Below are 56,259 nucleotides of genomic sequence, written 5' to 3'. Positions count from 1 at the left end.
CGAAGGATGTCGAGACAACAATCTCGTCATCCTGCGCATGGTTGATGATTGCCCATATCCGCAGAGTTCTGCGAAAAATCAATCAAACCGCTTTCTGATTCAGGCTCTCAGTGAAGGTGTAAATTTTGATGAATTCGATATCTATATTCGTGGAAAAAATGGAAATGATGTAGAGATTTTTGATAATTCCAGCTCATGCATGCAATTCATAGGCGATATTGGCCTTAATATGCCTTATTTTCAGGCATATGATTATTATGCAAAACGATGCAATGATTTTAAGGATGATATATTACTAAAATGCGATGATGATATCGTTTATCTGGATACCAATGGTTTTGAGGGGTTTGTCGATGCAATAAGAAACAACCCACAATACTTTCTTCTTTCCGCTAACGTCATCAATAATGGTATCTGTGCTTATCTGCAGCAAAAAAATGGCGGAATTCCAGAAACAATTGGCACGTTCGAATCTCCATCCGGAGGCCTTTGTGGCAGCCTGTGGGAGAGTGGCGAAAAAGCTTTTGCTCTTCACCAGTATTTTGTCAAAAGCGGTGCTAAAGCTATTCCTCTTGAGGCCCCGGTAGTGGAATGGTCAGAGCGAAACTCGATCAATTTTATTGGCTGGCGAGGTGAAAATCTGAAACACATGAATTTCCCCCAGGGAGATGACGAGCGTTTCATGACAGTCACGGTTCCGCGTTATCTGAAGAGAAAGACAGCCGTTTATTCTGATTTTATGGTGGCGCATCTGAGTTTTTACGCTCAGGAAATGACCGTGAAGCCTGATGATGTCATTAGCCTCTATCGAACGTTAACGCGAGATTAGCAGGTTTGTCAGGAATTTCGTGCGCGCGGCGTTGTTCATTGAATTGATCAGACGGTGGCGCGCGCGAAGCGCTTCACCGAAGAGAATGGAGAACTGTGCCTTTGCCATGGACCACTTCTCTGGCAGCATGATCCGCTCTTTCTCGGTCCGGTTTAAGGTTAGGAAGAGGAGCCTGAGAGTCGCCTTACACCAGCGGCTGTGAAGATTGACCTTTGTCCGGGAGCATCCGGGCCCAGGCAGGGACCACGGGTCCTTGCACCCGGCCTGCTGATCATAAACGGTTTGCAAAGGTCTGCGACCTTGGTGGGTTTCGGAGCAAAGCCCTGCCAGTCCTGCACCAGCCAGTGGCGCACAGGTCAAAGGCAAGATCCTCTGGTATAAGTCCGTAGAAATCGGCATGAGCATTTCGAGGTCGGACGAGCTCCGGGGAATATGAAGAACCATAACTTTTGTGGCGTCGACAATGTGCCCGGCAATATCGTGAAAGATGGCACTGAAGGGTCACTCGTTACCGGGCTCTGCCCGTTCTTCCGACCCACTTCAGTCCGGAATTATGCGACGACAGAAAGATCAGGCTGACGTTATGAGGTGGTTTTATTCTGTGTGATCAGCTGGACGACGGCATGTACGACTGGCGTAAAGGGGCGAGAGTTCGTAAAGGCTGCGGGCCATGGATGATCGTACTGTAGATTTTGACTTTGACCTGCCTCAGGAGCGGATTGCGCAGCACCCGGTAAAGCCCCGGGACAGTGCGCGGTTGCTGGATGTGCCGTGTGATCCCGGGGCGCCAGTGACGGACCGGCATGTGCGGGATCTGCCGGGGCTGTTGCGGGCCGGGGATTTGCTGGTGGCCAACGATACGGCGGTGATTCCGGCGCAGCTCCATGCGCGGCGGGGCGAGGCGAAGATCGGGGTGACGCTGGATCAGCATCAGGCGGACGGGGCGTGGAGCGCGCTGATCAGGAACTCGAAGCGGCTTCGGGTTGGGGATGTGCTGACGTTTCCGGGGGCGGCTGACAGGGATGTGGCGACGGTTGTAAGCCTGGATGGTGAGGGCGGGGCGACGTTGCGATTTTCGTGCGAAGGGGAGGCTTTTGACGGCTTTCTCCGGACGGCGGGCGCTCTGGCGTTGCCACCTTATATTGCGCGGCCTTCGGGGCCGACGGCTGAGGATGAGGTGGATTACCGGACGATTTTTGCTGAGCATAAGGGGGCGGTTGCGGCGCCTACCGCGGGACTGCATTTCACGCCGGAGCTACTCGCACGGCTGGATGAGGCAGGCGTTGCACGTGAAACACTGACTTTGCATGTAGGTGCCGGGACGTTTCTGCCAGTGCGGACGGAAACGCTATCTTCTCATAAGATGCATTCTGAGCGGGGGATTATCACGCGGCGCGCGGCGGATCGGATCAACGAGACGCGGGCTCGGGGCGGACGGATTGTTGCCGTGGGGACGACGTCGCTGCGGTTGCTGGAGAGTGCGGCGGCGGAAGATGGCACGGTGAGACCGTTTGACGGGGAAACGTCGATTTTCATTCATCCGGGGTATCGGTTCCGGACAGTGGATCTGCTGATGACGAATTTCCATTTGCCGCGTTCGACGTTGTTTATGCTGGTTTGCGCGTTTGCCGGGACGGATCGGATGCGGGCGGCTTATGCTCATGCTGTTGAGGATGGTTACCGGTTTTATTCTTATGGGGACGCTTGTTTGCTGCGGCGGGGCGCCTGAGTTTAAAACCGTCTGAACGGCAGCGCTCAGATGTCGCTTTACCTTCAGTTTAGTTGATGATGGTGCTCCGTTCCTGTCGATCGTCGCATCTGTCTGTTTTTCGAAATAACGAAAACCAGACATTGCAGACCGTCCGAATGTGAAGACCTGCAAATCAGAGTGTTCCGGTTGATCGACAGAACCTCTCGCGAAGGCATGTGACGCTTGCGAATATGCCTGTAAGAGGCTGACAGCTTATACCAGAGGGTCTGGCCTATGACCTGTGTCAGGTTGATGGATGTGGGGCTTGCAGGACTCTGCCCTGGAACCTGGCAAAGGCTCGCCCTTGCAAACCGTTTTATGATCAGCAAACCGGGGTGCAGGGGGCTGCGGTCCCTGCCGGGTCCGGGCAGAGCCCGGATATTCTTATCGACAGGTCAGTCTTCACAACCTCTGGTATAAATCTGGCTCCGCGCCGCCACTGGCTCGTTTCCCGAAATAGTCGAAACCGGACATTACAAAACGTCAGAACACACTGGCCGGGAAGCAATCCTGCCTCACTGACGACCTCATTCTGGTGAAAACGTATGATTAAAGGCGACGTTTCCGGGAAAGACGTTTGATGATTGGAGCTAAAGCCCTGGACATTCACAGTTCGGAAGACATCGCCGTGCCGCCTTCCTGATTTGTCGTTATACAGTCGCCCGGACAGGCAGCGCCTCCTTTGGCCGAACTTGAGATACGGGACGACTATGAAGAGTGACACATTCCGCTGGATCTGCGAGTCCACTGACGGCGCGGCGCGGGCCGGACGGCTACAGACAGCCCACGGACCCGTTGAAACGCCGACATTTATGCCGGTTGGGACGGTTGGCACGGTCAAGGCGATGACGATGGACGCGGTGCGGTCCACGGGTGCGGGAATTGTGCTGGGGAACACGTATCACCTGATGCTGCGTCCGGGCGCTGAGCGGGTGCAGGCGCTGGGCGGGCTGCATCGGTTCATGGACTGGCATGGTCCGATCCTGACTGATTCCGGTGGATTTCAGGTGATGTCGCTGGGCGCGTTGCGGAAGCTGGATCAGGACGGAGTGACGTTTCAGTCGCATATTGACGGGTCGAAGCACCGGCTGGACCCGGAGCGGTCGACGGCGATTCAGCATGCGCTGGATGCGACGATTACGATGTGTCTGGATGAGTGCCCTGCCCTGCCGGCTGAGGCGGAGGCGATTGCGGCGTCGATGCAGATGTCGATGCGCTGGGCGGCACGGTCACGCGAGGCGTTTGTGGCCCGGCCGGGTTACGGACAGTTCGGGATTGTGCAGGGCGGGACGGAGCCGGAACTGCGGGCGGAGAGCGTGAAGGCGCTGACGGAGATCGGATTCGAGGGCTATGCGGTTGGTGGTCTGGCGGTTGGCGAGGGTCAGGCGCTGATGTTCTCGACGCTGGATGTGACGACGCCGCTGATGCCGGCCGATGCGCCGCGTTATCTGATGGGCGTGGGAACACCGGACGATCTTCTTGGAGCGGTTGAGCGCGGGATCGACATGTTCGACTGCGTGATGCCGACGCGGGCGGGGCGTACGGCGCGGGCGTACACTGAACGCGGGACGATGAATCTGCGGAATGCGCGGTTTGCTGAGGATGCGCGGCCAGTTTCGCCGCATTGCGATTGTCTGGCGTGTTCGCGACATTCGCGGGCATATCTGCATCATCTGTTCCGGACGAACGAGATTCTGGGGCCGATGCTGCTGACCTGGCACAATCTGGCGTATTATCAGCGGCTGATGCGGGGCATTCGGGCGGCGATCGTGGATGGTACGCTGGGGGCGCATGCGGTGCATCTGCGGGCGGAGTGGGCAGCGGAGGACTGGTCTGAGGACGAGATGCCGCAGCCGATCATTCCGCCTGTGGCCTGATGATGCGGGTCGCTCCGGCTCTGCCCGAATCCGGCAGGAGGCCTGGCTCCCATCAAAGGTCACGGACCTTTGGAAACCATTTTATTGTAAATCAATCGGGGTGCGGGGGCCTGCGGTCCCTGCCGGGTTCGGGCAGAGCCCGGTCTTTCACCAGCCCTTTGAAAAATCACAGATTAACACGCAACGATAACAGAGCCATTCCAAAGGCCAGTGATTTTTGGCGGAGCCCTGAGAACTCTCCCCGGAGCCAGCTCCGGTGATGTCTTTCACTCTGTCTGAACGCATCCGGGAACGCGCATTTGCGCTGGGGTTTGACGCCTTCGGAGTTTGCGATGCGGAGATCGGGCCGGAGACGGGTGCCCGGCTAAGGGCGTTTCTGGCAGACGGGCAGCACGGCACGATGGGGTGGCTGGCGGAGCGTGCGGAAGCGCGGGCGCATCCGCAGGGACTATGGCCGGACGTTCGGAGCGTGATCTCGGTCGGGATGTCTTACGCGCCTGAGGGAGATCCACTGGCGACACAGGGTGTGCCTGAGGCGGGGAATATCTCGGTCTATGCGCGGAACCGTGACTATCATGATGTGATCAAGGGGCTGCTGAAGCATCTGGCGCAGTTTGTGGTGGTCGAATCGCGGCGCTGTGGCGTGGATGCCGGAGTTAAGGTGTTTGTGGATACCGCACCGGTGCCGGAGAAGCCGCTGGCGGAGCGGGCCGGGCTGGGCTGGCAGGGTAAGCATACGAATGTTGTCTCACGGGACCATGGAAGCTGGCTGCTGCTGGGGGAGATTTACACCACGATTGACCTGTCGCCGACGGTGCATCGGGCGGGGCAGTGCGGAAGTTGCACGCGGTGTCTGGTGGCGTGTCCGACAGATGCATTTCCTGCTCCGTATGAGATGGATGCGCGACGGTGCATTTCCTATCTGACAATTGAGCATGCAGGGCCGATTCCTGAAGAATTCCGGGTGGCGATGGGTAACCGGATTTACGGGTGTGATGATTGTCTGGCGGTGTGTCCCTGGAACCGGTTTGCGGTGGAGTCCCGACAGATAAAGCTGCGGGCGCGGGAGGATCTGATGGCGCCAAAGCTGGCGGCACTGGCTGTGCTGGATGATGCGGCGTTTCGGTATTTATTTTCCGGGTCACCGGTCAAACGGATCGGGCGGGGGCGATTCGTGCGCAATGTTCTGATTGCTGCAGGCAATTCCGGCGATGCGGGATTGCTTGGGGTGGCGCAGGGTTTGTGTGAGGATTCTGATCCTGTTGTTGCGGATGCGGCGCGATGGGCCTGCGGGCGACTCGGGGAGAGAGTGTGATGCGTCATCTTGCCAAACGCAGTCTGGTGCTGTCGGGGCATGGGACGAGTGTGGCTCTGGAGCCGGAGTTCTGGGACGTTCTGGACGGAATGGCGGCTGCGCGGCGGGAGCCGGTCGCGCGGCTGGTGGAGAGCATTGACGTGACGCGCGATCCGGGGCGGCCGCTGGCTTCCGCGCTGCGGGTTGCAGTTCTTAACTTTGCTTTATCAAATATCATATCCCGGGCATCTGCGCGTTGAGACAGGATAGAGTGTCCGGGTCGCCCGCTATTTCTGGCTGACAGCCAGATCACGAGATGTGCGATAGGCCGGCCGCATGCCCGCGAGGACGACAGAACCGGCCCCTTTTGCGTTTAGCTAACGAGATGAAAACTTTATTTTCCGCCCCCGAGGTTGTTAACCATTCAGAAAGGCACCCTGATTTAGCGTCCTCTCAACGGCGGGATATCGCCTCCAACAGACCGGACCAGGGCGAGGATTCCATGCCAGCCAATGTCGTGCGTATGCCTCATTGTCCGCAGACGAGCCCTCTGCTGATCTCGCATTCTCTTCTGCAGATGGCTGACATTGTCTGGAAAGCCGGACTGCCGGGGCTGGCGACTGAACTCGTGGGGCTCGCTCATTCTGCTTTCGATCGCGGCGCGGATAAAACGTCTCTCTGAGCGGGAATGGCATCGGTTGTCCTGTGGAAGGGATTACTCCGGGCGCCCCGATTCCTGCCGTGGGCGGGGAGAGAGCCATAGTTTTTTCCGCTCTTCCCGTATCATGAGCACCATTCAGGCAGTCGGGCTTGGGTGGCTCTGCTGGCGGTGCTAGAGTCAGTCTTATGGGTATATGGGGCAAAGTATTCGGGACCGTGGCCGGGTTTGCGGTTGGCGGGCGGATGGGAGCGGTGCTGGGTGCCGCGCTGGGTCATGCCGCCGATCGCGGCTCATTGCTTGAACCGCCGACAGGAGGCTGGAGTGATCGCTGGGCGGCACGCGCCGCGCCGGACCCGAACGGGGCAGCAGCGTTTGTCGCGGCGAAATTTGCCGCCGTCACGGGCCGCAAGGACCAGCTTTACGCGCTCTGCACGATCATCCTGACTGCCAAGCTTGCCAAATGTGATGCGCCCGTAAACCGGCGTGAAATCGACGCTTTTAAATCCCGTCTGCGTGTTCCGCCGGAAAATGTTGCGGAGGTCGGGCGTCTGTTCGACTTCGCCCGCCAGCGCACCGATGACTATGAGCACTTTGCACGTGAACTGGGCCACAGCTTTCGTGATCAGAAGCTCATGCTTGAGGATCTGCTGTCGACACTGTTCTTCATCGCCCGGGCAGACTGTCCGAAGGGGCAGTCGCTGCATCCTGACGAGATCCGTTTTCTCTCCCGTGTTCACAAAGCGTTCGGCCTGGGGCAGGGCGCATGGGATCGGGCGGAAACTGGCCGTTCCCGGCCGGCGATGGCCGAAGACGATGCCTATACTGTTCTCGGGGTCTCCGTAACCGCGACCGATGACGAGATCCGCGCCACGTGGCGGACCCTGGTTCGTACCCATCACCCGGATACCCTGACCGCCCGCAATGCCAGCCCTGCTGAAATTGACGTGGCTGTGACAAAAATCTCACGAATCAATGCCGCCTGGGACGTTATCAAGCGCGAGCGGCGCCTGTAAGGCCGGCTGGTAAACTGCCGTCTCCCCTCAACCTTTCGTTATGGTGCACGTTAGAAAAAGGGACGTCATGCGGAGCCCCTGAATTGTGCGACACATCGGTCACAGAGTCCGGCAACACATCCTGTGACCGGAAGGCTCGTGGCTTCGGCTGATTGCATCCGGAACGCGACGTGTTAGAGAGGGCGGGGATCGGACGATCTTTGCCGGTTAAAACAGCCTGCCCCGCCGCTGGCCTGAAGCGCCGTGGGAAGATCGATGTTGCTACGGAGACACTGACGGGTATGGGTTCAGTCACGGACGATCAGCAGATTGCTTTCCTCCCGGGCAGTTCGGCATGCCAGTCTGCACCCCGCCGCAACAGACGCTATGGAGCTGCACGGTTTAGCACGCTGGTTCTCAGCGCGCTGACTCTGGCAGGCTGTGCGTCGATGGTTTCTCCAAAACCGAAAGACCCCGATGCGCTGGCGGAATACGAAGAGGCCAACGATAAATATGAGCCTCTGAACCGGAAAATGTATAATCTTTCGGTATGGGTCGATAAATACTCAATGCGTCCTGTGGCGAAGGCTTATGTCTGGGCTGTTCCGCGTCCGGTTCGCAGTTCGCTGGGCAACATGGTCCGGACGATGAACGAGCCTGTCGTGTTCTTTAATGATGTTGGCGCAGGCAAACCGCGCCGCGCCGGTGATTCGTTTGCGCGATGGTGTATTAATATGACCGTCGGGATCGGCGGTTTCATTGATGTCGCGAAATATGCCGGATATCCGCATCATGATAATGACGGCGGTTTGACGCTGGCGACGTGGGGCATTCCTTCCGGCCCTTATCTGTTCCTGCCGATGATGGGACCGTCTTCGATCCGCGACGGGATCGGATACGGGATCGATCAGGGTCTCTCGCCATGGAACTACGTTCCGCGTGGTTATGGACTGATCACCTTCAACTGGGCCTATAACATTATGGGCACGATCAACACGCGTGCTGATCATCTTGATGATCTCGATCAGGTTCAGCGTGACGCGCTTGATCCGTATGCTACGATCCGCAGTGCCTACCAGCAGCAGCGCAAGGCGGTTGCCGACTCCATCAGGAATGACCACCGGGCTACCGTGCCTGACTGGTACAACTGACCCGATGCAGGAAGACCAGGGACACATCACTATGAAGACCAGCGTAAGTCGCCGCCTCGTGCTCGGAACTGTCACTGCTCTGGCTCTGACATTCGGTCTGAACCAGTCAGCGTCTGCTGCGGAAACTGCCAGCGATTTCGTGAGGCGCCTCGGAGGGCAGCTTGTTACAATCGTGAACAGCGATGCCTCTGCTGACCAGAAGAGGGAAAAGCTTTTCCCTGTTCTGGAGGAAGGCGTCGATATCGACAGTATCGGGCAATACTGCCTGGGCCGGTACTGGCGTACCGCCACACCGGAGCAGAAGGCGCAGTATCTCAAGCTTTTTCATCAGATCATCGTGAACGCGGTTTCTGAAAAGCTGGGAGATTATCGTGGCGTCAGCTTTACGATTGGCGGGACCACACAGGATGGTCCGGATCAGGTTGTTGATGCTGTCCTGCATCGTCCGCAGCAGCCGGATGCCAACACGCAGTGGCTTATCAGCACGGCGAGCGGATCACCCAAGGTGGTCGATCTGAAGGGCGAGGGCGCAAGCCTGCGCCTGACGCAGCGCGGGGATTATTCGTCTTATATCCAGCGCAATGGCGGCAAGGTCGATGCTTTGATCACGGCGTTGCAGCATCAGATTGACAGGCATGGTGCTCCGAAGAGCGAGTAATATACCTCACGGTGTTCTGAACAGAGAGAACGGTCCCGCGCCAGAGCCTGCGCGGGACCGTTTTTTTGTGGTCTGACGGCTCGGTATCTCATCCTGCTCGGCGGAACGTGACCAGGCTGCGGGTGGCCGACCGGGTTGCGGGCGGTTAAGGTCGATCCAGTTTCGTACCGGACCTGTGAGTACGCCGTGCATCCGATCCTTTTGTCGCTCGTCACTTATCTTCCTCTGGCTGGAGGCCTGGCTATCATGCTCGGCCGCGGTTCGGCGGAGACCGCCGACCGGACGGCCCGCTGGATTGCCCTGTGGACGAGTCTGATCGTTCTGGGGCTCACGGCCGTGATGTGGTCGGAGTTCGATCCCCGTCTGGCAGGTGCCCAGTTCGAACAGCAGCTTTCCTGGATGCCTGCTTTCGGGATTTCGTATCATACCGGTCTTGACGGAATCAGCCTTGTCTTCGTGTTGCTGACGGCGTTTCTGACACCACTGTCGATCGGGGCGGGCTGGCGCAGTATCCGGGGTCGGGCGGCGGACTTCATGGCGGCTGTTCTGTTCCTGGAAACGGCTCTGATGGGTCTGTTTTCCTCGCTCGACCTTGTTCTGTTCTATGTTTTCTACGAGGCGACCCTCATTCCGGGCAGTCTGATGATTGGCGTCTGGGGCGGACCGAAACGTGTCTGGGCATCACTCCAGTTCTTTCTGTTCACTTTTGGTGGCTCGCTTTTCATGCTTGTCGCGCTTGTTGCCCTGTGGACAATGGCGGGCACAACGGACATTCCGGTTCTGACTCAGTCGCATTTCTCAACGGCTGTGCAGTGCTGGCTGCTGGCGGCTTTTGTGATTGCTTTTGGCGTCAAGTTACCGCTGTTTCCGCTGCATGCGTGGCTGCCGGATGCCTACACTGAAGCGCCAACGCCGGCTTCCGCGATGCTGTCAGGTGTTCTGTCCAAGACCGGCGCTTACGGGTTGCTGCGCTTCGGGGTGCTGATGTTCCCTGATGCGGTTCACCGTTTCGCGCCCTTTATCCTGCCGCTCGGTGTCATCGCCATCATTTACGCCGCCTTCATTGCTTTTGCGCAAACGGATATGAAGCGGCTGATTGCCTACTCGTCTTTCTCCCATATGGGCATGATTGCGGTCGGTCTTTTCACGCTGGATGCCGAGGGCGTGGATGGTGCGATTTATCAGATGCTGTCTCATGGTGTGGTGATCGCAGCTCTTTTCTTCAGTGTCGCTGCGATCGCATGGCGGGCTGAGACACGGGATATTTCGGCGCTGAGTGGCGTGGCGTTCCGGATGCCGGCGCTGGCGACGCTGGCTATGCTGTTCACCATGGCAAATGTCGGCCTGCCGGGCACTGGTTCCTTCGTCGGTGAGTTGCTGATTCTGATGGGTGCCGTGCATGTCTCGTTCTGGCTGGCACTGATGGCGGGAACGACAATGATCATGGGCGCGGTGTACATGCTGGCGCTTTATCGCGACGTGATCTTCGGCACAGTGAAAGGCACCGTCGGGTTGCTGCGTGATCTGACCGCCGCCGAGATTGCCGTGCTGGCTCCGCTCGCCTTTGTCATTCTGTGGATGGGTGTTCACCCGGCTTCGTTCACGAGTCTGTTTGACCCGGCAATCTCACACGCTCTGGGCAGCAACGAGGCAACGGCGTTCCACACTGTAGCAGCGCATGTGCAGCTTGCTGTCAGTCGGTAACGGCGGTTTAAGCAGAAGACCGGGCTCTGCCCGGACCCGGCAGGGACCGCAGGTCCCTGCACCCTGATTGGTTAATAATAAAATGGTTTCCAAAGGTCTGTGATCTTTGGTGGGTTTCAGGGCAAAGTCCTGATAAGATGCCAGCACTTAACGGCAACAGAGCCTTTTCAAAGGTGCAGGGGACTGCGTATCGTGCCGGGGTCTGGCTCGGCCCGAAAATCACGCAGTCGGGCTGGTCCTGAATACGGTTGCATAAATATCCGGCTTAAATCCAACCGTAATTGCGCCGGTATCGAGCACAGGACGCTTTATCATTGATGGATTCGCCAGCATGAGGGTGATCGCCTTTTGCTCCGTCACATCCGCTTTGTCCGCATCAGGCAGTTTACGAAATGTGGTTCCGGCCCGGTTGAGCAGTTTTTCCCAGCCGACCTGACGGACCCAGCTTTTCAGGCAATCCGGGTCGATACCTGTCTTTTTGTAATCGTGAAAAACATAGGCGATTCCGTTCTGATCGAGCCAGGAAAACGCCTTTTTCATCGTGTCGCAGGATTTGATCCCGTAGATCGCAACCGTCACTGACTACGTGCTCCTTATGTTCTTCACAGACCAGAACCATAGTCTTTGTCTGTGCCGAGGGAAGAGTCGGATGCTGCCCGAGCCTGCCAGGCACAGCAGACCTCTATGTCCTGGTTTTGTTTAAACATAGTGGGCAGCCTGCTGCTTTTATACCGCCCCCGTGCGTTGGCAGAAGCGGCAGAACTGTGCTCTGCCAGAAGAACGGCAACGACACCCCGAAACCGGACGGGGTAACAGACCCTTCATCCCAACCCGTTGATAAACAAGCCGATTTCCAAAGGCCCTGTTGTCGTTAAGTGCTGGCTCCTTCCCAGGGCTTTGCTTTGGAACCCACCAAAGATCACAGACCTTTGGAAACCATTTTATTATTAATCAATCGGGGTGCAGGGGCCGTCGTGCGCAGCACGCCTTCGCGTGACGGTCCCTGCCGGGTTCGGGCAGATCCCGGATCTGCTAACTCTTTGCAAAACCACAGATCAACACGTAACACCAACAGAGCCATTCCCAAAGATCTGCGACCTCTGGCGGGGTGAAGAGCGAAGCCCCCGGGCTCTCTTTCAATGCTGGTTTGATATGAAGAAGCGAAACCGTCTGCTTCAGTTGTTTACCGACCGAAACCGCGCACCATTGATCGCCGCCATCCGGTTCGGGAAGAAAACCTCATTGCGGACTGATGAGGATGGTGTGCTGCATCGGCGAGAGAAACCATCACCCTCAGCGCGTCCGCTGCGGCCACAAACGGCAATATGAAGATTTCCGCGCAATGACTTTAAAAAGCGTTTTTTCGCATCTGTCTTCGTCGGAAAGGCCCATTCCTGTCAGATATTCACATCTTATACGTCAATCGCGTATCCGACATTATGGTTTTCAAGCCAGCGAAGTGTGAAAAGACAGCCAGATTCTGATCCGGGTTTTTCACTCATCCGTGGAGAAATGACCGTATTTCCATGAAATGGAAATCGTATGGGGCGGTCGAACTCGGGGACAGAATCTGCCGGAATACGTCACGCAGGCGTATTCCGGCAGAAAAGCCTTACAGGCTGGCAGGAACCTTGCCGCCGTTCTCCGCCAGTTTCTGGCGAACCTCTTTAATCAGCCAGACATTCATCGTGGCCGTATCGTTCTGGTCACCTGAATAATGCAACTCGGTGGCAAGCTGCTTGCGTGCGGTGAGCGAGCTGTCGAGGTTCAGCAGCTTGAGGAGATCAACGATGGACTCCTGCCAGTTGAGCTGCTGACCGGATTTAGCGGCAAGAGCGGACAGAACCGCATCCACATCGACCGGAGCCACCGCTGCCGCTGCCGGAGCGGCGGTAGCAGCGGCTGGCGTGCCCGCGGCGGGGGCTGCTGATGTGGCATCGGCAGCCGGGGTTGCCGCTTTGGCGTGACCGAAGATCGCGGAAACGATTGAACCGAAAATACTCATAAGACGTCTTTCCTTTTCTGATACCAGCACCGGACCGGCACCGCCGCCCTCCTTGGCAACAGCGCCGGCAGCGATCAGTAGCGGTATTCTTCGTGCTTGAACGGACCGCTCACCGGCACACCAATATAATCGGCCTGCTTCTTGCTAAGTTGCGTCAGCTGAGCGCCGACCTTCGCGAGATGCAGGGCAGCCACCTTCTCATCCAGCTTTTTCGGCAGGGTGTAGACCTTCGCTTCGTACTGGCCCGGTTTTGCCGTCCAGAGCTCGATCTGCGCGAGAGTCTGGTTGGTGAAGGACGCGGACATGACGAAGGACGGGTGGCCCGTGGCGTTGCCGAGGTTCACCAGACGACCTTCGGAGAGGAGGATCAGGCGTTTGCCATCGGGGAATTCGACCTCGTCGACCTGCGGCTTGACGTTATCCCATTTGAAATTGCGCAGCGCGCCAATCTGAATTTCGGAATCAAAGTGACCGATATTGCAGACGATGGCGCGGTGCTTCATCTCACGCATGTGGTCAACTGTGATGACGTCCACATTGCCCGTGCACGTGACGAAGATATCGCCACGCGGGGCGCCCTCTTCCATCGTGACGACCTCGTAGCCTTCCATCGCGGCCTGAAGGGCGCAGATCGGATCGGCTTCTGTGACGAGGACGCGGCAGCCGGCGTTACGCAGCGAGGCGGCGGAGCCTTTGCCGACATCACCGTAGCCCGCGACCACGGCGACCTTGCCGGCCATCATCACGTCGGTGCCACGGCGGATGGCGTCCACGAGGCTTTCACGGCAGCCGTAAAGGTTGTCGAATTTCGACTTCGTGACGCTGTCATTGACGTTGATGGCGGGAACTTTCAGTTCACCTTTCTTCTGCATCTCCCAGAGGCGATGCACGCCTGTCGTCGTCTCTTCAGACAAGCCTTTCACGTCATTGAGCATCTCGGGATATTTGTCGTGCATCAGCACGGTCAGATCGCCGCCGTCGTCGAGGATCATGTTCGGAGTCCAGCCGTCCGGCCCTTTGACCGTCTGCTCGATGCACCACCAGAACTCGTCCTCGCTCAGGCCTTTCCAGGCGAAGACAGGGATGCCGGCGGCGGCAATGGCAGCGGCGGCCTGATCCTGGGTCGAGAAGATGTTGCAGGACGACCAGCGGACGGTGGCGCCAAGCGCGATCAGGGTTTCGATGAGCACTGCGGTCTGAATGGTCATGTGCAGGCAGCCGGCGATACGAGCGCCTTTCAGCGGCTGACTGGCTCCGTATTCCTCGCGCAGCGCCATCAGGCCAGGCATCTCGCCCTCGGCAATCGAGATCTCCTTGCGACCCCAGTCGGCGAGGGAGATGTCTTTAACCTTGTAGTCGTTGCTCGTGCTCATCGTGACCCCGTATTCAGAGAGAAGGTCGCTTCCTATACAAGCTGCGGCGCTTCCAGGCCACCTAATGTGCAGGCCTGTAATTTTTTTACCCGGATGAACCCGGGTTTTCGGGTCAGGATGCTGACTGTTCTCAGATCACCTGACAGGAGGAGTTGCGTGACACCGCAGGATTACCGACATTTCCCCCATGTGGAATGAACCCTATCTTGAAAGCTGCTGTCGCTCCGCGCTGCATCGGCTCTGCCTCGCAGGCACGAACGGACGGCCCCGGATGCTCCGCGACGAGCCCTGCCTGGACAGACTGCGCCGGAAAGGATTTGCGTGTCTTTCCACCGATGATCGCTATCAGGTCACGCTGTCGGGCGAAGATCGCCATCGCACCGAAATTCTGGTCAGAAAAGCATGACGGGCGTCACTTCTCCTGACAGCGCCGTATCGCGTCACGAGAGGCAGGCTGCGGCCTTATGGCGGACCATTGATCTGATCGCAGCCGAGCGCGGCCTCTCGCCATCCGGGCTCGCCCGGGCCTCGGGTCTGGACGCAACCGCCTTCAATCCCTCAAAGCGAAGGACGCCGGACGGACGCAGCCGCCTTCCGAGGATGGAGACGATTCTGCATCTTCTTGATGCGGCCGGTCTGTCTTTCAGCACCTTCGTCGATCTGTTTGATGGTGACAGAACGACGGCGGTGCCGTTCCCTCCGTCACCGGCGCAGACGTCCGCGTCTGCGGTGACCGTCATCCGGATGATCCGTTTTTCGCGTCTGAGACTCCCCGATCTGTTTGACCGGGCTTTTCTGCCAACCGGGCGGATCGCCGAAGGACGGTGGACCGAAATCGCGTCTCCTGCGACCCGGAGCGGCCCGCATGATTATGCCATTCGTCTCGACAGCGAGGCCTGCGAACCGGTCTTTCGCCAGGGCAGTCTGTTGCTGATTGCGCCTGCCTCCTCTGTCAGAAACGGCGATAGGGTTCTCATCCACGCTCCGGAACGATCGGATGCGCCACATCGCGAGCGTGCAGTATTTCCGCCACCGATGCTGGCAATCGTGGTGCACTGGACGCAGGAGCAACGGATGGTTACGCCGCTGACGACAATGAACGAAACCATTGCCCTGTCACCGGATGATGACCGCATTATTGTGCAGAGAATCATGGTTGCGACGTTGTGATTTCAGGATTCGTAAAGACTGCCTGACTGCCTGACTGCCGGACGCTCCCCGGACCCGTCAGAGGCCGGTGATCTGTGGATTCCGTAGGGTTCTGGTGAAGCCCGGGCGGTCATCATTCCTTTGAGAAGGCTCTGTTGTCATTAAGTGCGGGCTCCTTCCCAGAGGGCTTTGCCCTGGAACCCACCAAAGGTCACAGACCTCTGGAAACCATTTTATTAAACAGATCGGGGTGCAGGGGCCGTCGTGCGCAGCACGCCTTCGCGTGACGGTCCCTGCCGGGTTCGGGCAGAGCCCGGATTCTGCTAACCCTTTGAAAAATCAGAGATCAACACGTAACGACAACAGAGCCTTTGAGAACCCTGATTATTCACAATTTTTAAGGTTACGATGCTGCATCGCTGATCGAAACACCCAGGCTTCTGAGTGCATCCCAGTAGCCTGGATATGTCTTTCCGACACAGGCCGGGTCAAGAATTGTAATGCCATTGATCCGCAGGCCCGCCAGAGCAAAGGACATGGCGATACGATGATCGGCATAGGTCTCGATCCGGGTCGGCAGCGTCTGACCGGCAAGAGCGGGGTCGCTGTTCACGATCAGATCGTCGCCTTCCTCCCGGGCGAGGCCGGAGCGGATGCGGTTGAGTTCAGTGCAGACGGCTGAGATGCGGTCGCATTCCTTGACGCGCAGATTGTGGATTCCGTTGAATCGGACCGGCGTGGCATTGAACGCTGCCAGCACGGCAAGGGTCGGGACGGCATCCTGCATCTGCGATCCGTTGATCTCCGGCGACATGTGCGGAAACCGGGAAATTTCCTCGAATGCTTTTGCATCCGGTTGCGAGAATGCCTCTGGCGCCAGGCCGATATCGATGTCGCCGTCAGTCAGCACGGCCGCTGCCCAGAGATAGGTTGCGGCGGAGGCATCAGGTTCGATCCGAAGGTCGGTTGCCGTGTAGCGGGTGGGCTGGACGCGCCAGCTCATCGCACCCTCCTGCTGCACAGAAGCGCCGAAAGCGCGCATGGCCGACACGGTCAGGTCCACATAGCCACGAGCATCCAGGCCGGTGCCCTGTAATGTCACTTCGACGGGTGCATCGGCCCGGCCGGCCGCCATAAGCATTGCGGACACATACTGACTGGACAACCCGGCATCGATTGTCACCTGCCCGCCGGCGAGATGGCCGGTGCCCTGCACTGTGACAGGTGGACAGCCGGTCGGGGCCGCGACGTCCACACCCAGTTCTCCAAGTGCGGCAAGAAGGGGTGCGACAGGACGTTTTTGCATATGCGCGTTGCCGTCGAGCACGACCGGGCCGGGCACATATGTTGCGACAGCTGTCAGAAACCGCACCGCTGTTCCGGCATTTCCGAGAAACAGGGGGGCGTCCGGCACGGTGAGCGCGCCGCTTCCGGTCACGACGAAGCTGGTCGCGGTCGGTTCTTCGATCCCGACTCCCATCTGTCGCAGAGCGGTTGCCATGTAGCGCGTGTCGTCGCTTTTCAGCGCGCCGGTCAGATGGCTCGTACCCTGTGACAGGGCTGCCAGCAGGAGAGCCCGGTTCGTGATCGATTTCGAACCCGGCAGTTCGACAGAGCCTCTCAGAGGCTGCGTCGGGGGGGTAATGCTCAGTGCGGGAACGGCGACCATCGGGATCCTCTGCCCTGTTTCGTGAACAGAAACACTCTGCGAAACTGTTTCAGAAATTTCTCTGCCGGATGAGAGCGTCCTGTGAGCATCGGAGCGCAGAAAACGTAAGGCAGAAGGACTTCTTCAGGGGGTTTCTAAGCAGACTGGCACCGGAAGGAAACACCCCGGCGTGCCTGGTTGGGGGATAGCCCCCGCGCTGCCTGGACCCCGACGGGAACCACAAGTCCCCCCGCACCCCGGTTTGTTTAATCCGGCGTTACGGAGGGCTGCGATTTTTTTGGCGGGGTCCGGGGCAAAGCCCGGGGGCGACCCGTGCGCGATCTCAGTCCTCGTCGCTTTCGCTGTCCGGTCCGGTCATCATGGCTTCGGCGACAATGCCGGCCTGCGCACGCACTTTCCGCTCGATTTCCTGAGCCATTTCCGGATGCTCGCGCAGGAAGTTTTTCGCGTTTTCGCGGCCCTGACCGATCCGCTGGCTGTCGCAGGAGAACCAGGCGCCGGACTTTTCGACGACACCGGCTTTCACGCCGAGATCGACCAGTTCGCCCATCTTGCTGATCCCCTCGCCATACATGATGTCGAACTCGACCTGCCGGAATGGCGGAGCCATCTTGTTCTTCACCACTTTAACGCGGGTCTGGTTGCCCGTGACCTCGTCCTTGTCCTTGATCGCGCCGATCCGGCGGATGTCCAGGCGGACCGAGGCGTAGAATTTCAGCGCGTTGCCACCCGTCGTGGTCTCCGGGTTGCCGAACATCACGCCGATTTTCAGACGGATCTGGTTGAGGAAGATCAGCAGCGTGTTCGAGCGCGAGACCGTACCGGTCAGCTTGCGAAGCGCCTGGCTCATCAGACGGGCATGGAGACCGACATGAGTGTCGCCCATATCGCCTTCAAGTTCGGCGCGGGGCACGAGGGCCGCGACACTGTCCACCACCAGCACATCAATCGCGCCGGAACGGACCAGTGTATCAGCGATTTCAAGCGCCTGTTCACCGGCGTCAGGCTGGCTGATCAGCAGATCATCGATATTCACGCCCAGTTTGCGGGCATAGCCAGGATCAAGCGCGTGCTCGGCATCGATGAAGGCGCAGGTGCCGCCTTTCTTCTGGGCCTCGGCGATCGCGTGCAGGGCGAGTGTCGTTTTGCCCGAGCTTTCAGGGCCGTAGATCTCAACGATGCGGCCTCGCGGCAGGCCGCCGATTCCGAGCGCGATATCGAGCCCGAGCGATCCGGTGGAGATACAGTCCGCCTCTTCCTTCGGCCGCTGGCCGAGGCGCATGACCGATCCTTTGCCGAATGAACGCTCAATCTGGCTGAGCGCTCCTTCGAGAGCCTTCGTCTTATCCATTTCCATTCCCCGAATCCCGATTTCCACAGCTGGTTCTCCTCTGGAGGGCGAACAGCGACGGTGCCTCGGGCGTGTTAGCCACACTGGTCACCGAGTCTGTCACAGGCTGAGCCTCTCCGGCAATGAGGCGGAACCGGAATTCCCTCCGGGCCGCTCTGTTTCTTGTGTAAAACACCACAGATGACCGGGCTTTCGTCCCGCTGTGGCATGAGACGTAAACGACTCGTTAATAATTCGTTCGCTTTTGTTCTTATAGGAACAAATTAGGAACATTAGCAAGGGAAATCCGGGGAGCACCGCAGTTTTGCAGAGATTCCTTTCGTTCTCGGGGCTGACACCTTGCTCAGGGCTTTGCCCTGAAACCCACCAAAGGTCGCAGACCTTTGGAAACCGGTTTATAATAAATAAATTGGGGTGCAGGGGCCTGCGGTCCCTGCCGGGTTCGGGCAGAGCCCGGATTCCGCCAGCCCTCAGAGCCGTTGCAAAGGAGCGCTTTGCCAGGTTCCAGGGCCAGATCCGGCGAGTATTTAAGTCGTCAACAGCATCACAAATGCGCAGAGTCCGGTCAGCCCCAGCACGCAGACGAGAAAAATTCCGAGCGGATTCGTGCCCACCGCGCACTCATCGGGTGCCAGGATCGCTTTCCGGACGGCCTGATAATGCCATAACGACGCTGGCAACAGGCCTGTTCCGGCTGCCACCAGCACCACGCCCAGTATGGAAGCGGGGCCATGCGCGCTTACACCTGCCAGATGCGGAGACGGGATATGCGCCACGAGACGGAGAAACAGGTCGAATTTTGCCAGGAAACAGCCGAAGACGATGATGGCGAGCGCCGTCCTGACCCAGGCGAGAAATGTCCGTTCGTTCGCGGCATGATCGCTGTAGCGCGGGATCATGTCATGCATCCTTTGTCGCGAAATCGTCAGGCCTGTGCCAGCGATGGCGGACAGCAGACAGCGGTCCCCGCCTGGGCCAGACTGAGTCCGGCGCGCAACAGGCAGTAGTCTCTGTCACCGTCCGGACCTCAGGCCGGCACCTGAGGCCGCCAGCGCCCAGCCCGCCGTGAGGAACAGCCAGCCGGCCGGTGGCACGGAAAACAGGGCGCTGGTGCTGGCCAACGGCCATAGCTGCACACAGCAGGCGACCAGAAGCATTGCATTCTGCGGCGTGGCCGGAACACTCTCCCGTGCACGTGAGACCCGTTCCACGGCTTTCGCCGGAAGATGCGGACGGACGATGATCCGCAGCCAGCAGGCGGCCATCATCAGAAACAGCGCCAGACCCGGCAGGCCGGCGGCTGTAGCGACCTGAAGATAATAATTGTGCGGATGCAGGTTACATCCCGACTGAGGGGGCGCGATGTAGGGAATGTGGAGTGCCGGCATATCATGGAGATATTGCGGGTCCAGACAATGGATGCGGAAGCCGTCAAACCCTGTTCCCATCCATGGATGCGCAACGATGATGGCACTGGCCCGACCGTAAATCTGCCCGTAATCACTCTCCGCGAAATGTGCCATCTGATGGCTGAATTTCAGCACCAGCTTGGCGTAGCCGGGAGGCGACACCACGGGAAGAGCCACCAGGAACAGACCACTGAGGACGGCGACTCCAAGCACCGGGAGACGCATGGGCTTCACCAGCAGCGCGGTCAGCAGCAGCCCGACAAAGGTCAGCAGCGTGGGCATGCGCTGCCCGATCAGGATCATCGTGATCACGGAGAGCGCCAGCATCAGGCCTCCGGCGAGCCGGGAACGCCAGGCTGTCTTTTGCAGACGCGCCAGAATGACAGGCATGGCGCCTGAAAACAGCACCATCAGCAGGGCATTGCCGGCTTTGGGCCGGATAAAAGGCCCGGTCAGGGCGCCGTCCCCCCAGCGCGGATAACCGAACATATTGGTGCCGGTGAGGTATTGCTCCCAGCACTCCAGCACTGTCCAGACCGCGAGCGCGGCACAGACAGACGCAAGCGCCCGCTGTGCCCGCGGTCCGGTGAGCACCCAGTATGCCAGGGCGGCACAGAAGACGAAAAAACGGAGACTGAGCAGTCCCTGCACGAAAGAAGGCATCGGGCCGGAGAGCGCGGATGACAGGGTGATGAGCGCCCACAGCGCGAGGCCGCATTGCACCCAGCGGACCCGGAGCCACGACCAGTCACGCAGCAGAACACTTCTCAGCAGAAACAGCACGCCAACGATCGACAGATCCGCATCCGCCATCGCCCGGGCCCGGAACAGCAGGACAGGAAGGATGACCGTGAGCACCACGGCGACGGCTTTCAGCATGTGCTGCAGGACGATGGCGGCGGGCGGGGCGGAACGGGGATTACCGGACGGCGCGGTGCTGTATATGCGGAAGCTGATCATCAAAAAACAGTCGTGTCAGGCGGCGTCAGAGACTTGCCGGCACCCGACTGGGATGTCGGACCTCCGGCGGGTTTCAGAATATTGTCCCGAAAAGAGTGTCCCGGCCGATGCGCAGGCACGTGTTCAGGTCGCCGTGCCACCGACCGTCAGCCCGGTCATTTTTAGCGTCGGCTGCCCGACGCCGACCGGCACGCCCTGTCCGGCCTTGCCGCAGGTGCCGATCCCCGGATCAAGCGCCACGTCGGACCCGATCATGGACACGGTTTTCATCGCGTCCGCGCCGCTGCCGATCAGGGTCGCGCCCTTGACGGGGAACGTCACTTTTCCATCCTCGATCATATAGGCCTCGGAGGCAGCAAACACGAATTTGCCGGAAGTGATATCCACCTGGCCACCACCAAAATTCACCGCGTAGAGGCCACGTTTCACGGAGCGGATCATCTCATCCGTGGTCGATTTTCCTTCCAGCATCAGTGTGTTGGTCATGCGGGGCAGCGGAATATGGGCGTAAGACTGCCGGCGTCCATTGCCGGTCGGTGAGACACCCATGAGACGGGCGTTCAGGCGATCCTGGATGAAGCCGGTCAGGATGCCGTCCTCGATCATGACGATGCGACCCGACGGAGTGCCTTCGTCATCCACCGTAAGGCTGCCGCGTCTGTCGGGGAGCGTGCCGTCATCAATGACCGTCACGCCGGGACTCGCGACGCGCTGGCCCATAAGCTCCGAGAACATCGACGTCTTTTTGCGGTTGAAATCGCCTTCCAGCCCGTGTCCGACAGCCTCGTGCAGCAGGATTCCCGGCCAGCCTGCACCCAGCACGACCTCCATCTCTCCGGCTGGCGCCGGTTTTGCGTCGAGATTGATCAGAGCCATCCGCCGCGCCTCGTCCACCGCGCCACGCCAGACATCGCCCTCCAGCAGCTTTGCCACGCTGTAGCGACCACCGAAGCCGTGCGAGCCGCTCTCGCGGCGTCCATCTTTTTCCACGACAACAGACACGTTCAGCCGCACGAGGGGGCGCAGATCCGCGACCCGCACGCCATCGGCCCGCATGATCTGCACGGCCTGCCATTCGGCGGAGAGCGAGGCCATCACCTGCACGACGCGGGAATCGCTGCCCCGCGCATAGGCGTCGATTTCGCCCAGCAACGCGGCGCGGCGCACGAAATCTGTGCCATCAAGGGGGTTGAGATCACTGTAAAGGCGGGTATTCGTCGAGCGGGGCGGAGGCGCCATGACGCCGGAGCGCCCGTTGCGGACTGCCTTTACAGTCTCGCCCGCGCGCCGGAGCGAAACGGTGCTGATTTCGTCCGAATGGGCGAACCCTGTTTCCTCGCCAAGCACGCTCCGCAGCCCGAAACCGCTGCTGGTGTTGAATGAGGCTGAGCGAATCACGCCGTCATCAAGCGAGAGACCCTCGCTTTCGCGATATTCCAGAAACAGCTCGCCATCATCCATGCCTTCGAGCGACTGCGCCGTCATGGACACGGCTTCATCTCTGCTAAGCTGCGCGCCACTTCGTCCGAAGAACAGCTGATCGGTCGCGGCGAGCGGCCCCATGCCTTCGACAGAGGAGCGCAGGCTGCCAGCATCCGGTGTGATTGCGTCGAAGCCGTGAGCGTTCGGGGTTGAGGCTGGGGACGACATGGGCAAAACTCCCGGAGAAACATGGCCCTGAGAAACGGGACGATATATGGGGGTGGTCAGGTGTGTTCACCACCCGGACAGATTCATATGTCATAACCGTTTTCCGGCGGACCGGAAAACCCGGACACGTTTTGCCGGCTTTAATCGTGCAGACTGGCAGGCAACCGGGACAGGAAAGGATATTTTTTGAGGCCGCTGATTTCATTCCTTCCGGAATTTCCGCGTCTGTCTGATACCAGCATGACCTCACGACGACGCGTCGCGCGTCCGGCGTTTTCGCTGCTTATTCTTGCTGGCGTCGCGATTCTGCCTTCGGTGGCCTGTAGCCAGGCCGTTACTGAAGCCACACAGACGACAGCACCTGCTCCGGCACAGGCTGAAACAGATACGCCGGTTGTTCTGCTTCATCCGACAATTATTCCGGCCCGGCAGTCGAGCGTGCGCGCTGACACCGCACAGGATCTCCGTCCGCCGTCGATCGCCCTGGACGGACTGTTCGCCGCCATCGGCAAGGCCCGGATTTTCACCGACGCCAAAGCTGCGGCGGATGCTTATCCCAATCATCCGCCTGCCGAAATTCTCGATGCCTGGCGCGCGCAGAAAGATGATCCCGGATTCGACATCAAAGCCTTCGTGGCAACGTATTTTACGATTCCGGCCATCACCTCCGCTGCCTATCAGCGCAAACCGGGTGAAAGCGTAAGGGATTATATCTCAGGTATGTGGGATGTGCTTACCCGTCAGCCGGATACGCCGCTTCCCTGGTCATCACAGCTTCCGCTTGCCGAAAAATATGTCGTTCCGGGTGGGCGGTTCAGTGAAATCTATTACTGGGACAGCTATTTCACGATGATCGGCCTCAACGAGGACGACCGCATCGATCTTCTGCGCTCGACTCTTCAGGACCTGGCCTCGCTGATCGACCGTTACGGTCATATTCCTAACGGCAGCCGCACCTATTATCTCAGCCGGTCACAGCCTGCTTTTTTCGCGCTCATGGTCGATCTTCTCGCGACTCATGACGGAGAGGGCACTTACCGGACATTTCTGCCGCAATTGCAGCGCGAATATGATTACTGGACTGATGGCGCGGCCACGCTGGAGCCTGGTCATGCCTGGCGTCATGCCGTTCGGCTGAAGGACGGCACTCTGATGGTCCGCCCGTGGGATGATCTCGACACGCCGCGTGACGAGAGCTATCCGCAGGATATCGCCACCGCGGCCTCGACGAAACGACCGGCTCAGGACGTATGGCGCAATCTTCGCGGTGGTTCGGAAACCGGGTGGGATTTCTCCTCCCGCTGGCTTGCTGACCGGCACACCCTGAATACGATCATCACCACCGATCTGGTGACAATTGAGATGAATTGCGCCGTCGCTCATCTCGCGGATACCCTTGCAAAAGCTTACAGACTGAACGGTAACAGGACGAGCGCTGATCGTTATGCAAAGGATGCCCGCGAGCGTATCGCGGCGATCCGCAAAGTTCTGTGGGACGAGAAGCGTGGCGCCTTTTTCGACTATAACTGGAAGACGAATCAGCTTTCTGACGTGTTGTCGGGAGCAACGGCCGCGCCGCTGTTCATGCGGATTGCGACGGATGAACAGGCTCATGCCGTTGCGAAAACGCTGAAAGAAAAACTTCTGAAAACCGGAGGCCTCACCGCAACCGATATTACCAGTGGTCAGCAATGGGATTCTCCGAACGGATGGGCTCCGTTACAGTGGATGGCCATCAAAGGTCTGAATCAGTACAAGGAAGATGCGCTCGCGGAGGAGATCGCGCGGCGCTGGATGGCCCGTGTGATCGGCACTTATGAAAAAAGTGGCGTTCTTTATGAAAAATACGATGTGGTTGCACCCGAAATCAGCCCGACGGGTGGCGCGGGTGGCGGCGAGTATCCGATGCAGATCGGGTTTGGCTGGACCAATGGCACGCTGCTTGCGCTGATGAATCGTTATCCACAGGCAGTTCAGCAGATTCTCAGCAGGAACCCGCTTGCGGGACAGGCCTCGAAGGAAAATCCGGCAACGGACGAGCAGGAGGCTGCGCCGATTCCTGTCGTGAGAAAACCGACGATGGAGGGGCAGGTTCTTCCACCGGCCCCGGCCCCCGTCCAGGACAACAGTTTACAGCTGTTGCCTCATTAGAATCTGTTAGTATTGCGTGTTGATCTTTGATTTTTCGAAGGGTTAGCAAAAGACCGGGCTCTGCCCGAACCCGGAAGGGGTCGCGGACCCCTTCACGCCAATCTGTTTAATAAAATGGTTTCCAAAGGTCTGTGACCTTTGGTGGGTTCCAGGGCAAAGCCCTGGGAAAGAGCCCAGCACTGAATGACAACAAAGCCTTTGCCGGGTTTGGGACAGAGCCCCGCTTTATTCCACGTCAAAGCGTGTTTTTATTTCCGCCCGGTTCCCGGCAGGAGACACGGCCTCCTGCACCTCATCTGACGGAATCAACCCCTTTGTGAGTAACCCCGAAGTGGATGCCAGTTCCGCTTCAGCTCTTACCCTCGAAGAAATCTTTCACGCGACTGAAGAACCCCGCATGTTCCGGACTGCTTTTCACATGCTCGCCTGCTTCCTTCTCGAACTCTTCGAGAAGTTCACGCTGGCGTTTGTTCAGATGCTGCGGCGTTTCCACCGTCACCTGAATATACATGTCGCCACGCGCTGAAGACCGCAGCACCGAAAAGCCCTTGCCGCGCAGGCGGAAATGTTCGCCGCTCTGCGTTCCGGCCGGAATTTTCACGCTGGCACGGCCACCATCGATGACCGGCACCTCAATCTCGGTTCCGAGCGCGGCCTGCGCCATACGGAGCGGAACCCGGCAATAAATATTCGATCCGTCGCGCTGGAACAGTTCACTGGCCTGAATCGCGACATGAACATAAAGATCGCCCGGATCGGCACCTTTGCCGCCCGACTCACCTTCACCGGAAAGACGGATGCGCATCCCGTCCTCAACACCCGCCGGAATCGCAACTTCAAGCGTGCGCGATTTCTGGATGGTTCCGACGCCACGGCACGCCGTGCAGGGATCTTTCACGACCTTGCCGGCCCCATGACAGGTCGGACAGGCCCGTTCGACGACAAAGAACCCCTGCTGGGCCCGGACCTTACCGGCGCCATGACAGCTCGGACAGACGCTGACACCCGCTTCGCCGTCCTTTGAGCCTGTACCGTCACAGGATTCACAGGTGATACGGGTATTGACGGTGATTGATTTTTTAACGCCTGCGAAGGCTTCAGCCAGCGTAATATCGGCCTGAGTCTGGATATCCGCACCGGCACGACGTCCGCCGCCGCCGCCACGACGACCACCCATCATGTCGCCGAACATCTGCTCGAAGATGTCCCCCAGGCCGCCACCCGCGAAACCGCCACCACCGCCAAAGTCAAAACCACCAGGTCCACCGCCGCCGCCTTCGAAAGCGGCATGGCCGAAGCGGTCATAAGCAGAGCGCTTCTGATCGTCTTTCAGGACGTCATAGGCTTCGTTGATTTCCTTAAACCGGGCCTCCGCAGCAGCATCTCCCGGATTACGATCCGGGTGATATTTCATGGCCTGCTTGCGATACGCTTTCTTCAGTTCATCGGCCGAAGCCTCACGCGTGACTTCGAGAACAGCGTAATAGTCAATTTTCGTGGCCATCGATTTCCTCGCAGGCGGCCTCCGGTCGCGGACGCATCATGGCGTCGGGAGGGCAAAAAAGGAACGCCCGCTCCGTATAATGGAGCGGGCGCCTTGAACAGGAAGGCGAAGATCGCCTCCGGTATCGGGCGGCCGGACAAGGTGTCCGACCGGTATCAGGGCTATGCCGCTCAGGACTTCTTGTCGTTGATCTCTTCGAAGTCCGCGTCGACAACTTTCTCATCAGGATGCGCACTGCCTGTGGCAGAAGCTCCTTCAGCACCACCCGGAGCCGCACCGTCCTGACCGGCCTTGTAAACAGCCTCGCCGATCTTCATCGCCGCCTGGGTCAGACGATCGGAAGCCGATTTCAGAGCCTCGGTATCAGAGCCCTGGAGAGCTGATTTCACAGCTTCAATGGCACTTTCCGCCTCGGTGCGATCCGCAGCCGGAACCTTGTCGCCCGCCTCAGTGAGAGACTTTTCAACCTGGTTCACCATGGATTCAGCGTTGTTGCGTGTCTCAACAGACTCACGCTTTGCCTTATCCGCCGCCGCGTTTGCCTCGGCGTCCTTCACCATCTTGTCAATATCGGCATCGGACAGACCACCGGATGCCTGGATCTTGATCTGCTGCTCTTTACCGGTCGCCTTGTCCTTGGCGGACACGGAGACGATGCCGTTGGCGTCGATGTCAAAGGTAACCTCAATCTGCGGCACGCCACGCGGAGCAGGCGCAATGCCCTGCAGGTCGAAGTTGCCCAGCAGCTTGTTGTCAGCCGCCATCTCACGCTCGCCCTGATAGACCTTGATGGTCACGGCGTTCTGATTGTCTTCAGCCGTCGAGAAGGTCTGGCTCTTCTTGGTCGGGATCGTCGTGTTGCGATCGATCAGACGGGTAAACACGCCACCCAGCGTCTCAATGCCCAGCGACAGCGGCGTTACGTCGAGAAGCAGAACGTCCTTGACGTCGCCCTTCAGGACCGCGCCCTGAACAGCCGCACCGATCGCCACGACTTCGTCGGGGTTCACGTTACGGGCCGGCTCCTTGCCGAAGAAGCTCTTCACTTCCTCGATGACCTTCGGCATGCGGGTCATGCCGCCGACGAGGATGACTTCGTCAATCTGAGATGCTGAAAGGCCGGCATCCTTAAGAGCCGCCTTGCAGGGCTCCATGGTGCGGCTGATCAGATCATCAACCAGGCTCTCAAGCTTCGCACGGCTCAGCTTGACGACAAGATGCTTCGGACCTGAAGCATCGGCCGTGATGAACGGCAGATTGATTTCAGTCTCTTTGGACGAAGACAGTTCGATCTTCGCTTTTTCCGCAGCTTCTTTCAGACGCTGCAGAGCCAGTTTGTCGGACTTCAGGTCGATACCCTGATCGCGCTTGAACTCGCTGGCGAGGAAATCGATGATCCGGTTGTCAAAGTCTTCACCACCGAGGAACGTGTCACCGTTGGTGGACTTCACCTCGATCACGCCATCGGAGATTTCCAGGATCGAGACGTCGAACGTGCCGCCACCGAGATCGTAAACAGCAACTATGCCGCTGTCCCGCTTCTCAAGACCATAAGCCAGCGCGGCAGCTGTAGGCTCGTTGATGATACGCAGAACATCAAGACCTGCGATTTTGCCGGCGTCTTTTGTCGCCTGACGCTGAGCATCGTTAAAGTAAGCCGGAACAGTGACGACAGCCTGCGTTACTTTTTCGCCGAGATAGGACTCAGCGGTTTCCTTCATCTTACCAAGAACGAATGCCGCGATCTGAGACGGAGAGTATTTCTTGCCGCGTGCTTCAACCCACGCGTCGCCATTGTCACCTTTGACGATTTCGTAGGGAACCAGCCCCTTGTCCTTCTGGACTGTCGGATCCTCATAACGACGACCGATCAGACGCTTGATGGCATACAGGGTGTTTGTCGGGTTTGTGACGGCCTGGCGCTTCGCGGCCTGTCCGACCAGCATTTCACCACCTTCGGTGAAAGCGACCATGGACGGCGTCGTGCGGGCGCCTTCGCTGTTCTCGATAACTTTCGTCTCGTTGCCTTCGCGGATCGCGACGCAGGAATTCGTTGTACCGAGATCGATACCGATAACTTTACTCATGTATTCAGTCTCCTTTGAGCGGCATCACCCGGCCCGAAGCACCGGATACTGCCCTTCATTGCCGCGGACCCTGTCGTCTTCCGATCGGACCCGCCTCGAGCTTAAACCGATGTAAGAGCCGCCGGATCAGGTTTCAAGAGCATTCGTACCTGAAATGAACCCGTTCCGGCTCACGGCCCCTGCTACGCCTGGCCACCCTCATTCTTCGCCACAACGACCATCGCCGGCTTCAGCAGACGGCCATGCAGCGTCCAGGTTGGCGTCCAGGCCTGCATTACGGTTCCGTTCGCGTGTTCCGCGCTGGGCTGCTCGGCCATGGCCTGATGATGGTTCGCATCAAAAGCCTGACCGGACGGATCGTGAGCTATCACACCATGCCGCTCAAGAATGGACAGGAACGAGCGCTCGGTGCTCTCGATGCCTTCGCGCATCTTCGTGATCACGCTGTCTTCATTCTCAGCCGGTGCCGGCAGACTGGCGAGACCACGGCGAAGATTTTCGGCCGCCTCGACAACATCGCGCGCAAATTTCTGCACCGCATACTGCCGGGCGTCATCAATCTCACGCTTTGTCCGCGTACGGAGATTCTGCATCTCCGCCTCTGAGCGAACCCACCTGTCGTGTTCCTCAGACAGCTGCGCCTCAAGTTCCTTGATCCGGGTACTCGCAGCGCTCATCACCTCATCAGCACTGTCCACACCCGGAGCCGAAGCTTCCGGCTGCACACCCTCATGAGGCGCGTGCGACGATCCCTGCTCTGTGTGGCCGCACTCAGCGTGATCCGCTGATGTGCCGGCCTCGTGATTTTCTGTCATATTCATCATGGCAATGAATTAGGTATCCTCGTCCCGGCCCGCAAGGCGTGGCGCGCGAAGAAAGCGTTACAATCCCGTGGCCGGTCTGGTTGCATCCATGTCATCGAAAGGGTCTGAAATCCCTTCTTCCGGATGAATGCCGACTATAATCATCCGCTTCTTTCTGAAACCCAAACTGTCATTCATGCATGCCAGTCAGACGCGACCTCCGGCACCCCATAGCCCCGGCCACGCGGGCGGGTTATGGTCCCGGCGGTAGCAGGCATGTCCGTGCGGACGGGCGCAATTTTTAGCGGGAGACGAGGATACGTGACGGAGACGACAAAACAGACGATCGCCCTGGTCGATGACGATCGCAATATCCTGGCCTCCGTCCAGATGACCCTGGAAGCCGAAGGCTACCAGGTCCGCACCTATACCGATGGCGAGCAGGCGCTCCAGGATCTGATCGCCCGGCCGGTCGATCTGGCCGTGCTGGACATCAAGATGCCGCGCATGGACGGCATGGAACTGCTCCAGCGGTTGCGTGCCCGCTCCAGCCTGCCCATCATCTTCCTGTCCTCGAAGGACGAGGAGGTCGATCAGCTCATGGGCCTCCGTCTCGGCGCGGATGATTACATCACGAAGCCCTTTTCCCAGCGTCTTCTCATCGAGCGAATCCGCGCTCTGCTGCGCCGCAATGAAGCCAATCGCGCCGAAGCGGCCGGCGAGGCATCCGGTTCCCTGCTGGTCCGTGGCAACCTCACGCTTGATGAGGCACGCCACCGCAGCCAGTGGCACGAAAAGGATGTTCCGCTGACCGTAACCGAGTTCCTGCTGGTCAAGGCTCTTGCGGCGCGGCCGGGACTCGTCAAATCCCGCGACCAGCTGATCGATGCGGCCTATGGCGACAATATCTATGTCGATGACCGTACCATCGACAGTCACATCAAACGGGTCCGGAAGAAGTTCCGGCAGGTTGATGACGATTTCAACCAGATCGAGACGCTGTATGGCATTGGCTACCGCTACAAGGAAGAATGAGCGGTGAGCACAACGCGTCCATGAGTCGTCTGTCCGCTCTGAGAGGCTGTTTCAAAAGCCCTTTTGCCGGCGATCCGACGCGCGTTTTCCGCGCTCCGATGCTCACGGCCCGCACGGCCGCTCCCCTTCCGTGCTCAGAAACACATGCCGGTCACGCCCCTCAGGGGCGCTCTCGCTCAGCAGTAAGGCTCGTGAAACAGCCTCTGAGTTTCCGCATCGGCGGTTTCTGACCATGCCCGGCGAGATCCCCGCTCCGCGTGAGGACGGCCCTGGCGACTCCGCTCCCTCCGGGCCGGCAGTATCGCGCGAGCCTCTTTATGCCGCCGCCGGCGACACCGGCGGGCTGTCGGCGTGGGTCGGTAACCTGACAAAAAAATTCCGCGGCATTATCCCGCACCCGTCCGATACGCCGTCCGATCTGCTCGACGCATCGGACAAACGGCTCATTTCGCCGATGATGCGCCGGATTTTGCTGGTCAATATGCTGCCGCTCGTTGTGTTCGGCCTGACGCTGCTGTTTCTCAACCAGTTTCGGAACAGCCTGCTGAATGCCGAAGTGGATGCTCTTCGCGAGCAGGCCCGCATTTATGCCGGCGCGCTCGGTCAGAGCGCGGTTTCGATCAATCCGGCCGCACGTGCCCGGCACGGCGAGGCGTTTCCAGGCGGCTCCTATGTGCTCGAGCCAGTCCTGACCCGTCCGCTGCTCCTGCGTCTCACCGAGCCAAGTCCGAGCGCCGATGCCCGTGTTTACGCGCCCGACGGGCAACTGATTGCCGACAGTCATCAGGAAAAGCTGGCCCATCATCCGGCTGGCGGCCCGCCTTTGCCACCTGACCAGCAGGACCCTCTGGCCAGCACCGGAGCGGCGCCTCATGCGGTTCCGGGCAAAAACAGTCTCCTTCACCGTCTTCTCGATTCCCTCGTGGGGGGCGCCGATGACGGGCCGCTGACTGACGGAGAGGCCGGTTTCCGGCGCAACGGCAACGATATCGGGCATGATGATACCGAAGCACCGCCCTATATCCGACGCGTGCGCGACCACACGCTCGTTATCACCGTCGCCGAGCCCGTTATTCATGACGGCCAGACGGTCGGCGTGATTCAGCTCACCCGCACGGGTGAAGTCATCGACACGTCGCTGTTCAAGATTCGCTCGTCCATTCTTTCGCTCTTTCTGCTGGCGATGGCGATTATGGTCCTGCTCTCCTGGTATCTTTCCCTGACCATCGCCCGCCCGCTTCTGCGTCTCGCCAGTTCCGCGCATGTCATGAGAGAGAGTTCCGGCCGGACCGGCACGGTCCCGAGCCTGCTGCTTGGGCGTCGTGACGAAATTGGCGATGTTGCGCGTGCTCTGCAGGACAGTGCTCAGGCACTCTGGGCCAGAATGGATGCGATCGAACGGTTTGCCGCGGATGTTTCTCACGAGATCAAGAACCCGCTGACCTCAATCCGCTCCGCGATCGAGACGTCATTGCGGATTGATGATGTCGAACGCCAGAGACGATTACTGACCATTATCGCCGATGATGTGCGCCGGCTGGACCGGCTGATCACCGACATTTCGGATGCCAGCCGTCTGGATGCGGAACTCTCTCGCGCGCAGGCGACTCCGGTGGCCATAGGGCCATTACTGTCTTTACTGGCTGAGATTCATCAGTCCACCCGCAAGCCTGATCAGCCCCAGGTCACGCTCACCATTACAGACGACGGCCCCGATCATCCGCTCCGTGTTCTGGCTCTGGAGGACAGACTGGTTCAGGTGCTGCGCAATCTGATCGGCAATGCCATCTCGTTCTCGCCTCCGGAGGGGTATATTCTGCTGGAGGCCCATGCCGAGGGGCAGATGGTGGAGATCGCCATCTCCGACGAAGGTCCCGGTATCCCGCAGGCCAAGATCGACTCGATCTTCGACCGCTTTTATTCAGAACGCCCCAAATCCGAGAATTTCGGTCAGCATTCCGGACTTGGACTCTCTATCAGCCGCCAGATTATCCAGGCGCTGCGCGGCACCATCCATGCCGAGAACCGCACGGATGCTCAGGGGCATGTGCTGGGGGCACGGTTCGTCATTCGGCTGCCCCGGGCGGGGTGAGCAAAGCGGGTCTCTGTCCCGAACCCGGAAGGGGTCGCGGATCCCTTCACCCCAATCTGTTGATAAATAAGCATGTTTCCAAAGGTCTGAGACCTTTGGTGGGTTCCAGGGCAAAGCCCTGGGAAGGAGCCAGCACTGAATGACAACAGAACTTCCGGAAACCATTTTATTGTCAACAGACCGGAATTCTGAACCCTTCAGACAGCGTGAACTTTGCTCTCACGCTCCCAGAATCGCACCGCACGACAGGCTTTGATGAACCCGTCCGCGTCACCGGCTGAGCCGATCGTAACAAATCCCTTGTCCCGGTCAGATGACTGCAATCCTGCCCGTGTAATCAGCGGATCCGCATCCGGGCCAACACCAATGAACTTGGCATGGGCAAACGCGTCGTTGATGAAATCACGCGCCGTCGCCTCGTTGCCGAGCAACTTCGCTCCGGCGGCGGAAGGCAACAGAACAACCGCATCATAAAGGACGGAAGGGCCACCATTGATCTTCTGGCCAAGAGGTATGGTCGAGCCGTCCGACAACGTCACACCCTGAACCTGCGGACCGACAAGTTCGACGTTTGTCCCCTCGGCCTTTGCCGCGTCCTGAACAGCTTTCAGCAGAGCGGCATCAGTCCCCCCGGTCACCAGCACACCGATTTTGCGACCAGCAAAAGTGGTTGGGCCATTTTTCAGAATGCTGAGGGCAGGAGACGGAGGCAGATTGTCGATGACCGGACGGGCAGGCGGCGCTGCTTCAGGAAGGGGAGCAAGACCAATTCCGTTGGCAACCGATTTTGCAAGATCCTTATCAATATTCAGAAGATGTGAAATCACGCGGGAACGGATCGCGGGAGTCTCCACCTTGCTCAGCTCAAACGTATAGGCCTGCTGGATATGCACCTGCTCGGTCTTCGTCTGGCTGATGTAAAACTGCCGCGCCTGGCTGTAGTGATCGGCAAAAAGCTCTGCCCGTTCACGCCGTGTCTCACCACTCTCCTGAGCGCGATAAGACTGATAGCCCTGCGTCGGGTTCTCGCGCGGGCCGCCAGCTTTCGGTCCCCACGAATTCGGCTCGTAATTGGCCCGTCCTTTCGGATTGTGCATCGCCGCATGACCGTCCTGCTGAAACGTATGGAACGGACATTTCGGCGCATTGACCGGAATATGGGTGAAGTTCGGCCCCCCGAGACGCTTGAGCTGCGTGTCGAGATAAGAGAAGTTCCGGCCCTGAAGCAGAGGATCATTGGTGAAATCGACGCCGGGAACGACATTCTGCGTGCAGAAAGCAACCTGCTCTGTCTCCGCAAAGAAATTGTCCACAACGCGATCGAGCACAAGTCGTCCCACGCGACGCACCGGAACCAGTTCCTCCGGGATCAGCTTGGTGGCATCAAGAATGTCGAAATCGAAACTGTCCGCGAATTCATCATCGAAAAGCTGAACGCCAAGTTCCCATTCCGGGAAATCACCGGAATTGATGGCATCCCACATGTCGCGCCGATGGAAATCAGGATCAGCGCCATTGATCTTCAGAGCTTCGTTCCACACGACGGACTGGAGTCCGGCTTTCGGCTTCCAGTGAAATTTCACATAGGTCGAATTGCCGTCTTTGTTCACAAAGCGGAATGTGTGAACACCAAACCCTTCAATGAACCGCAGGGAACGGGGAATGGCCCGGTCCGACATGGCCCACATGATGGCATGCATCGACTCAGGAGAAAGGGAGACGAAATCCCACAGATTGTCATGCGCGGACTGAGCCTGGGGAAATCCCCGATCCGGCTCTTCCTTGATAGAGTGCACGAAATCCGGAAACTTGATGGCATCCTGAACAAAGAACACCGGAGCATTGTTGCCGACAATATCCCAGTTGCCCTCTTTCGTATAAAGCTTGACGGCAAAACCACGAATATCACGCGGAAGATCAGCAGACCCCCTGCCTCCGGCAACCGTCGAGAGCCGCACAAAGGCCGGAACCCGCTCACCCGGACGCTGAAGCACATCCGCCGTGGTAATGTCGGACAGTGAATCTGTCAGCTCGAAATAGCCATGAGCCCCATATCCGCGCGCATGAACCACCCGCTCGGGAATACGTTCGTGGTCGAAGTGAAAAATCTTCTCGCGGAAATGGAAATCCTCCAGCAAAGCCGGGCCACGCGGACCAGCTCTGAGCGTGTTCTGATCGTCAGCGACCGGTACACCCTGCGCTGTCGTCAGCGTCGGAACCTCTCCTGTTGCCGTCTGATGCGTCTCGCCGCCCTTGCCGCGCCTGATTGTCTGGTCACCAATCGTGACCTGATCATGCTCTGAATTTTTTCCGTTTGTGCTCATGGCGTCCTCCACATCCAGGAGAAACGCGATGCCGCTGCGGATAGTTCCGCGTGCAGGGCAGTCCTGTCAGGCCGTCAGAACCCGCAACAGACTCTCCGAGAACCTGACCGGAGAAAACTCTTCTGAAATCAGGCGCCTCCCCTGGTCAGACCGCTCTCGCCAGAGCCCGTCATCATCGATCAGCTCAACCAGAGCATCCGCAAAAGCTTCAGCGGTGTCAGCAATCCCGCAGGCCGGGCTGATCCCTGTCACGCCCTCCGCACCAACCGGAGTCGTGACAAGGGGTAGTCCGTGATGCAGGGCTTCCAGAACCTTGTTCTTCACCCCCGCGCCAAAACGCAGCGGCACAGCCGCCACGCGTGCTGTCGCGTACAGTCGCTCAAGCTCCTCGTCGCTGATCGCGCCGGTCACAGTTGTCTGGCTGTCGGCCAGAGCGCAGACCGCCGGCGCGGGACCGGAACCCGCCAGGACAAGCCGGGCCTGAGGCGCGCGGGCGCGAACCAGGGGCATGATCGTGTTGTGCAGCCAGAGCGCCGCATCGACATTGGGCGGATGCGCAAACCCGCCAACAAAGAGAATGGTCGCCCCGCCTGTCACGGGCCGGGACGTGTTGTCCGGCGTGAAACAGAACGGCACGATCGTGCGGGCTGGCGCTGCAGGAACAAGATCCCGCACCAGCCTGGCTTCATAGTCAGAAAGATAAATGACGCATTCAAACTGCTGCCACAGCCACATCTCAAGACGCTGCATGGCCAGTGCTTCGTGACGCAGCGCCTCATTCCCTGTTACCTCAGCCTCACGCATCATCCGCAGAAAATGAATGTCATGGCCGTAATAAGAGCGCCTCGCAGCCGTGCCAGCGACAACAAGCGGCAGAAACTCACGGGCAACGACCGGGCGCATGATCATGACATGGTCGAGATCGTCGCCGTTCTGCTCAAGCCATTCCGAAAATGACAGAGGGCAGGTGTGATCGCAGATCTCAACCCCCAGACACTCCAGATCATGGGACCAGGCCGTGCGCTTGCGGTCCATGGGCCAGAATTTCACCAGCCACCCGGCGCCCAGCAAGGCGCGAATGACACAGAGTGTCGCGCGCGATCCCGCGTCCCGGTCAGGTTGGGGAACATAGTGATCGATGATCAGAATCGTCTGCCGGTGACGGCCATGCGCGGCAGCGCGCAGAAGATGAGTGCCGGGCGCAAAGTGGTCAGCCTCCAGAACCGTTTTCCACCGCCGCAGCATAACGTCACGATTGCGGGCCTGGCAGGCTTTGACACCCCTGGTCTCATCCGTTCCGTGCGAGATCCCCTCATGATGAATCACAACAGAGGCTGGTTCGAACACTACCCGGAAACCTGCGGCGCGAACACGAAACGCCAGGTCCGTATCTTCGTAGTAAGCAGGCGCGAAAATCTCGTCGAACCCGTTGAGGGAGTCAAAGAGCGCACGCGATATGGCAATCGAGGCGCCGGAAATATAATCCACATCACGAGGCCAGTTCCAGGCGGCCCGGTCCAGCTCCCGATCGCCGCGCCCGACATTCATGCCGGATGCATCATTCCAGACAATACCACCCGCTTCCTGAAGTGTTCCATCCGCGAACAGGAGTTTTGATCCGGTCAGACCAATGGTGCGGTCTGATTCGAGACGCGTCACAAGAGCATCGAAGGCCCCCGGCAACACCTCAGTGTCGTTATTGAGAAAATGAAAATACGTGCCGCCTGCCATGCGGGCAGCGTCGTTGCTGTTGCGCAGGAAGCCGAGATTGTCCTGTCGCCCGATGAACACAAGCCCCGGAATAGCCGCCAGCGCCGCAACAGCCGGATCACCCGACGCATCTTCCGCCACAAGAACTTCGTAAGAACAGGACGGTGGATTCTGCATGATCGAGCGCAGACAACGCAGCGTGACCGGAACCTGCCCATACACCGGAATGATGATGCTGAGCACAGGATGCGCATAACGGGGAAATCGCAGAGGCGCCTCGTCAGATGTCGCCGTATCCGGCACCTCATCGCTCTCCGCGCAGGAGATGACCTCCGTAATCCGGGGAGGAGAGGTCGTTCCGACGTGTGCCGTGACAGGATCACGACCGAACCGGCCCGCAAAACCGAGAAGGCGGCGTCCCTGACTGACCGCCATGCGCGCCGGCCAGGTCAGGCGCCAGAATGTGCTTCGCTCATAGGAATCGAGATGCCGGCGCAGCTCTTCGATCGTCTTTTCAGAGGTAGAAAACTGGTCGGCGCGTTTGCGGAGCGCATCAAGTTCGGCTCTGAGAGCCTCAGGCAAAAGAGCGGAGGAAGACATCGGCTGCAACGATCCGTTCACCAGGGGGACACGGGAACCGTGCTTCCTGTTGCCTTGTCAGGACATCAGCCTGACGATTCGCCCGAAGCACCGGATCAGGCGGCAATACAACGACCGGGGATGATTGGAAATGGCACCGGCGCGACCATCAGGCCGTGCCGACATTTTCCTGCATATGCGTGATGAGTTCCAGTTCGATTTCGACATCCGGAACATCGAAACCCTTGACCACCATAACGGTGGCCGCCGGACGGTTCGCACCAAGCGCGTTACTGACGAACGGCGCACAGGATGTCAGTTTGCCGGCATCCTTGACGACGTAGATCACGCGCACCACGTCCTGGAGGGAAGCTCCACGTGCAAGAAGCGCCGCGCTGCCTGCCGAGAAAGCAAGACGGCACTGATCGGTGATCCGGTCCGGAAAGCATCCTGAATGACGATCATACCCTCTGATACGACGCAGGCGCAGACCTTTCCGTGCCTGCTCACATCGGGGCAGAATCGACTCGGCAAGTTGTGCCGCATCCTGCGATGCGGTTGTGTCTCCGGCTGCTGTTTCCATGGCTGGCCACCCCTTCCGAAAGGTCACAGAATTGTCATAATCGGCCTTGCCCGAAAAAGGAAGATGTTTCTTTTCGGCAATGCTCCTCAGGCGTAACGGATTGGGATGAGATACTGCGGATGACCATCATGCGGCTCCACGCCTGCTGCGCCGCACGCGGCGAAACCGGCGTGCTCATTCTCGGCGCTCCCGGCACAGGAAAGTCCGATCTGCTCCTCAGGCTGATTGCACGGGGTTACGGGCTGGTCGCGGATGACAGGGTGGAACTGGAGAACGGCGTGGCCCGGGCGCCGGTGGCGCTGCAGGGACTGGTCGAAATGCGGGGCTGGGGAATCGTCCGCCGGTCTTTCACTGAATCGGTGTGTGTGGTCCTGATGGTCCGGCTCACGGGCAACGGCGTTAACGCTCCGCGTCTTCCGGAAATGGATAAGGCGCATGACCCTCAGACAGGCCTTCCCGTAATCTGGCTGGACGGGATGATGGCGTCTTCACCCGACAGGATCGACCTCGCCCTGGACTGCCTGACCGGGCGAGCCCTTCTTCTCCCGCAGGGCGCCATGCTGACCGGAGATGACTAAATTTGACAAAATAGTGTCGAAGGTGTCCCGATCTGATATATTATGTCCGAACGTTACGACAGGCGTTACCGCCGGACGGGCTGCATGACGCAGAGCTATCCGTGATTACTTGCTGCACCGGGCCTGCTGATCCGGTTCAGCTTTGTTTTCGATCTTCGTTTCTCGCGCAGGGTGCTTCTCCGGTTTCATGGTGATACCTCAGACTGCTGACGATACGCCGACGCCACGCCATATTCTGCTTGTCACCGGGCTTTCCGGTGCCGGGAAATCCTCGATTCTGAGGATTCTTGAGGATCTCGGGCATGAAGTCATCGACAATCCGCCCCTCGGAATGCTGGATGAAATCGTGGCGAGAGGCGACAGACCGATTGCCATCGGCGTGGATTCGCGAACACGGGGGTTTGACGCTTCGGCGGTGCTGGCCGCCATTGCGCGTCTGAGACTCAATCCACACCTGCGGACAGAACTTCTCTACGCCACGGCGGACAGAGGCACTCTGCTGCGACGCTATACCACCACCCGTCGCAGGCATCCTCTGGCGCCCCACGGCAGCGTCAAGGAAGGAATAGAAGCCGAGACGGAGCTGACCGCAGAACTGCGCGCCTGTGCCGATATGGTAATCGACACATCGGATCTTTCCGCGCCGGAACTGCGACGGCTGGTCGAAACCCGGTTTGGAAACTGGCATGGCGGTGCGGATGAGGGTCTGACAGTCGTCCTTATGTCCTTTGCCTTTCCGGCAGGACTGCCACGAGAAGCGGACATGGTGTTTGATGCCCGTTTCCTGCGGAATCCGTATTATGATCCCGATCTGGCTCCGATGACCGGTCTGGATCAGCCTGTGGCCGCTTATGTCGCCGCCGACCCTGATTATGAGCCTTTTCTGGGTCAGATCAGCGATATGCTGCATCTGGTCATCCCGCGCTTCGTGCAGGAAGGAAAGAAATACGCCACGATCGCCATTGGCTGCTCCGGTGGCCGGCATCGCTCGGTCACGCTTGTTGAAGCGCTGGCCGAAAAGCTGGCGGCCCGCGAGACATGCGGGACGGATGGTGAGTGGCCGATCGCGGTGGTCCACCGCGAACTGGCGCGTCAGGGCATCGCCGGCCTGAGTACAGCCGCGTGGCGCTGGGTGAGAAAGCCCACTGAGATTGCTACTGACGATTGTATCGAAGTCGGAACAGAAACCGGCTATACAGAGTTAACCGATGAAGCTGGCAGCGCTTCACGGGACAGGAACGAGCACCGATCAATGGTGCGGGGAGACGCATGATAGGCATTATTCTGGTGACCCAGGGCGCGCTGGGCGTGGCTCTGCGGGAAACCATGGAGCATGTTGTCGGTCCGCAGACGCAGCTTGAGACCGTCAGTGTCGGTGCCGATGACGATCTGCAGCAGCGGCGACTCGAACTGGAAGCCCGGATCAGGGAAGTCGATCACGGTGATGGCGTGATGCTGGTGACCGACATGTTCGGCAGCACACCCTCTAACCTTGCCGTTGCGATGATGCTGCCCGGCCGGATCGAGGTTCTCGGTGGTGCCAATCTGCCGATGCTCGTCAAGCTTGCCCAGATGCGTGAAACTCACACGCTGGGCGAATGCACGGCGCTGGCCGAGGAAGCCGCACGTAAATACATCAACTGCGCGTCACATCTGCCGCAGCAATGCCTCGACGGAGCGAGACGCTGCGCGGAAGAAGCCGCCAGCAAAGTCCATACCCTGCATCCTCAGCCTGTCACGGTGTCTCCGCCTCCGGTCACGGTGCCCCGAAGAGCTGTCAGCTGAATGACAGCGTCAGCTTCAGTGCAGTCAGAGGAAATCACGCGCCTGGTGACCATCGTCAACGTGAAAGGACTGCATGCCCGCGCCTCGGCAAAATTCGTTTCCGTGGCGGAACTCTGGGCCGCAGATATCAGCGTGACTTACGAACAGGAAACCGTTCCGGCCTGCTCGATCATGGGGCTGATGATGCTTGGTGCCGGCGTCGGTGCTACAATCACCCTCCGGGCGACGGGGCCGCAGGCAGAAGAAGCGCTGTCAGCGCTTGCAGAACTTGTTGAGGCGGGTTTCGACGAAGGCGAATAAGAATAAAAACGGCGGATGCAGGCATGGGCCTCGCTGGGACACGGTGACCGGAACCGCCACGGGAACTGCAGGTTGGCGAATCCATGACCAGGTCATCACGTAGCAGCACGGCACGAAGTCCCGCAGAAGGTGCGCACGTTGCATCCCCGGGGCGACGACGGGGCGCGGAAAGTGGCAGCGAAAGCAGTGCGGCAACCGAACGGCAGTTTCAGGGCGAGCCGGTCAGCCCGGGTTTCGCAATCGGGCCGGCTTTCATCACCGGCGAAGATCCCACGCCTGAACCTGATAATTGCCGGAGCACGCTGAGTCCCGATCAGGAACGGGAGCGGTTCAGCGAAGCGGTCGGGCGCTCAATCACTCAGCTGACAAAACTTCGCGGAAAACTCGCTTTGCTGCCAGAGGAAAGCCAGGTCGAGATCGGACCGCTTCTGGATGTCTATCAGCGCATGCTCGGGCCTTCACGGCTGCAACGCGGCGTGATGTCCCGGATTGATGACGGGTTGACAGCCGAGGCCGCCGTACATGATGAGACGGAAGCACTGGCCAGAGTGATGCTGGTGCCGCCTGATGGAGAAAAGCTGCGCGGCGAGGATGCCGCCGCCGCAGAACGGCGGGCCGGTGAGTTTCGCGAAGTCGGGCGCCGTCTGATCCGTAATCTGATGCGAACCCCCTTTCTTGCTCTGGGACAGTTCCCTGACGGAGCCGTTCTGGTCGCCGAAACGCTGCGTCCCGCTGATGCCGCGCTGATCGACCCCTCCCGCGTTGCCGCTGTCGTCCTGGAAAATGGCGGGACGACGGGCCACACAGCCATCATGCTCCGTGCTTTGGGTATTCCGTCAGTGATTGCCGTCCATGGCATTCTGAATGGTCTCGCTGAAGGAACCACGCTGGTGATCGACGGCGATACCGGTCGCGTCATCTGTGACCCCGCGCCAAAAACGATCAGGCAGGCACGCCGCCATGTTTCAGCCTATGCGCGGGAACGACAGCAACTCGGGCGCCTGCGGCGGTTGTCATCGCGCATGGCCAGCGGAGAAAAAATCCAGCTTCAGGCAAATCTTGAACTTCCGGCCGAGCTACCGCTGATCGCACAGTCAGGTGCTGCCGGAATCGGGCTTCTGCGTACTGAATTCCTGTTCATCAATGCCGAAACGCTGCCCGATGAGGCGGCGCAATACGAGATTTATTCGGGTGTGGTCTCGGCCATGGGCTCTGACCCGACAACAATCCGGGTACTGGACTGGGGCGGCGAAAAGCAGAGCGAAGCGCTGACGCGGATCGGTTTTTCCGGTGATGATGAAGACAACGAAAATCCCGCTCTTGGTCTGCGCGGCATCCGTCTGCTGCTATTGCACCCGACCCTGCTGGAGACCCAGTTCGCCGCGATCCTCCGGGCCTCGGCGAAAGGGCCGGTGCAGGTTCTGCTCCCGATGATCACGCTGGCCGGAGAAATCGTCGCTGCCCGCGAGATCTACGAACGTGTGGCAAGACGGCTGAAACGAAAAGGGGTTGAAATCGGCGATCCCCTTCCGCCACTCGGCGCGATGATCGAAACACCCGCGGCCGCTCTGACGGCGGAGGCGCTGGCCCGGTATGTCGATTTTCTCGCCATCGGGACGAACGATCTCACAATGTACACACTCGCCACAGACAGAGCATCGGCGGAAGTGGCATCACTGTATGATCCCCTGCACCCCGCCGTTCTGACGATGATTTCAGGCGTGGTCACGGCGGCCCTGCACGAGCGAAAACCTGTGTCGCTCTGCGGGGAAATTGCCGGCGATCCGCGTATCACACCCTTGCTGATCGGCCTCGGCCTGCGGTCTCTTTCCATGACGGCCTCAGCCGTGCCGCGTGTCAAACAGGTGGTACGTTCCTCCCGTTATGAGGATTGTCACCGGCTCGCACGGCGCATTCTGGCTGAAACCGAGGGAGAGGAAATCCGGCGTTTGCTTGAGGAATTCCGGGAAGGGTAGGGGGCATCACGGGGGCCTCGCCTGGCTCCCCGGCTAAGGCACGCCTTCGCATCAAAGCTTTGTTGTCATTCAGTGCCGGCATCTTCTCAGGGCTTTGCCCTGGAACCCACCAAAGGTCACAGACCTCTGGAAACCCATTTTATTGTAAATAAATCGGGGTGCAGGGACCTGCGGTCCCTGCCGGGTTCGGGCAGAGCCCGGATTCTTCTAACCATTTGAAAAATCACAAATAAAAACGTAACAACAGAGCCATTCCAAAGGTCTGAGACCTTTGGTAGTCATCACGGGCAAAGCCCTGAGAAGATGCCAGCGCCCGCGTCACAGCCCCCGACACATTACCCCGAACGCCACCCCGGCGAACGCTCCGCCAGCCAGCGCCGCAATGCCAGAACCCCCGACAGATCCGGCGTCAGACTGCGGTAGAACGTCGCAACATCCGGCCCGGCCAGAGCACGTGTGTCACCCGCTTTCGCCATAGCCATGACGTCCGGGCGCAGGGCCGCAAGCTGAGCGGCATGCCGCCACCGCGCCGTCTGAGCCGGAGGGGTCAGCATGGGCAGCACAAGGGCCGCATCCATTCCCGCCGCCGCCGCAGTGCTGCAACAGGCCTGGTAAAGCGGATGCTGCGGCGCATGCCCGCGTAACGCCATGTAGCGGCTGGCAAAATCAGGCAGATCACTGTCTGCCTGCTGGCCAAGAGCAAAGAGAACCTCAAATCCTTCCTGCGCGAGACTGCTCAGCATGTCAGACTGTGCCGCCGCAGCCGGTAACTGGACCACGTCGACTTCACCTTTCCGGAGCGCGTCGAGCGCGGCTTCAGATGAGGCAAGGCCGCTGACGGGAACCGGACGCATCGACAGGATGGTCATGGCCAGAAGGGTCGGCAGTTCAGGTCCGTCCGGAGTCGAGACCGCAATACGAACCGGATGATCCCCGAGAAACATGCGGAATGAACGGCGAAAATTGACCCGTCCTATCACCACAGGAGAACCGACGCTCAGAAAGACCGGCAACCAGCGCTGATAGTCGAAATGAACCCGGGAACTCCCGGCAAGAGCCGCCAGAATTGCCGCCCCTGGCACCAGCAGGGTGGTGATCGTCTCGCCGCCGCTCTGGGATTCAAATTTGTTAGCGCCCGTAACCCCGTCCCGTCCGGCCGAGGATTGCACCGAAATGAGACCATCCGTGGGCAGAGCCTCAGAAAAAGCCGGAGCAAGAACAGGGGCCCATCGGGCAGGACCGCTGGTGCCGGCCACGATCATCGTCGGCGTCCCGATTATCGGAGCCGGGCGCGATGCGGCGATCGTCTGAAAACCGCTCAGTCGATTCGGCTGCGCTGCTTCGGCACGGGATGTCGCCCCGACCCTCAGGGCCGTGGCACCCGTCATCAGGGAAAGAGACGCGCGAAGGACCGAACGTCGCGTCGCCGAAAGGGGCGGGCGAGTCACGGTGGATGCGCTCTGAATATCCGGGCCGGGCGCGACGGCATGTCTGCTCCTTTCGTCTTCAGTTATCGTCTGGTCTGCGTGATCACCGGATATCGTGCATCGTACTTTCGCTGATATTCCGTAAAACCCGATCAAGGCCGGATCATGGCCATCTCACCTCAGGTGGCAGACTCATCAGAATCGCCTCCGTGTGGCCGCCCGTTTTCAGGCCGAACAATGTGCCGCGGTCATGCAGGAGGTTGAATTCAACATACCGGCCACGACGGATCAGCTGCGCCTCGCGTTCCTCCGGCGTCCACGGCTCCATCATGCGAGACCGGATGATCTCCGGATAAGTCTCAAGAAAAGCCAGCCCCACATCGCGGGTAAAAGCGAAGTCCATCTCCGGATGACCGCTGTTGAGGTGGTCGTAGAAAATCCCGCCCAGCCCACGCGGTTCCATGCGGTGAGGCAGATAAAAGTATTTGTCGCACCACGCTTTGAAGCGGGGATAATATTCCGGGTCATGCCGCGCACAGGCACGCTCAAAACCAGCATGGAACCGAGCCGCGTCCTCCTGTGCTTCCGCGCTCTCAGGAAACATAGGGGTGATGTCGCCACCACCGCCAAACCAGCCCCGCGTGGTCACGATCATCCGCGTGTTAAAATGCGCCGCAGGCACCAGCGGACTGCTCATATGAGCCACCAGGCTGATGCCGGTCGCAAAAAACCGGGGATCTTCAGAAGCGCCGGGGATATTCTTTCGAAATTCAGGACTGAACTCGCCCTCAACGGTGGAAACATTGACGCCCACCTTCTCGAAGACACGTCCACGCATCAGGCTCATCACACCGCCGCCTTCAGTGTGTGCCCCCGCATCCGGCTCGCGCTGCCACGGCGTACGCTCAAAGCGCCCGGCCGTCTCCCGTCCGGGCAGAGCAGGAGAGAGCCGCGCGGTCGCCTCATCCTCAATGGCCTCAAAAACACCGCAGATCCGGTCGCGCAACGTCTCGAACCACTGCCGGGCCTGCGGCTTAAGCGCCTCATAAGCCTGCCTGGTGGCTTCGGAGGCACCCGATTCAGTCCCGCCAGCCTCGCCGTTTTTCACCGCTTCCATCTCAGCCATGGCCGGTTTTCTCCTGCTCTGGTCTCATCCGTCCCGGCGACCAGCATCCCGTTCCGCCAGCCGCACCGCTCCTCATTCCCGACAGATCGACGGGTTCACGAACGCGACAAGGGGTGCGCTATCCCGTAAATCATTGCAAGAGCGGGTCGGCCGCCGCTAAACACGCGGCGACCGGATCGAAGCCGGACTATGCAGACCGGCCGTGAATGCGATCGGAAAACGGGGAGCAGCAATGGCGGGTCCGCCTTCCAGACATACGGCAGAAACCGGTGCCACCGGCGATGACAGCCCGCAGAACAGCGACATGACAGGATTTTCCGGCTGGCTGGACGCCCGCCTGCCCGTGGTGAGTGCGTTTCGCACCGAATATATCCGCTTCCCGATGCCGCGCTCGCTGAACGCGCTCTGGACAGTCGGCGCCATGCTCACAGTCGTGCTGGTGCTGATGCTGCTGTCCGGTCTCGCGCTGGCAATGAATTACACGCCCACCGCAGCAGGCGCTTTCGCCTCCGTGGAAGCTATTGAACGCCGCCTCCCGGCAGGATGGCTGCTGCGTTCAATGCATATGACCGGCGCCAGCCTCTTTCTCGCCGCGCTGTATGTACACCTGTTTCGCGGACTCTATTACGGCTCCTACAAGGCCCCGCGTGAAGTGTTGTGGCTGATCGGCGTCGCGCTGCTGGCAATGGTGATGGTCACGGCCTTCGCGGGATACGTCCTCCCCTGGGGCCAGATGTCCTACTGGGGCGCCGATGTCGCAGGCAAAGCCATCGGTGCCGTGCCCGGGATCGGCCCGTTTCTTGAACGTCTGTTCCTCGGCGGCGATCAGCCCGGTGATGTAACGCTCCATCATCTGTTCGTGCTGCATTTCACCCTGGCGTTCGGTATCGTCGGCATCGTCGGACTGCACCTCGCGGCCCTGCATGTCGCAGGTCCGGGAAACCCCACGGGCCTGCCGGCAAAAGAACCCGAACAGACATTGCCGTTCCATCCCTATTTCACGGTGAAAGATGGCCTCGGCCTTGTCGTGTTCGCACTCATCTTCGCGGCCGTCCTCTTCTTCTTCCCGACGCTGATCTCCGAGCCCGAGAATTATCGCCCCGCCAACCCGCTGCACACACCGGCTGATATCGAACCCGAGTGGTATTTCCTGCCCTTCTACGGAATCCTCCAGTCAATCCCGTCCAAATTCGGCGGCCTGGTGGCCTCTGTCGGCGCCATTCTGGTGCTGTTCATCACCCCATGGCTGGACACATCACCCATCCGCTCCGCCCGCAACCGCCCGGTTTACCGGATCGGGATGATCGCCCTGGTCATGTCCTTCATTCTTCTGGGATTTGCCGGAAAGCACCATGTGGAAGGCGCCTGGCTTTACGTCGGCCAGCTCGCCACACTTTATTACTACCTGCATTTCCTCGTGCTGATGCCGCTGGTCTCGCGCCGTGAAAATGCCGCGCTGGCCTACGGCTCGATGATCCGGGTGGGAGACGCGCGGTGACGACCATTCTGTCCGGATATGCAGCCGCCATAACGCTGGCCGCAGGGCTTTTCATCGGCGTCAGTCAGCCGGCCGCCGCCGATCCGCCCTCCCATGACCAGGCGCCGCATCAGCACTGGAGCTTTGACGGTCCGCTGGGTAATTTTGACCTCGCCAGCGTGCAGCGTGGCTACGCGGTCTATGCAGAAATCTGTTCTGTATGCCACGGTATGCAGCATGTTCGGTTCGGCGATCTCGCCGGCATGGGACTGAACGCCGCGCAGGTCCAGGCCATCGCGGCCAGTCACAAAATTCCGGACGGGATCGGCACAGACGGTGCCCCCGCCATGCGCTCCGCAACCGCCGATGATTCCTTCCCAACCCCGCCGATCGCTCAGGGACTGATCCCCGGCGCCGTGATTCCGCCGGATCAGTCGCGGCTCGCGGAAGTCTATCCCGGCGGGCCAGACCGGATCTACGCGCTGCTGACAGGATACGGCCCGCCCCCGGCCGGTGTGACCCCGCCGCCAGGTCTGTTCTACAACCGTTTCGCCCAGGCGCGTGCCATCGCGATGCCGCCCCCGCTCAGTGACGACGCCATTGAATATGCCGATGGCACAAAAGCAACGACGGAGCAGGAAGCCAGGGACGTTACGACCTTCCTCGCCTGGGTGGCGCAGCCCCACCTGGCCGAACGGCATCGGACGGGCGTTCGCGTCATGCTCTACCTGGTGTTCCTCGGCGTGCTTCTTTTTTTCCTGAAACGGAGACTCTGGTCCAATGTCCACTAAAACCGCTCATCCGGTTCACCCGGTTATCGGCATCATCGGCGGTTCGGGCCTGTACGACATCGCCGGTCTCCAGAATAAGGAATGGCGAACGGTCGAAACTCCCTGGGGACTACCGTCCGACAAGCTCCTGTTCGGCACGCTGGACGGCTTCCGCTGCGTCTTCCTGCCCCGCCACGGACGCGGCCATCCGCTGCCGCCGTCACGTCTGAATTACCGCGCCAATATCGCGGCGATGAAGATCGCCGGCGCGACAGACATCATCTCACTTTCTGCCGTTGGCTCCCTGCGCGAGGATCTTCCACCGGGTCATTTCGTGATCGTCGACCAGTTCATCGACCGCACGTTTGCCCGCGAAAAAAGCTTTTTTGACACCGGCTGCGTCGCTCATGTCTCCGTGGCCGATCCCGTCTGCCCCCGGATCGGCGATGTGGCCGAGGCGAAACTGAAGGAACTCGGCATCGCGCACACGCGCGGCGGAACCTATCTGGTGATGGAAGGCCCGCAGTTTTCCACCCGTGCCGAAAGCGAGCTGTACCGGATCTGGGGCTGTGCCGTCATCGGCATGACCAACATGCCGGAAGCCAAACTCGCCCGTGAAGCCGAGCTCTGCTACGCAACCGTTGCCATGGTAACCGATTATGACTGCTGGCACGAAGGTCATGACAGCGTCACCGTCGATGCCGTCGTCAAAGTGATGCACGCCAACGCAGATCGCGCCCGCTCCCTGATCAGCGCCATGATTCCCGATCTGGGCAAGACACGCGGACTCTGCCCCGCCGGCTGCGACCGTGCGCTGGAACACGCCCTGATCACCGCACCGGCAAAGCGTGATCCGTCCCTGCTCAGCCAGCTTGAGGTGATCGCCGGACGCGTGCTGTCAGTCTGACGATCGCTCAACCAGTCTGATGTAAAATAAAGCGTGTCTCTGCCCTGAACCCAGGCAAAGGCGCCTTTTTGCAAAGGGTTAGAAGAATTCGGGCTCTGCCCGAACCCGGCAGGGACCGCAGGCCCCTGCACCCCGATTGATTAATAATAAAATGGTTTCCAAAGGTCTGTGACCTTTGGTGGGTTCCAGGGCAAAGCCCTGGGAAGGAGCCAGCACGTAACACTAACGGAGCCCATACAGGACAGCCCCCGGAAAATCACCAAAGCATCGCCGGAGAAGAGACACCTATTTTCTCCACATAACACGCGCGGCACATGCGCTGCGCCGGACCATGTGGAGATCAGTCCCTGATGACTCAGCGTAAACTCGGCAAAAAGCCGGCGCGCCTCGACCCAAGAACATACAAACTCACCGGACCAATGGCCTTCCGCCTGCCGGAACCGCCCCCTGCCGCCAACTGGGCGCAGGACGTGCAGTGGCCCATGTGGTGCAACGACACCCTCGGCTGCTGCACCCAGGTCTCCGTCGCGTCCGCCATCCGCAGCTGGACCGGAGCCGCACTGACCCCCGTCGCGCTCAGCGACCAGGAGGTTATCGATAATTACAGCGCCGAATCAGGCTACGTCCCGGGTAATCCGGCAACCGATCAGGGCGGCGTGGAAGTCGATGTCCTGTCCCGCTGGTGCCGTGTCGGATACGAACGCCCCGGCCAGACCCGGGATTATCTGACCGCATACGGCTACATCAACCCACGCGATACAGCGTCCGTCCATCGGGCCATCGCCATGCTCGGCGGCCTTTATATCGGTCTCTCGCTGCCAGAGTATGCCTGTGAAGGGAATAATGACTGGGTCATCGATCCCCAGGCCGACAACACCATCGCCGGCGGCCACGCTGTCTGGATTCACGGCTATGACCCAGACTGGCTCTACCTCAATACCTGGGGCGCGCCACGACGCATGTCATACCAGTTCTTCGCCGCATTCTGCGATGAGGCATACGGGCTGATCTCACGCCAGAACTGGACAACGATACGCGGCGTCTCGCCTGAAGATGAGTCGCCCGACAGCCTCGTCGAGGAACTGAAAGCAACCGCCTAGCCCGCGTCACCCCAGGCAATTGCTTTCAGACGCGCCGGCAACGCCACACCAATGGTGTGGCCGGCATTCAGTGTCACCAGACCATCGCGCCGGAGGCCACTCAGCGTCCGGCTGACAGTCTCCACCGTAAGACCAAGAAAATCGGCGATATCGGCGCGCGTCATCGGAAAACTGATCCGTGCATCGGCCGGTATTGCGTCGCCATAATGGACCTCAAGCTGACCATAGAGAAAGCTGGCCACGCGCTCCCGTGCCGTCTTGCGGCCCAGTAAAAGCATCTGATCCTGAGCGGCAACAAGCTCGTTCGCCGCCTCCGCGAGAAGCCGGCGCTCCATGCGCGGAAATTCCTCGATCATGCTTTCGAGCTTCGGCCGGGAGAAACGACACAGCCTGACCTGATCAATCGCCTCCGCGCCAAACGCATAGCGATCAGACACAGCCAGCCCGAGAAAATGACCGACGCTGACAAAGCCGGTGATCTGACGGCGCCCGTCAGGCAGCGATTTGAAGAGTTTGACCGTGCCACCGGTGATATTGAAAAAATCGGTGGCCCGCGAACCTTCTTCGATAAAAATATGACCCGGCGGAACCGCCATGCGGACCGCGGCGCGTGCAAGGAGTTCGAGTTCATCGTCACGCAGGGCGCTGCAAATGCCATTGGCGCGAACTTCGCACACCGAGCAGTTGGTGCAGCCCTCCATTCCCGCAATAACAAAGCGTCTTGGGCGGCCCGATGTATTTTCCGCAGTCAGGGAAGGCGGCATCGTCTTTTCCTTCTCCCTGGTATCAGAGGGCAGTGAACCGGGGTGATCTTTAGCGCGAACGTGCGCAGATCACATCCCCTGTCTGCAAATAACAGCGTTGACCTAAATCATTGCTTATCGCGAGTGATCCTGGCACCCGAAACGATAACACCTGCTTCAGCAGGTCAGCCTGCGGGAGTATAAACAGCGGTGACAGGAGACGAGGACGTTGTTTCCATTGTGGTCGCCCCGATGTTTCTGGCAGATGTTCCCCTCGTTTTTCCGTTGTTACAGCTCCACGACCCGGACCTGAGCATGCGTGCGTGGCGCCGCAGGGGAGCGCGGCTGGCACAGACTGGTGAGCCAAAGAAAAATGGCGTTATTCTGGCACGTTACGCGAAATGGCATGGCCCATGCGGCGCGGCATTCTACCGCGTCGGGAGCGAAAATGCGCGCCGGAAACGCCTGCTTTCGGTCGAGGTGGTGACCGTCGCGATGCTCGGTTCCGTATGGCCGGTCATGCAGGCCCTGACCCGCGCCAGCACGCGCATCGCCCTCCGGATGGGATGCGACGAGACACGTTTCCATGTCGGTACGAAAGACCAGGCGCTCATCTCAAGGCTGTGCGCCGATGGTTTCGCCGATGGCGTGATTCTGTTGCATAAAAATCTCACCTCACCGGAACTTGCGAAGAATTGATCCAGATCAAGGTCGCCCCGCATAAGGCATGGTTTTCAGCGGCCAACGTTACAGATGTCGAAAGATGAGTGGCACATATGATCAGGAAGTCCCGTTCCCTGCTGGCAGCAGCCCTTCTCGCCGGAAGCGCATTCTGCGGCGCAGCAGAAGCCCAGACGGCCACCCCCGCCATGGCTCCGGCAACAACCGCTTACGTCAACGCGCCGGTCGCGGCTCCGGTTTCAGCGCCGGTTGATCACAGCGGCCACTGCGGCCTGTTCCAGACCTGCGCCAGCACACGCATCGGCCTCGGCCGCGGCGACTTCATCATCCGCCTGTCCGCCCTCGGCGTGATGCCGGAAGATCGTGACAGCAAAGTCTGGCTGAATGGCAACGCCATCCCGGGCCGGATCAAGACGACCCGTCAGGTCATGCCGGAACTGACCTTCGAATACTTCTTCACCGACAACGTCTCGATCGACCTGATCGCCGCCAGCACCCGCCACGAAGTCGCCGCCGAAGGTACGCCGCTCGGCAAGATCGACGTCGGCAGTGCATGGGTTCTCCCGCCGACCGTCACCCTCGCCTGGCATTTCCGTCCGCATAAGCGCTTCAACCCGTATGTGGGCGTCGGCGGAACCCTGGCATGGTTCCACAACGTCTCCCCCGCCGGCGGCGTCGTGCAGAAACTCAATGTCGGCGTAACCGGTGGGCCGTCCTTCAACGTAGGTTTCGATTACCAGCTCGTTGGTAACTGGTTCTTCAACTTCGACGTCAAGCAGATGTTCATGCGCATGCACGCCTGGGCCAACGACCGTGGGTCGGGAGCCTTCATCAAGGCGCATGACTCCCTCGACCCGACCGTAGTCGGCGCCGGTATCGAATATCGCTTCTGATCATGAACGCGGCCCTGCCGGCGCTGCTCGCGCGGTACGACGGCAACCTGCCGCGTTATACAAGCTACCCGACCGCAGTCCGTTTCTCGGATTCGGTCGGCCCGAAGCAGGCGTCTGACTGGCTGGAAGCAATTCCTCCCGGTGAGGCGCTTTCGCTTTATCTGCACGTCCCCTTCTGCGACGAGCTGTGCAGCTTCTGCGGTTGCAACACCACCGTCGTCCGCCAGGAAAACGCCCGCGCCGCCTACGCGGATCTCCTCTGCGAGAACCTCCGCCGCGCCGGCCGCCTTATCCCCCGGATAGCCGCCAGCCGGCCCCCGCTCACCCATATTCAGTTCGGTGGCGGAACACCGACCACCCTCCCGGAATCAGGCTTCCATGCGGTCCTGGACCTCATCCGCGACCTCTTCGACATCCGCCCGGACGCCGAGCTGAGCATCGAACTCGATCCCCGCCACTTCAGCCCGTCCATGGCCACAATGCTCGCCGGACTAGGCTTCACCCGTGGCAGCCTCGGCGTCCAGGATCTCGATCCCGCCGTGCAGCAGGCCTGTGGACGCATCCAGAGCCTCGCCCAGACCCGCGATTGCGTCGAAGCCCTCAGAGCCGCCGGCATCGGCAGCGTCAACATCGACCTCATCTACGGCCTGCCGCTCCAGACCACCGAAAGCATCCGCGAAACAGCCCTCCAAACAGCGACTCTCCGGCCGGACCGCCTCGCCGTCTTCGGCTACGCCCACGTCCCATGGAAGGCAAAACGCCAGCAGCTGATGCCCGAAGCCGACCTCCCCGGCGCCCCCGAACGCATCGCGCAACGGCAGATGATCGATCAGGTCCTGCGCGATGAAGGCTACACCGCCATCGGCCTCGACCATTACGCCCTCCCCGAAGACAGCATGGCCCGCGCCACACGCGACGGCACTCTCCACCGAAATTTCCAGGGTTACACCACCGACACGGCAAAATGGCTCGTCGGCATCGGTGCCTCCGCCGTCTCGTCCCTGCCCGGCGGCTTCACCCAGAACATCGTCAGCCCCGCTGCCTTCGCCCGCGCCCTGTCAGACTCGCCTGATCTGCCCATTGCCCGCGGTGTCGCCTGCACCGAAGACGATAGAAAACGCGCCGCCCTCATCGAACAGATCATGTGCGGCTGCCCTGTCGATCTCACCCCGACCGGCCCCGACGATTTCACCGCCGAACGCGAGCGCCTGAAACAGTTCGCTGCCGATGGTCTCGTCGAACTGACCGAAACCACCCTCAGCGTCACCGAAACCGGTCGCCCTTTCCTCCGCAACATCGCCGCCGTCTTCGACCGCTACCTTCCCATCACAGGCGCCGGCCCAGGTCAGCACTCCCGCGCGATCTGACTGTTGTTGTTACGTGTTGCCACCTTCTCAGGGCTTTGCCCTGGAACCCACCAAAGGTCGCAGACCTTTGGAAACCTGCTTATTTATCAACAGATCGGGGTGAAGGGGGCCGCGACCCCTTCCGGGTTCGGGCGGAGCCCGGAGACTCTCATCGACAGGTCAGTCTTCACAACCTCTGGTATAATGCGAACTGACTTTCGCGAAGGCATTTGTGAAGCTTATGGGAGAACGTCGTTACAATTTCGCCAGTGTCCTCGCGAAACCCGAAAGCATATTGTAATGTAATTTTTGATAAATTTCATTTTTTCATTTTAAGTAATTTCATGAATTACAGCATATTATATTTATACAAATATAATATAATTAAAAATAAATAAAAAATTTCTAAATCGCAATGCAGGAGCACAATCTCATCCGGCGCCAGTCAGATCACGACTCCATTACTCAGCCCGCATAACTACCCGCGTCACTTTCCCGGCATCAGAGTACCAGATAAAGTGGTCATTGCTCACTGCGCATCACGATCGTCTCCATTCATAGAGCAACCCGAAAAATTATCGTTCCTCATTCTACGCCGTAAAATAATGTTCTGAGTTCAAAACAAAAATGTCCACAACTTTCTGGAATCCGTCCCACTTCCATACCGTCCCCGAAACAGACCAACACTTCAGAACAAAGAAAAATCCCTGGCCTCACAATGCAGAGACGTGCCTTCTGTCACAAACCATCTACTCCAGACAGGAACCGCGCCTTTCATGGCCACCCGACAGCCAGCCCCGCTCTTCGTGATTCCGCAGCTGCTTTTACTGCGTCCACGCAAAGCTCTGCGATTTTCTGAAAAAATACTGACGGAGACAAAAATATTTTTGTCTCCGTATTATTAAGGTGTCTGCCCCGGAACAGGAACTGTCTGCAGCCAGCAGTAATCCTCATCGTTAAATAAACCGATGTCGCAACCGCTGCTCTCTTTTACAGGCTTCACCATCCACAGAGCACGATGTGAGCAGTGAACACTTCCGCCTCATGCTGTCATTCTGACGGCATCTGCCTCTGCTGACGAAAAACTCAGCCGTCAGTGTTTGACCATCTGCGCCCGGGCCTCACCATTTGGAAAGGCCTCCGTGTGCAGATTCAGATAAACCTGCCCATCCGACAGCTCTTTCGCCTGCTCGCTATCAAGCGTTACTTTTCCTGAGAGCGGGCTTTTATATGGGCCGTCCACAGGAACCATCACGTCGGCGTCCTGGTCGAAAGAGGCCGGACCGTGAAAATGAGCAGCGTTGACCGGTCCGGACAAACCTTTCCAGGAGAGTTTATAGCTCAGCACATTGGTATCCGGATTAAGCGTCGCCCGAACTTCACCCGAAGGCGTAGTGTTCGTCCCATGCTCTGCTCTGAAAGTGCCAATGAAAACCTGACTTTTCGCAGCCCACGCCGCCGGTGAAACGCCTGCCGTCATACAGGCAGCAAGAAAAGCGAAAGGAACGGCTTTGTGCATTCTGAGCATTATAACCTCCATATGGCGTCAACAGACAGCACCTGAACGCTCCCGCAGGTCCGTCGTTCACTGCAATTTACATCCTGCTAACAGATTTGCTCCAGAATACAGTTCCGGAGGATACCGTCATGACAACAATTTCCAATCTCAGCGGCACCAGCTATGCCCTGCTCGCAATGCAACATAAGGCGCGCACCTCAGGGGCGCCCGCAGCACTTGGAAACACCAATATTTCCGCTACAGGTAAACGCGCTCACGGCAGTTCTGTTTCAATCGGCCTTGATGCCACAGGAAATGTCATCACCACGGCAAGCCACAACAAAGCGGACAAGCAGAGCAGCTCAGCTTCAGTTAATCTGTTCGGCTGAACTCACCGGGGATCACGTTATTCCGGGCGACTCGTTTCGGAATAACCGATTATTGCGCTCTAACTGACGACAGTCAGCTTCCAGGGAGTGCCTGTGATGGCCGGAGGCTCCGCCACCAGCGGAGTGGCGTTCGGCAACCGCACATTAGCGGGAAGATGCATCGCGGACCTCAGGGCCCGGAACAGGGCCCCGTGGGCCACGATCATGACCGTGCCCGGCCCTCCGAGGGCCCTGTTTACAGCCTCGACGGCCCGATCGCGCAACAGCATGAAAGGCTCCGCGCCCGGCGGTGTGTAATGACCGGCGATCCAGTCATCGTACCACGCACCCATTGACTGGCCTTCCTGCTCGCCGAAACAGACCTCTTCCAGCCCCTGATCCACTGTCAGTGACGGACGTGGCCCCACGCGTTCCAGCGCATCAGCCGCAACTTCGGCTGTCCTCAACGCGCGCATGAGCGGAGACGACACGATGCGGTCGATCCGGAGAGCCCCTGCAGCTCTCCCGGTCAGCAACTCACCAGCGGCTTCTGCCTGCGCAAGGCCGGTCGCGTTCAGAGGAATATCAGTCCGTCCCTGAGAAAGGCCCTGCTTATTCCAGTCAGTCTCTCCATGACGGAGATACCAGTAGCGCATCGGAGTCATCATCAGGGAGCCCCCGCTCAGTCGAACAGTGACGATACAGAACTCTCATCGGAGACGGCTCTCATAGCCCGTGCCAGCAGCCCGGCAATGCTGATCTGCCGGATGTTGCTTGCAGCCCGCACTGCCTCCGTCGCCATGATGCTGTCAGTCAGAGTGAGCATCTCGATCGAAGACTCGGCAATACGCTCCACGGCCCGGCCTGTCAGCACGCCATGTGTTACATAGGCTCCCACAGACGCGGCACCCTGATTGCTGATTGCCTGAGCCGCATTGCAAAGCGACCCGCCACTATCGACAATATCGTCAACCAGAAGACAGTGACGCCCTTTGACATCGCCGATCACATTCATGACCTCCGACACCCCGGCCCGTTCACGCCGCTTGTCGATGATCGCCAGATCTATATTGAGGCGCTGCGCAAGCTGACGGGCTCGTATCACGCCGCCAACATCCGGTGAGACGATCATGAGATCACGATCACCATAGCGTTCTTTAATATCGCGCACGAAAAGCGGTGCCGCATAAAGATTATCGACAGGAATATCGAAAAAACCCTGAATCTGCATCGCATGCAGATCCATTGTCAGAATTCGGTCGGCACCAGCCTCAACCAGGAGATTAGCTACCAGTTTTGCGCTGATCGGTGTGCGTGGCCCGGATTTGCGATCCTGACGGGCATAACCGAAATATGGCATCACAGCTGTAATGCGGCGCGCGGAACCCCGGCGTAATGCATCCAGCATGATGAGCAATTCCATCAGATTGTCATTGGTCGGCATGCAGGTGCTCTGCACGACAAACACGTCTTCTCCGCGAACATTCTCGAAGATCTCAACAAAGATCTCCATATCGGCAAACCGTCGAACGGAGGCGTTGCAAAGAGACATGTTAAGCTCGGCCGCAACGGCCTCGGCCAGAGGTGGATTGCTATTACAAGCGACGATCTTCATTTGGCCGACGTTCCCGTGAAACTGCCACAAGCCACCCATGCAACCGGGCGTTGCGGGCGTTCTAGCAACGTCATCGCCCCCTGTCATCCGGGTGTTAACGCATTCCTTCCAGTTGCCCGTCTTATCCGCGACCTCTGCTCACGGATATATGGGCCGAAACACTGCCTCCGCTTAGGGCCCGGCCGCAATCAGCATGATACCACCGGTCACGAAGAGGAAATAGTCCAGGAAGAACCGAATTGCGCCGGAATGGCATAACCACCCGTTGCCGGAGCCGGCCGGGGACCCTTGCGCAACACCAGCACACCTCCCGGCTCAA

At 59.4% G+C, this 56,259-nt stretch carries 47 protein-coding genes and 3 pseudogenes (1 of these 50 cut by a window edge); 28 read left to right on the top strand and 22 right to left on the bottom strand.

Annotation, left to right across the window (positions count from 1 at the left end; all coding sequences use genetic code 11):
* Positions 1-98 (top strand): annotated as a pseudogene (locus GOB85_RS07635) (IS5/IS1182 family transposase); the annotation flags it as partial.
* 778 nt (positions 99-876) lie between these two features.
* On the opposite strand, the pseudogene GOB85_RS19875 reads toward GOB85_RS07635, so the two are convergent.
* Positions 877-1,012: pseudogene (locus tag GOB85_RS19875) on the bottom strand (IS256 family transposase); the annotation flags it as partial.
* A 487-nt stretch (positions 1,013-1,499) separates the two neighbouring features.
* Here GOB85_RS19875 and queA point away from each other — a divergent pair.
* The 9 genes from queA to GOB85_RS07585 all read left to right on the top strand — a co-directional run bounded on the left by queA (position 1,500) and on the right by GOB85_RS07585 (position 10,916).
* The gene (gene queA, locus GOB85_RS07625; RefSeq protein WP_173576880.1) at positions 1,500-2,558 is read left to right on the top strand and encodes a tRNA preQ1(34) S-adenosylmethionine ribosyltransferase-isomerase QueA; all 1,059 of its coding nucleotides are present in this window, start codon (positions 1,500-1,502) and stop codon (positions 2,556-2,558) included.
* 731 nt (positions 2,559-3,289) lie between these two features.
* Complete coding sequence (gene tgt, locus GOB85_RS07620; protein WP_173576881.1) at positions 3,290-4,456, top strand: tRNA guanosine(34) transglycosylase Tgt; 1,167 nt, start codon at positions 3,290-3,292, stop codon at positions 4,454-4,456.
* A 259-nt stretch (positions 4,457-4,715) separates the two neighbouring features.
* Positions 4,716-5,771, top strand: coding sequence for a tRNA epoxyqueuosine(34) reductase QueG (gene queG, locus GOB85_RS07615; RefSeq protein WP_173576882.1), 1,056 nt, complete (start codon positions 4,716-4,718; stop codon positions 5,769-5,771).
* The gene (locus GOB85_RS07610; RefSeq protein ID WP_173576883.1) at positions 5,771-6,010 is read left to right on the top strand and encodes a ribbon-helix-helix domain-containing protein; all 240 of its coding nucleotides are present in this window, start codon (positions 5,771-5,773) and stop codon (positions 6,008-6,010) included. Before queG ends, GOB85_RS07610 begins: the two co-directional genes overlap by 1 nt.
* Positions 6,011-6,252: 242 nt before the next feature.
* Positions 6,253-6,432 carry a hypothetical protein gene (locus tag GOB85_RS07605; RefSeq protein ID WP_173576884.1) on the top strand — a complete coding sequence of 60 codons (180 nt, stop codon included), beginning with the start codon at positions 6,253-6,255 and terminating at the stop codon, positions 6,430-6,432.
* A gap of 164 nt (positions 6,433-6,596) precedes the next feature.
* The gene (locus tag GOB85_RS07600; protein ID WP_173576885.1) at positions 6,597-7,424 is read left to right on the top strand and encodes a TerB family tellurite resistance protein; all 828 of its coding nucleotides are present in this window, start codon (positions 6,597-6,599) and stop codon (positions 7,422-7,424) included.
* 428 nt (positions 7,425-7,852) lie between these two features.
* Positions 7,853-8,554: an MlaA family lipoprotein gene (locus tag GOB85_RS07595; RefSeq protein WP_242011356.1), complete on the top strand. Its 702-nt coding sequence runs from the start codon at positions 7,853-7,855 to the stop codon at positions 8,552-8,554.
* Between the two features lie 31 nt (positions 8,555-8,585).
* The gene (locus GOB85_RS07590; protein WP_173576886.1) at positions 8,586-9,212 is read left to right on the top strand and encodes an MlaC/ttg2D family ABC transporter substrate-binding protein; all 627 of its coding nucleotides are present in this window, start codon (positions 8,586-8,588) and stop codon (positions 9,210-9,212) included.
* A 186-nt stretch (positions 9,213-9,398) separates the two neighbouring features.
* Entirely contained in the window at positions 9,399-10,916 is a 1,518-nt protein-coding gene (locus GOB85_RS07585; RefSeq protein ID WP_173576887.1) for an NADH-quinone oxidoreductase subunit M, read from the top strand.
* A 219-nt stretch (positions 10,917-11,135) separates the two neighbouring features.
* On the opposite strand, the gene GOB85_RS07580 is transcribed toward GOB85_RS07585, so the two are convergent.
* The 3 genes from GOB85_RS07580 to ahcY form a co-directional block, all read right to left on the bottom strand.
* Positions 11,136-11,495 (bottom strand): ArsC family reductase, encoded by a 360-nt coding sequence (locus GOB85_RS07580; protein WP_173576888.1) that lies wholly within the window; start codon positions 11,493-11,495, stop codon positions 11,136-11,138.
* Positions 11,496-12,528: 1,033 nt separating this feature from the next.
* Positions 12,529-12,921 carry a DUF3597 domain-containing protein gene (locus GOB85_RS07575; RefSeq protein WP_173576889.1) on the bottom strand — a complete coding sequence of 131 codons (393 nt, stop codon included), beginning with the start codon at positions 12,919-12,921 and terminating at the stop codon, positions 12,529-12,531.
* A gap of 74 nt (positions 12,922-12,995) precedes the next feature.
* Positions 12,996-14,294 carry an adenosylhomocysteinase gene (gene ahcY, locus GOB85_RS07570; protein ID WP_173576890.1) on the bottom strand — a complete coding sequence of 433 codons (1,299 nt, stop codon included), beginning with the start codon at positions 14,292-14,294 and terminating at the stop codon, positions 12,996-12,998.
* Positions 14,295-14,481: 187 nt separating this feature from the next.
* On the opposite strand from ahcY, the gene GOB85_RS19225 reads away from it, so the two are divergent.
* Positions 14,482-14,700, top strand: coding sequence for a hypothetical protein (locus GOB85_RS19225; protein ID WP_242011351.1), 219 nt, complete (start codon positions 14,482-14,484; stop codon positions 14,698-14,700).
* Positions 14,697-15,464 (top strand): helix-turn-helix transcriptional regulator, encoded by a 768-nt coding sequence (locus GOB85_RS07560; RefSeq protein ID WP_173576892.1) that lies wholly within the window; start codon positions 14,697-14,699, stop codon positions 15,462-15,464. The genes GOB85_RS19225 and GOB85_RS07560 overlap by 4 nt, the downstream gene beginning before the upstream one ends.
* A gap of 382 nt (positions 15,465-15,846) precedes the next feature.
* Here GOB85_RS07560 and GOB85_RS07555 read toward each other — a convergent pair whose 3' ends face one another.
* From GOB85_RS07555 to tldD, 5 genes are all read right to left on the bottom strand, one after another.
* On the bottom strand, positions 15,847-17,112 hold the full coding sequence (locus tag GOB85_RS07555; protein ID WP_173576893.1) for a 3-phosphoshikimate 1-carboxyvinyltransferase: 1,266 nt from the start codon (positions 17,110-17,112) through the stop codon (positions 15,847-15,849).
* Positions 17,113-17,434: 322 nt separating this feature from the next.
* Positions 17,435-18,463 (bottom strand): recombinase RecA, encoded by a 1,029-nt coding sequence (gene recA, locus GOB85_RS07550; protein WP_173576951.1) that lies wholly within the window; start codon positions 18,461-18,463, stop codon positions 17,435-17,437.
* A 527-nt stretch (positions 18,464-18,990) separates the two neighbouring features.
* The gene (locus tag GOB85_RS07545) at positions 18,991-19,362 is read right to left on the bottom strand and encodes a YidH family protein (protein WP_173576894.1); all 372 of its coding nucleotides are present in this window, start codon (positions 19,360-19,362) and stop codon (positions 18,991-18,993) included.
* A gap of 114 nt (positions 19,363-19,476) precedes the next feature.
* The gene (locus tag GOB85_RS07540; RefSeq protein ID WP_242011350.1) at positions 19,477-20,832 is read right to left on the bottom strand and encodes an O-antigen ligase family protein; all 1,356 of its coding nucleotides are present in this window, start codon (positions 20,830-20,832) and stop codon (positions 19,477-19,479) included.
* Between the two features lie 123 nt (positions 20,833-20,955).
* Positions 20,956-22,395: a metalloprotease TldD gene (tldD, locus tag GOB85_RS07535; protein WP_408737055.1), complete on the bottom strand. Its 1,440-nt coding sequence runs from the start codon at positions 22,393-22,395 to the stop codon at positions 20,956-20,958.
* 327 nt (positions 22,396-22,722) lie between these two features.
* Between tldD and treF the strand changes: the two genes are divergently transcribed.
* On the top strand, positions 22,723-24,633 hold the full coding sequence (gene treF / locus GOB85_RS07530) for an alpha,alpha-trehalase TreF (protein WP_173576895.1): 1,911 nt from the start codon (positions 22,723-22,725) through the stop codon (positions 24,631-24,633).
* Positions 24,634-24,982: 349 nt separating this feature from the next.
* Here treF and dnaJ read toward each other — a convergent pair whose 3' ends face one another.
* The 3 genes from dnaJ to GOB85_RS07515 all read right to left on the bottom strand — a co-directional run bounded on the left by dnaJ (position 24,983) and on the right by GOB85_RS07515 (position 29,039).
* The gene (gene dnaJ, locus GOB85_RS07525) at positions 24,983-26,137 is read right to left on the bottom strand and encodes a molecular chaperone DnaJ (protein WP_173576896.1); all 1,155 of its coding nucleotides are present in this window, start codon (positions 26,135-26,137) and stop codon (positions 24,983-24,985) included.
* Between the two features lie 170 nt (positions 26,138-26,307).
* On the bottom strand, positions 26,308-28,224 hold the full coding sequence (dnaK, locus tag GOB85_RS07520; protein ID WP_173576897.1) for a molecular chaperone DnaK: 1,917 nt from the start codon (positions 28,222-28,224) through the stop codon (positions 26,308-26,310).
* Between the two features lie 182 nt (positions 28,225-28,406).
* On the bottom strand, positions 28,407-29,039 hold the full coding sequence (locus GOB85_RS07515; protein WP_408737054.1) for a nucleotide exchange factor GrpE: 633 nt from the start codon (positions 29,037-29,039) through the stop codon (positions 28,407-28,409).
* 309 nt (positions 29,040-29,348) lie between these two features.
* On the opposite strand from GOB85_RS07515, the gene GOB85_RS07510 reads away from it, so the two are divergent.
* Both GOB85_RS07510 and GOB85_RS07505 read left to right on the top strand, forming a co-directional pair.
* The gene (locus GOB85_RS07510) at positions 29,349-30,062 is read left to right on the top strand and encodes a response regulator transcription factor (RefSeq protein WP_408737052.1); all 714 of its coding nucleotides are present in this window, start codon (positions 29,349-29,351) and stop codon (positions 30,060-30,062) included.
* Between the two features lie 454 nt (positions 30,063-30,516).
* Entirely contained in the window at positions 30,517-32,154 is a 1,638-nt protein-coding gene (locus tag GOB85_RS07505) for an ATP-binding protein (protein WP_242011354.1), read from the top strand.
* A gap of 197 nt (positions 32,155-32,351) precedes the next feature.
* On the opposite strand, the gene GOB85_RS07500 is transcribed toward GOB85_RS07505, so the two are convergent.
* The 3 genes from GOB85_RS07500 to GOB85_RS07490 all read right to left on the bottom strand — a co-directional run bounded on the left by GOB85_RS07500 (position 32,352) and on the right by GOB85_RS07490 (position 37,350).
* Positions 32,352-34,478, bottom strand: a complete 2,127-nt coding sequence (locus GOB85_RS07500) for a catalase (RefSeq protein WP_173576901.1) — start codon at positions 34,476-34,478, stop codon at positions 32,352-32,354.
* A gap of 66 nt (positions 34,479-34,544) precedes the next feature.
* Positions 34,545-36,788, bottom strand: a complete 2,244-nt coding sequence (locus GOB85_RS07495; protein WP_173576902.1) for a glycosyltransferase — start codon at positions 36,786-36,788, stop codon at positions 34,545-34,547.
* A gap of 148 nt (positions 36,789-36,936) precedes the next feature.
* Entirely contained in the window at positions 36,937-37,350 is a 414-nt protein-coding gene (locus tag GOB85_RS07490) for a Rid family hydrolase (protein ID WP_173576903.1), read from the bottom strand.
* Between the two features lie 119 nt (positions 37,351-37,469).
* On the opposite strand from GOB85_RS07490, the gene GOB85_RS07485 reads away from it, so the two are divergent.
* The 5 genes from GOB85_RS07485 to ptsP all read left to right on the top strand — a co-directional run bounded on the left by GOB85_RS07485 (position 37,470) and on the right by ptsP (position 41,989).
* Positions 37,470-37,928: an HPr kinase/phosphorylase gene (locus tag GOB85_RS07485; RefSeq protein ID WP_173576904.1), complete on the top strand. Its 459-nt coding sequence runs from the start codon at positions 37,470-37,472 to the stop codon at positions 37,926-37,928.
* Between the two features lie 187 nt (positions 37,929-38,115).
* Positions 38,116-39,201, top strand: coding sequence for an RNase adapter RapZ (gene rapZ / locus GOB85_RS07480; RefSeq protein ID WP_173576905.1), 1,086 nt, complete (start codon positions 38,116-38,118; stop codon positions 39,199-39,201).
* Positions 39,198-39,713 carry a PTS sugar transporter subunit IIA gene (locus GOB85_RS07475; RefSeq protein WP_173576906.1) on the top strand — a complete coding sequence of 172 codons (516 nt, stop codon included), beginning with the start codon at positions 39,198-39,200 and terminating at the stop codon, positions 39,711-39,713. The genes rapZ and GOB85_RS07475 overlap by 4 nt, the downstream gene beginning before the upstream one ends.
* A complete protein-coding gene (locus GOB85_RS07470; RefSeq protein WP_173576907.1) occupies positions 39,714-40,013 on the top strand; it encodes an HPr family phosphocarrier protein in 300 nt (99 codons plus the stop codon).
* Between the two features lie 83 nt (positions 40,014-40,096).
* Positions 40,097-41,989 carry a phosphoenolpyruvate--protein phosphotransferase gene (gene ptsP / locus GOB85_RS07465; RefSeq protein WP_173576908.1) on the top strand — a complete coding sequence of 631 codons (1,893 nt, stop codon included), beginning with the start codon at positions 40,097-40,099 and terminating at the stop codon, positions 41,987-41,989.
* A 335-nt stretch (positions 41,990-42,324) separates the two neighbouring features.
* Here ptsP and GOB85_RS07460 read toward each other — a convergent pair whose 3' ends face one another.
* Positions 42,325-43,437: a hypothetical protein gene (locus tag GOB85_RS07460; RefSeq protein WP_173576909.1), complete on the bottom strand. Its 1,113-nt coding sequence runs from the start codon at positions 43,435-43,437 to the stop codon at positions 42,325-42,327.
* A gap of 142 nt (positions 43,438-43,579) precedes the next feature.
* Positions 43,580-44,542, bottom strand: a complete 963-nt coding sequence (hemF, locus tag GOB85_RS07455; protein WP_242011349.1) for an oxygen-dependent coproporphyrinogen oxidase — start codon at positions 44,540-44,542, stop codon at positions 43,580-43,582.
* A 232-nt stretch (positions 44,543-44,774) separates the two neighbouring features.
* Between hemF and GOB85_RS07450 the strand changes: the two genes are divergently transcribed.
* The 4 genes from GOB85_RS07450 (at position 44,775) to GOB85_RS07435 (ending at position 48,796) form a co-directional block, all read left to right on the top strand.
* Complete coding sequence (locus GOB85_RS07450) at positions 44,775-46,040, top strand: cytochrome b (protein WP_456304243.1); 1,266 nt, start codon at positions 44,775-44,777, stop codon at positions 46,038-46,040.
* Positions 46,037-46,810 (top strand): cytochrome c1, encoded by a 774-nt coding sequence (locus tag GOB85_RS07445; RefSeq protein ID WP_338421670.1) that lies wholly within the window; start codon positions 46,037-46,039, stop codon positions 46,808-46,810. Before GOB85_RS07450 ends, GOB85_RS07445 begins: the two co-directional genes overlap by 4 nt.
* Positions 46,800-47,696 carry an S-methyl-5'-thioadenosine phosphorylase gene (locus tag GOB85_RS07440; RefSeq protein WP_173576910.1) on the top strand — a complete coding sequence of 299 codons (897 nt, stop codon included), beginning with the start codon at positions 46,800-46,802 and terminating at the stop codon, positions 47,694-47,696. Before GOB85_RS07445 ends, GOB85_RS07440 begins: the two co-directional genes overlap by 11 nt.
* 350 nt (positions 47,697-48,046) lie before the next feature.
* Positions 48,047-48,796, top strand: a complete 750-nt coding sequence (locus tag GOB85_RS07435) for a C1 family peptidase (RefSeq protein ID WP_173576911.1) — start codon at positions 48,047-48,049, stop codon at positions 48,794-48,796.
* Here the strand turns inward: GOB85_RS07435 and GOB85_RS07430 are convergent.
* Entirely contained in the window at positions 48,793-49,560 is a 768-nt protein-coding gene (locus GOB85_RS07430; RefSeq protein ID WP_173576912.1) for a Crp/Fnr family transcriptional regulator, read from the bottom strand. The two genes, GOB85_RS07435 and GOB85_RS07430, sit on opposite strands and share 4 nt — an antisense overlap.
* Before the next feature lie 189 nt (positions 49,561-49,749).
* On the opposite strand from GOB85_RS07430, the gene GOB85_RS07425 reads away from it, so the two are divergent.
* The 3 genes from GOB85_RS07425 (at position 49,750) to hemN (ending at position 52,480) form a co-directional block, all read left to right on the top strand.
* Positions 49,750-50,238, top strand: a complete 489-nt coding sequence (locus tag GOB85_RS07425) for a hypothetical protein (RefSeq protein WP_173576913.1) — start codon at positions 49,750-49,752, stop codon at positions 50,236-50,238.
* A gap of 77 nt (positions 50,239-50,315) precedes the next feature.
* On the top strand, positions 50,316-51,113 hold the full coding sequence (locus GOB85_RS07420; RefSeq protein WP_173576957.1) for an OmpW/AlkL family protein: 798 nt from the start codon (positions 50,316-50,318) through the stop codon (positions 51,111-51,113).
* Between the two features lie 2 nt (positions 51,114-51,115).
* On the top strand, positions 51,116-52,480 hold the full coding sequence (gene hemN / locus GOB85_RS07415; RefSeq protein WP_173576914.1) for an oxygen-independent coproporphyrinogen III oxidase: 1,365 nt from the start codon (positions 51,116-51,118) through the stop codon (positions 52,478-52,480).
* Positions 52,481-53,552: 1,072 nt separating this feature from the next.
* On the opposite strand, the gene GOB85_RS07410 is transcribed toward hemN, so the two are convergent.
* Positions 53,553-53,987 carry a CHRD domain-containing protein gene (locus GOB85_RS07410; RefSeq protein ID WP_242011348.1) on the bottom strand — a complete coding sequence of 145 codons (435 nt, stop codon included), beginning with the start codon at positions 53,985-53,987 and terminating at the stop codon, positions 53,553-53,555.
* Positions 53,988-54,106: 119 nt separating this feature from the next.
* Between GOB85_RS07410 and GOB85_RS07405 the strand changes: the two genes are divergently transcribed.
* Entirely contained in the window at positions 54,107-54,346 is a 240-nt protein-coding gene (locus GOB85_RS07405; RefSeq protein ID WP_173576915.1) for a hypothetical protein, read from the top strand.
* 59 nt (positions 54,347-54,405) lie between these two features.
* Here the strand turns inward: GOB85_RS07405 and GOB85_RS07400 are convergent, their stop codons facing one another.
* The 3 genes and pseudogenes from GOB85_RS07400 to GOB85_RS19585 all read right to left on the bottom strand — a co-directional run.
* Complete coding sequence (locus GOB85_RS07400) at positions 54,406-54,993, bottom strand: histidine phosphatase family protein (RefSeq protein ID WP_408737051.1); 588 nt, start codon at positions 54,991-54,993, stop codon at positions 54,406-54,408.
* A 14-nt stretch (positions 54,994-55,007) separates the two neighbouring features.
* Positions 55,008-55,940, bottom strand: coding sequence for a ribose-phosphate pyrophosphokinase (locus tag GOB85_RS07395; RefSeq protein ID WP_173576916.1), 933 nt, complete (start codon positions 55,938-55,940; stop codon positions 55,008-55,010).
* Between the two features lie 206 nt (positions 55,941-56,146).
* Positions 56,147-56,259, bottom strand: a pseudogene (locus GOB85_RS19585) (peptidase domain-containing ABC transporter); it runs 2,073 nt beyond the window's last position.

The sequence above is a fragment of the Acetobacter fallax genome (assembly GCF_011516735.1).
GTDB lineage: Bacteria > Pseudomonadota > Alphaproteobacteria > Acetobacterales > Acetobacteraceae > Acetobacter > Acetobacter fallax.
The sequence above is the reverse complement of the archived record's forward strand: the minus strand, read 5'-3'. Positions and strand labels throughout refer to the sequence as shown.

What these genes read in the sequence shown, in the direction of transcription:
- queA (WP_173576880.1), top strand. Translation starts at nt 1,500, where the DNA reads ATGGATGATCGTACTGTAGATTTTGACTTTGACCTGCCTCAGGAGCGG.
- tgt (WP_173576881.1), top strand. Translation starts at nt 3,290, where the DNA reads ATGAAGAGTGACACATTCCGCTGGATCTGCGAGTCCACTGACGGCGCG.
- queG (WP_173576882.1), top strand. Translation starts at nt 4,716, where the DNA reads ATGTCTTTCACTCTGTCTGAACGCATCCGGGAACGCGCATTTGCGCTG.
- GOB85_RS07610 (WP_173576883.1), top strand. Translation starts at nt 5,771, where the DNA reads ATGCGTCATCTTGCCAAACGCAGTCTGGTGCTGTCGGGGCATGGGACG.
- GOB85_RS07605 (WP_173576884.1), top strand. Translation starts at nt 6,253, where the DNA reads ATGCCAGCCAATGTCGTGCGTATGCCTCATTGTCCGCAGACGAGCCCT.
- GOB85_RS07600 (WP_173576885.1), top strand. Translation starts at nt 6,597, where the DNA reads ATGGGTATATGGGGCAAAGTATTCGGGACCGTGGCCGGGTTTGCGGTT.
- GOB85_RS07595 (WP_242011356.1), top strand. Translation starts at nt 7,853, where the DNA reads ATGGTTTCTCCAAAACCGAAAGACCCCGATGCGCTGGCGGAATACGAA.
- GOB85_RS07590 (WP_173576886.1), top strand. Translation starts at nt 8,586, where the DNA reads ATGAAGACCAGCGTAAGTCGCCGCCTCGTGCTCGGAACTGTCACTGCT.
- GOB85_RS07575 (WP_173576889.1), bottom strand. Translation starts at nt 12,921, where the DNA reads ATGAGTATTTTCGGTTCAATCGTTTCCGCGATCTTCGGTCACGCCAAA.
- ahcY (WP_173576890.1), bottom strand. Translation starts at nt 14,294, where the DNA reads ATGAGCACGAGCAACGACTACAAGGTTAAAGACATCTCCCTCGCCGAC.
- GOB85_RS19225 (WP_242011351.1), top strand. Translation starts at nt 14,482, where the DNA reads ATGTGGAATGAACCCTATCTTGAAAGCTGCTGTCGCTCCGCGCTGCAT.
- GOB85_RS07560 (WP_173576892.1), top strand. Translation starts at nt 14,697, where the DNA reads ATGACGGGCGTCACTTCTCCTGACAGCGCCGTATCGCGTCACGAGAGG.
- GOB85_RS07555 (WP_173576893.1), bottom strand. Translation starts at nt 17,112, where the DNA reads ATGGTCGCCGTTCCCGCACTGAGCATTACCCCCCCGACGCAGCCTCTG.
- recA (WP_173576951.1), bottom strand. Translation starts at nt 18,463, where the DNA reads ATGGATAAGACGAAGGCTCTCGAAGGAGCGCTCAGCCAGATTGAGCGT.
- GOB85_RS07545 (WP_173576894.1), bottom strand. Translation starts at nt 19,362, where the DNA reads ATGATCCCGCGCTACAGCGATCATGCCGCGAACGAACGGACATTTCTC.
- GOB85_RS07540 (WP_242011350.1), bottom strand. Translation starts at nt 20,832, where the DNA reads ATGATCAGCTTCCGCATATACAGCACCGCGCCGTCCGGTAATCCCCGT.
- tldD (WP_408737055.1), bottom strand. Translation starts at nt 22,395, where the DNA reads ATGGGGCCGCTCGCCGCGACCGATCAGCTGTTCTTCGGACGAAGTGGC.
- treF (WP_173576895.1), top strand. Translation starts at nt 22,723, where the DNA reads ATGACCTCACGACGACGCGTCGCGCGTCCGGCGTTTTCGCTGCTTATT.
- dnaJ (WP_173576896.1), bottom strand. Translation starts at nt 26,137, where the DNA reads ATGGCCACGAAAATTGACTATTACGCTGTTCTCGAAGTCACGCGTGAG.
- dnaK (WP_173576897.1), bottom strand. Translation starts at nt 28,224, where the DNA reads ATGAGTAAAGTTATCGGTATCGATCTCGGTACAACGAATTCCTGCGTC.
- GOB85_RS07515 (WP_408737054.1), bottom strand. Translation starts at nt 29,039, where the DNA reads ATGACAGAAAATCACGAGGCCGGCACATCAGCGGATCACGCTGAGTGC.
- GOB85_RS07505 (WP_242011354.1), top strand. Translation starts at nt 30,517, where the DNA reads ATGATGCGCCGGATTTTGCTGGTCAATATGCTGCCGCTCGTTGTGTTC.
- GOB85_RS07500 (WP_173576901.1), bottom strand. Translation starts at nt 34,478, where the DNA reads ATGAGCACAAACGGAAAAAATTCAGAGCATGATCAGGTCACGATTGGT.
- GOB85_RS07495 (WP_173576902.1), bottom strand. Translation starts at nt 36,788, where the DNA reads ATGTCTTCCTCCGCTCTTTTGCCTGAGGCTCTCAGAGCCGAACTTGAT.
- GOB85_RS07490 (WP_173576903.1), bottom strand. Translation starts at nt 37,350, where the DNA reads ATGGAAACAGCAGCCGGAGACACAACCGCATCGCAGGATGCGGCACAA.
- GOB85_RS07485 (WP_173576904.1), top strand. Translation starts at nt 37,470, where the DNA reads ATGACCATCATGCGGCTCCACGCCTGCTGCGCCGCACGCGGCGAAACC.
- rapZ (WP_173576905.1), top strand. Translation starts at nt 38,116, where the DNA reads ATGGTGATACCTCAGACTGCTGACGATACGCCGACGCCACGCCATATT.
- GOB85_RS07475 (WP_173576906.1), top strand. Translation starts at nt 39,198, where the DNA reads ATGATAGGCATTATTCTGGTGACCCAGGGCGCGCTGGGCGTGGCTCTG.
- GOB85_RS07470 (WP_173576907.1), top strand. Translation starts at nt 39,714, where the DNA reads ATGACAGCGTCAGCTTCAGTGCAGTCAGAGGAAATCACGCGCCTGGTG.
- ptsP (WP_173576908.1), top strand. Translation starts at nt 40,097, where the DNA reads ATGACCAGGTCATCACGTAGCAGCACGGCACGAAGTCCCGCAGAAGGT.
- hemF (WP_242011349.1), bottom strand. Translation starts at nt 44,542, where the DNA reads ATGGCTGAGATGGAAGCGGTGAAAAACGGCGAGGCTGGCGGGACTGAA.
- GOB85_RS07450 (WP_456304243.1), top strand. Translation starts at nt 44,775, where the DNA reads ATGGCGGGTCCGCCTTCCAGACATACGGCAGAAACCGGTGCCACCGGC.
- GOB85_RS07440 (WP_173576910.1), top strand. Translation starts at nt 46,800, where the DNA reads ATGTCCACTAAAACCGCTCATCCGGTTCACCCGGTTATCGGCATCATC.
- GOB85_RS07435 (WP_173576911.1), top strand. Translation starts at nt 48,047, where the DNA reads ATGACTCAGCGTAAACTCGGCAAAAAGCCGGCGCGCCTCGACCCAAGA.
- GOB85_RS07430 (WP_173576912.1), bottom strand. Translation starts at nt 49,560, where the DNA reads ATGCCGCCTTCCCTGACTGCGGAAAATACATCGGGCCGCCCAAGACGC.
- GOB85_RS07420 (WP_173576957.1), top strand. Translation starts at nt 50,316, where the DNA reads ATGATCAGGAAGTCCCGTTCCCTGCTGGCAGCAGCCCTTCTCGCCGGA.
- hemN (WP_173576914.1), top strand. Translation starts at nt 51,116, where the DNA reads ATGAACGCGGCCCTGCCGGCGCTGCTCGCGCGGTACGACGGCAACCTG.
- GOB85_RS07410 (WP_242011348.1), bottom strand. Translation starts at nt 53,987, where the DNA reads ATGCTCAGAATGCACAAAGCCGTTCCTTTCGCTTTTCTTGCTGCCTGT.
- GOB85_RS07405 (WP_173576915.1), top strand. Translation starts at nt 54,107, where the DNA reads ATGACAACAATTTCCAATCTCAGCGGCACCAGCTATGCCCTGCTCGCA.
- GOB85_RS07400 (WP_408737051.1), bottom strand. Translation starts at nt 54,993, where the DNA reads ATGATGACTCCGATGCGCTACTGGTATCTCCGTCATGGAGAGACTGAC.
- GOB85_RS07395 (WP_173576916.1), bottom strand. Translation starts at nt 55,940, where the DNA reads ATGAAGATCGTCGCTTGTAATAGCAATCCACCTCTGGCCGAGGCCGTT.